The 56936-nt window shown below is 70.3% G+C and carries 51 protein-coding genes and 2 tRNA genes (1 of these 53 running past the window's edge); 37 read left to right on the top strand and 16 right to left on the bottom strand.

Annotated elements, in window-relative coordinates; translation table 11 throughout:
• The 3 genes from ABZS64_RS14355 to tesB form a co-directional block, all read left to right on the top strand.
• Window positions 1-1392 carry the 3' portion of a PucR family transcriptional regulator gene (locus tag ABZS64_RS14355; protein WP_355828105.1) on the top strand. The gene continues 60 nt to the left of window position 1, outside the view, so the window shows 1392 of its 1452 coding nt (coding positions 61-1452); the start codon falls outside the window, past its left edge; it ends in the stop codon at window positions 1390-1392.
• Window positions 1393-1500: 108 nt separating this feature from the next.
• Complete coding sequence (locus ABZS64_RS14350) at window positions 1501-2658, top strand: acyl-CoA dehydrogenase family protein (RefSeq protein WP_355828102.1); 1158 nt, start codon at window positions 1501-1503, stop codon at window positions 2656-2658.
• A gap of 30 nt (window positions 2659-2688) precedes the next feature.
• Window positions 2689-3561 (top strand): acyl-CoA thioesterase II, encoded by an 873-nt coding sequence (tesB, locus tag ABZS64_RS14345; RefSeq protein ID WP_355828099.1) that lies wholly within the window; start codon window positions 2689-2691, stop codon window positions 3559-3561.
• A 9-nt stretch (window positions 3562-3570) separates the two neighbouring features.
• Here the strand turns inward: tesB and ABZS64_RS14340 are convergent, their stop codons facing one another.
• A complete protein-coding gene (locus tag ABZS64_RS14340) occupies window positions 3571-4350 on the bottom strand; it encodes a phosphatase (RefSeq protein ID WP_355828096.1) in 780 nt (259 codons plus the stop codon).
• 173 nt (window positions 4351-4523) lie between these two features.
• Complete coding sequence (locus ABZS64_RS14335; protein WP_355828093.1) at window positions 4524-5117, bottom strand: TetR/AcrR family transcriptional regulator; 594 nt, start codon at window positions 5115-5117, stop codon at window positions 4524-4526.
• 88 nt (window positions 5118-5205) lie between these two features.
• On the opposite strand from ABZS64_RS14335, the gene ABZS64_RS14330 reads away from it, so the two are divergent.
• From ABZS64_RS14330 to ABZS64_RS14285, 10 genes are all read left to right on the top strand, one after another.
• Window positions 5206-6822, top strand: a complete 1617-nt coding sequence (locus ABZS64_RS14330) for a carboxyl transferase domain-containing protein (protein WP_355828090.1) — start codon at window positions 5206-5208, stop codon at window positions 6820-6822.
• Window positions 6823-6836: 14 nt separating this feature from the next.
• Window positions 6837-8957 (top strand): acetyl/propionyl/methylcrotonyl-CoA carboxylase subunit alpha, encoded by a 2121-nt coding sequence (locus tag ABZS64_RS14325; RefSeq protein ID WP_355828362.1) that lies wholly within the window; start codon window positions 6837-6839, stop codon window positions 8955-8957.
• Window positions 8954-9892, top strand: a complete 939-nt coding sequence (locus ABZS64_RS14320; RefSeq protein ID WP_355828087.1) for a hydroxymethylglutaryl-CoA lyase — start codon at window positions 8954-8956, stop codon at window positions 9890-9892. Before ABZS64_RS14325 ends, ABZS64_RS14320 begins: the two co-directional genes overlap by 4 nt.
• Window positions 9893-9899: 7 nt before the next feature.
• Complete coding sequence (locus ABZS64_RS14315) at window positions 9900-11066, top strand: acyl-CoA dehydrogenase family protein (protein ID WP_355828084.1); 1167 nt, start codon at window positions 9900-9902, stop codon at window positions 11064-11066.
• 120 nt (window positions 11067-11186) lie between these two features.
• Complete coding sequence (locus ABZS64_RS14310) at window positions 11187-12212, top strand: ABC transporter substrate-binding protein (protein ID WP_355828081.1); 1026 nt, start codon at window positions 11187-11189, stop codon at window positions 12210-12212.
• A 2-nt stretch (window positions 12213-12214) separates the two neighbouring features.
• Window positions 12215-13066, top strand: a complete 852-nt coding sequence (locus tag ABZS64_RS14305; RefSeq protein WP_355828078.1) for a siderophore-interacting protein — start codon at window positions 12215-12217, stop codon at window positions 13064-13066.
• Window positions 13067-13182: 116 nt separating this feature from the next.
• Window positions 13183-14658, top strand: a complete 1476-nt coding sequence (locus ABZS64_RS14300) for an aspartate aminotransferase family protein (protein ID WP_355828076.1) — start codon at window positions 13183-13185, stop codon at window positions 14656-14658.
• Complete coding sequence (locus ABZS64_RS14295; RefSeq protein WP_355828073.1) at window positions 14642-15898, top strand: lysine N(6)-hydroxylase/L-ornithine N(5)-oxygenase family protein; 1257 nt, start codon at window positions 14642-14644, stop codon at window positions 15896-15898. Before ABZS64_RS14300 ends, ABZS64_RS14295 begins: the two co-directional genes overlap by 17 nt.
• Window positions 15895-16425 (top strand): GNAT family N-acetyltransferase, encoded by a 531-nt coding sequence (locus tag ABZS64_RS14290; protein ID WP_355828070.1) that lies wholly within the window; start codon window positions 15895-15897, stop codon window positions 16423-16425. Before ABZS64_RS14295 ends, ABZS64_RS14290 begins: the two co-directional genes overlap by 4 nt.
• A complete protein-coding gene (locus ABZS64_RS14285) occupies window positions 16422-18203 on the top strand; it encodes an IucA/IucC family siderophore biosynthesis protein (RefSeq protein ID WP_355828067.1) in 1782 nt (593 codons plus the stop codon). The genes ABZS64_RS14290 and ABZS64_RS14285 overlap by 4 nt, the downstream gene beginning before the upstream one ends.
• 100 nt (window positions 18204-18303) lie before the next feature.
• Here ABZS64_RS14285 and ABZS64_RS14280 read toward each other — a convergent pair whose 3' ends face one another.
• Window positions 18304-19911 carry a beta-N-acetylhexosaminidase gene (locus tag ABZS64_RS14280; protein WP_355828064.1) on the bottom strand — a complete coding sequence of 536 codons (1608 nt, stop codon included), beginning with the start codon at window positions 19909-19911 and terminating at the stop codon, window positions 18304-18306.
• A 242-nt stretch (window positions 19912-20153) separates the two neighbouring features.
• On the opposite strand from ABZS64_RS14280, the gene ABZS64_RS14275 reads away from it, so the two are divergent.
• The 3 genes from ABZS64_RS14275 (at window position 20154) to glmS (ending at window position 23213) form a co-directional block, all read left to right on the top strand.
• Complete coding sequence (locus ABZS64_RS14275; protein WP_355828061.1) at window positions 20154-21008, top strand: DUF4429 domain-containing protein; 855 nt, start codon at window positions 20154-20156, stop codon at window positions 21006-21008.
• A gap of 66 nt (window positions 21009-21074) precedes the next feature.
• The gene (locus ABZS64_RS14270; RefSeq protein ID WP_355828058.1) at window positions 21075-21353 is read left to right on the top strand and encodes a hypothetical protein; all 279 of its coding nucleotides are present in this window, start codon (window positions 21075-21077) and stop codon (window positions 21351-21353) included.
• A 42-nt stretch (window positions 21354-21395) separates the two neighbouring features.
• Window positions 21396-23213, top strand: coding sequence for a glutamine--fructose-6-phosphate transaminase (isomerizing) (gene glmS, locus ABZS64_RS14265; RefSeq protein ID WP_355828057.1), 1818 nt, complete (start codon window positions 21396-21398; stop codon window positions 23211-23213).
• Between the two features lie 159 nt (window positions 23214-23372).
• Here the strand turns inward: glmS and ABZS64_RS14260 are convergent, their stop codons facing one another.
• Together ABZS64_RS14260 and ABZS64_RS14255 are read right to left on the bottom strand one after the other, a co-directional pair.
• Entirely contained in the window at window positions 23373-23942 is a 570-nt protein-coding gene (locus tag ABZS64_RS14260) for an acetate uptake transporter (protein WP_355828055.1), read from the bottom strand.
• 172 nt (window positions 23943-24114) lie between these two features.
• Window positions 24115-24636: a universal stress protein gene (locus ABZS64_RS14255; protein ID WP_355828053.1), complete on the bottom strand. Its 522-nt coding sequence runs from the start codon at window positions 24634-24636 to the stop codon at window positions 24115-24117.
• Window positions 24637-25082: 446 nt separating this feature from the next.
• On the opposite strand from ABZS64_RS14255, the gene ABZS64_RS14250 reads away from it, so the two are divergent.
• The 4 genes from ABZS64_RS14250 to ABZS64_RS14235 all read left to right on the top strand — a co-directional run bounded on the left by ABZS64_RS14250 (window position 25083) and on the right by ABZS64_RS14235 (window position 27830).
• Window positions 25083-25343, top strand: coding sequence for a hypothetical protein (locus tag ABZS64_RS14250; RefSeq protein ID WP_355828359.1), 261 nt, complete (start codon window positions 25083-25085; stop codon window positions 25341-25343).
• Window positions 25344-25729: 386 nt separating this feature from the next.
• The gene (locus ABZS64_RS14245; RefSeq protein ID WP_355828051.1) at window positions 25730-26947 is read left to right on the top strand and encodes a helix-turn-helix domain-containing protein; all 1218 of its coding nucleotides are present in this window, start codon (window positions 25730-25732) and stop codon (window positions 26945-26947) included.
• Between the two features lie 61 nt (window positions 26948-27008).
• Window positions 27009-27611, top strand: a complete 603-nt coding sequence (gene orn, locus ABZS64_RS14240; RefSeq protein WP_355828048.1) for an oligoribonuclease — start codon at window positions 27009-27011, stop codon at window positions 27609-27611.
• Window positions 27612-27757: 146 nt separating this feature from the next.
• Window positions 27758-27830 (top strand) — tRNA-His (locus ABZS64_RS14235).
• Window positions 27831-27888: 58 nt separating this feature from the next.
• Here ABZS64_RS14235 and ABZS64_RS14230 read toward each other — a convergent pair.
• Window positions 27889-28938, bottom strand: a complete 1050-nt coding sequence (locus ABZS64_RS14230; RefSeq protein WP_355828045.1) for a LacI family DNA-binding transcriptional regulator — start codon at window positions 28936-28938, stop codon at window positions 27889-27891.
• 225 nt (window positions 28939-29163) lie between these two features.
• On the opposite strand from ABZS64_RS14230, the gene ABZS64_RS14225 reads away from it, so the two are divergent.
• The 4 genes from ABZS64_RS14225 to ABZS64_RS14210 are packed head-to-tail and all read left to right on the top strand — an operon-like array spanning window position 29164 to window position 33839.
• Window positions 29164-30477 (top strand): ABC transporter substrate-binding protein, encoded by a 1314-nt coding sequence (locus tag ABZS64_RS14225; RefSeq protein WP_355828043.1) that lies wholly within the window; start codon window positions 29164-29166, stop codon window positions 30475-30477.
• Window positions 30478-30482: 5 nt separating this feature from the next.
• The gene (locus ABZS64_RS14220; protein ID WP_355828040.1) at window positions 30483-31499 is read left to right on the top strand and encodes a sugar ABC transporter permease; all 1017 of its coding nucleotides are present in this window, start codon (window positions 30483-30485) and stop codon (window positions 31497-31499) included.
• Window positions 31500-31510: 11 nt separating this feature from the next.
• Entirely contained in the window at window positions 31511-32377 is an 867-nt protein-coding gene (locus tag ABZS64_RS14215; protein ID WP_355828037.1) for a carbohydrate ABC transporter permease, read from the top strand.
• 55 nt (window positions 32378-32432) lie between these two features.
• Window positions 32433-33839 (top strand): GH1 family beta-glucosidase, encoded by a 1407-nt coding sequence (locus ABZS64_RS14210; RefSeq protein ID WP_355828356.1) that lies wholly within the window; start codon window positions 32433-32435, stop codon window positions 33837-33839.
• 39 nt (window positions 33840-33878) lie between these two features.
• Here ABZS64_RS14210 and ABZS64_RS14205 read toward each other — a convergent pair whose 3' ends face one another.
• Entirely contained in the window at window positions 33879-34814 is a 936-nt protein-coding gene (locus ABZS64_RS14205; protein ID WP_355828034.1) for a trypsin-like serine protease, read from the bottom strand.
• Window positions 34815-34851: 37 nt separating this feature from the next.
• Window positions 34852-35259: an ATP-binding protein gene (locus tag ABZS64_RS14200; RefSeq protein ID WP_355828031.1), complete on the bottom strand. Its 408-nt coding sequence runs from the start codon at window positions 35257-35259 to the stop codon at window positions 34852-34854.
• Window positions 35260-35422: 163 nt separating this feature from the next.
• Here ABZS64_RS14200 and ABZS64_RS14195 point away from each other — a divergent pair, with 163 nt between their 5' ends.
• Window positions 35423-36304 (top strand): helix-turn-helix transcriptional regulator, encoded by an 882-nt coding sequence (locus ABZS64_RS14195; RefSeq protein WP_355828028.1) that lies wholly within the window; start codon window positions 35423-35425, stop codon window positions 36302-36304.
• 11 nt (window positions 36305-36315) lie between these two features.
• The gene (locus ABZS64_RS14190; protein ID WP_355828026.1) at window positions 36316-36504 is read left to right on the top strand and encodes a DUF397 domain-containing protein; all 189 of its coding nucleotides are present in this window, start codon (window positions 36316-36318) and stop codon (window positions 36502-36504) included.
• Here the strand turns inward: ABZS64_RS14190 and ABZS64_RS14185 are convergent.
• On the bottom strand, window positions 36494-36937 hold the full coding sequence (locus ABZS64_RS14185; protein WP_355828023.1) for a haloacid dehalogenase-like hydrolase: 444 nt from the start codon (window positions 36935-36937) through the stop codon (window positions 36494-36496). The genes ABZS64_RS14190 and ABZS64_RS14185 overlap by 11 nt on opposite strands.
• Window positions 36938-37086: 149 nt before the next feature.
• Between ABZS64_RS14185 and ABZS64_RS14180 the strand changes: the two genes are divergently transcribed.
• The gene (locus ABZS64_RS14180; protein ID WP_355828353.1) at window positions 37087-38514 is read left to right on the top strand and encodes a S41 family peptidase; all 1428 of its coding nucleotides are present in this window, start codon (window positions 37087-37089) and stop codon (window positions 38512-38514) included.
• Window positions 38515-38578: 64 nt separating this feature from the next.
• On the opposite strand, the gene ABZS64_RS14175 is transcribed toward ABZS64_RS14180, so the two are convergent.
• From ABZS64_RS14175 to ABZS64_RS14165, 3 genes are all read right to left on the bottom strand, one after another.
• The gene (locus ABZS64_RS14175) at window positions 38579-40057 is read right to left on the bottom strand and encodes a cellulose binding domain-containing protein (protein ID WP_355828020.1); all 1479 of its coding nucleotides are present in this window, start codon (window positions 40055-40057) and stop codon (window positions 38579-38581) included.
• A gap of 258 nt (window positions 40058-40315) precedes the next feature.
• Complete coding sequence (locus tag ABZS64_RS14170) at window positions 40316-41710, bottom strand: HAMP domain-containing sensor histidine kinase (RefSeq protein ID WP_355828017.1); 1395 nt, start codon at window positions 41708-41710, stop codon at window positions 40316-40318.
• Complete coding sequence (locus tag ABZS64_RS14165) at window positions 41707-42423, bottom strand: response regulator transcription factor (RefSeq protein ID WP_355828015.1); 717 nt, start codon at window positions 42421-42423, stop codon at window positions 41707-41709. Before ABZS64_RS14165 ends, ABZS64_RS14170 begins: the two co-directional genes overlap by 4 nt.
• A gap of 69 nt (window positions 42424-42492) precedes the next feature.
• Between ABZS64_RS14165 and ABZS64_RS14160 the strand changes: the two genes are divergently transcribed.
• Window positions 42493-43041: a hypothetical protein gene (locus ABZS64_RS14160; RefSeq protein ID WP_355828012.1), complete on the top strand. Its 549-nt coding sequence runs from the start codon at window positions 42493-42495 to the stop codon at window positions 43039-43041.
• 241 nt (window positions 43042-43282) lie between these two features.
• On the opposite strand, the gene ABZS64_RS14155 is transcribed toward ABZS64_RS14160, so the two are convergent.
• Complete coding sequence (locus ABZS64_RS14155) at window positions 43283-44158, bottom strand: fused MFS/spermidine synthase (RefSeq protein WP_355828009.1); 876 nt, start codon at window positions 44156-44158, stop codon at window positions 43283-43285.
• Between the two features lie 34 nt (window positions 44159-44192).
• A complete protein-coding gene (locus tag ABZS64_RS14150; protein ID WP_355828006.1) occupies window positions 44193-44660 on the bottom strand; it encodes a hypothetical protein in 468 nt (155 codons plus the stop codon).
• Between the two features lie 239 nt (window positions 44661-44899).
• Between ABZS64_RS14150 and ABZS64_RS14145 the strand changes: the two genes are divergently transcribed.
• Window positions 44900-46270 carry a tetratricopeptide repeat protein gene (locus ABZS64_RS14145; protein ID WP_355828003.1) on the top strand — a complete coding sequence of 457 codons (1371 nt, stop codon included), beginning with the start codon at window positions 44900-44902 and terminating at the stop codon, window positions 46268-46270.
• Window positions 46271-46298: 28 nt separating this feature from the next.
• Here the strand turns inward: ABZS64_RS14145 and ABZS64_RS14140 are convergent, their stop codons facing one another.
• Window positions 46299-46895 (bottom strand): histidine phosphatase family protein, encoded by a 597-nt coding sequence (locus tag ABZS64_RS14140; RefSeq protein ID WP_355828000.1) that lies wholly within the window; start codon window positions 46893-46895, stop codon window positions 46299-46301.
• Window positions 46896-47080: 185 nt separating this feature from the next.
• On the opposite strand from ABZS64_RS14140, the gene ABZS64_RS14135 reads away from it, so the two are divergent.
• From ABZS64_RS14135 to ABZS64_RS14105, 7 genes are all read left to right on the top strand, one after another.
• Window positions 47081-47959: a phosphatase PAP2 family protein gene (locus ABZS64_RS14135; RefSeq protein WP_355827997.1), complete on the top strand. Its 879-nt coding sequence runs from the start codon at window positions 47081-47083 to the stop codon at window positions 47957-47959.
• Window positions 47889-49010 carry a hypothetical protein gene (locus tag ABZS64_RS14130; protein ID WP_355827994.1) on the top strand — a complete coding sequence of 374 codons (1122 nt, stop codon included), beginning with the start codon at window positions 47889-47891 and terminating at the stop codon, window positions 49008-49010. The genes ABZS64_RS14135 and ABZS64_RS14130 overlap by 71 nt, the downstream gene beginning before the upstream one ends.
• On the top strand, window positions 49001-50587 hold the full coding sequence (locus tag ABZS64_RS14125) for a hypothetical protein (protein WP_355827992.1): 1587 nt from the start codon (window positions 49001-49003) through the stop codon (window positions 50585-50587). The genes ABZS64_RS14130 and ABZS64_RS14125 overlap by 10 nt, the downstream gene beginning before the upstream one ends.
• Window positions 50584-51921 (top strand): AAA family ATPase, encoded by a 1338-nt coding sequence (locus tag ABZS64_RS14120; protein ID WP_355827989.1) that lies wholly within the window; start codon window positions 50584-50586, stop codon window positions 51919-51921. Before ABZS64_RS14125 ends, ABZS64_RS14120 begins: the two co-directional genes overlap by 4 nt.
• A gap of 141 nt (window positions 51922-52062) precedes the next feature.
• Window positions 52063-52404 (top strand): hypothetical protein, encoded by a 342-nt coding sequence (locus ABZS64_RS14115; protein WP_355827986.1) that lies wholly within the window; start codon window positions 52063-52065, stop codon window positions 52402-52404.
• A gap of 125 nt (window positions 52405-52529) precedes the next feature.
• Window positions 52530-53186, top strand: coding sequence for a bifunctional DNA primase/polymerase (locus tag ABZS64_RS14110; RefSeq protein ID WP_355827983.1), 657 nt, complete (start codon window positions 52530-52532; stop codon window positions 53184-53186).
• Window positions 53177-53250: transfer RNA gene (locus ABZS64_RS14105), tRNA-Lys, on the top strand. Before ABZS64_RS14110 ends, ABZS64_RS14105 begins: the two co-directional genes overlap by 10 nt.
• A gap of 61 nt (window positions 53251-53311) precedes the next feature.
• Here the strand turns inward: ABZS64_RS14105 and ABZS64_RS14100 are convergent.
• Window positions 53312-54598 carry a M6 family metalloprotease domain-containing protein gene (locus ABZS64_RS14100; RefSeq protein ID WP_355827980.1) on the bottom strand — a complete coding sequence of 429 codons (1287 nt, stop codon included), beginning with the start codon at window positions 54596-54598 and terminating at the stop codon, window positions 53312-53314.
• A gap of 323 nt (window positions 54599-54921) precedes the next feature.
• Here ABZS64_RS14100 and ABZS64_RS14095 point away from each other — a divergent pair, with 323 nt between their 5' ends.
• Complete coding sequence (locus ABZS64_RS14095) at window positions 54922-56736, top strand: EAL domain-containing protein (RefSeq protein WP_355827977.1); 1815 nt, start codon at window positions 54922-54924, stop codon at window positions 56734-56736.
• Window positions 56737-56936: the final 200 nt, after the last annotated feature.

Raw genomic sequence — 56936 nt, 5'->3', positions numbered from 1 at the left:
CGCGAGGAACTGGGGCTGCGCCAGATCGCCGGGCCGGTGGAGGCGGGCGCGGCGGTGCACATGGTGCACACCTCCGAGATGGAGGACCCCTACCCGTATCTGCTCGGTGGTGAGCTGCTGCTGAGCGCGGGGGTGCTGCTGAAGGACCCGGACAGGTATGTCTCGCGGATCGTGCAGGCGGGGGCGGCGGCGCTCGGATTCGGGGTCGCGCCGGTGCACGACACGGTGCCGGCGGATCTGATCGAGGCGTGCGACCGGCATGGGCTGCCGCTGCTCGAAGTGCCGCCGCAGACGACGTTCACGGCGGTCGCACGGGCGGTGTGGCGGCTGATGGCAGAGGCCCGCCACCGGGAACTGCGCCGGGTGACGCAGGCCCAGCAGGGCCTCGCCGCAGCGGCGGCCCGCCCGGACCCGATCCCGGCGGTCCTGCACCAACTGGCATCCCGCCTGGGGGGCCTGGCCGTCCTGCTGGCCCCGGACGGCACGGAACTGTCCTCGACGGGCCGCGCACCGGTGCCGTCGGCGGGGGCGGCGCTTCGGCACCTGGCACGCGTGGTGAACCCGCCATCGGGTGCGACGGAGAGCCCCGCGCCCGCGTCCGCCGCCGACAGCGTGCCCGGGGCCCAGCTCGCCGCCTATGCACTCGGGGGGAACCAAGGGCTCGTCCTCGGGCTCGCGACGCCCGCCCGGGAGCCCGGGGACCACACCGTCGCCGGGGTCGCCGTCGTCCTGCTGTCCCTGCTCACCGCACCCCACCAGGGCGCCGACAACACAAGCCGCAGTGCCGCCCTCGTGCGGCTGCTCCTCGGGGCGCGTCCCGCCGAGGCCGCGCCGCTGCTCGGGCCCGAGCTGTGGACCGTCGTGCACGCGCGCGGTGGCCGCGGCACCCCCTTCGCCGCGTCCGCCCTCGCCGCCGCGCTCGGCAGCGCGCTCGTCGACCCGGCCGACGACGGGACCGTACGCATCCTGCTGCCCGCCGACCGCGAGGTCGCCCCGCAGCCCGGCTGGGTCCTCGGCGTGAGCGCGCCCGTGCACACCGACGAGCTCGCCGCCGCCGACAGCCAGGCGGCCAGGGCCCTGCACCGGGCCGCCGCCACCCGCACGGATCTCGTCCGGCACCGCGGCACCTCGCTCGCCGCGCTGCTCTCCCCCGGCGAGGCCGAAGCCCATGCCCGGCTGCGGCTCGCCCCGCTCGCGGACTCGCCCGCGCTGCTCGACACCCTGCGCACCTGGCTCTCGCTGCACGGCAGCTGGGACCGTACGGCCGCGGCGATGGAGGTCCACCGCAACACCGTCCGCCAGCGCATCGCCCGCTGCGCGGCGCTGCTCGACGAGGACCTCGACGACGCCGACGTACGCATGGAGCTCTGGTTCGCGCTGCGCTGGCTGTGACGCGGACGACGGCACTCGCCCCTGGACAGCCCCGGTGACCGACCGGTAACTTTTTCTGAGCAAGCGCTTAGACAAAGCTTGGACGAGCTGACGAAGGAGGGCGTCCCCGTGCGCCGTACCGTGTACAACGAGGACCACGAGGCGTTCCGCGAGACCATTCGCGCCTTCATCGAGGCCGAGGTCGCTCCCGTCTACGACGAGTGGTACGCGGCGGGGCAGGCGCCTCGCGACTTCTACTACAAGCTCGGCGAGCTGGGTGTCTTCGGCATCGAGGTGCCGGAGGAGTTCGGCGGCGCGGGTCTTGAGACCTTCAAGTTCGAGGCCGTCATAGCCGAGGAGTGCGCCCGCGCGGGCGTGTCCTTCGGCGGCAGCGGCGTGCACGTGATGCTCTGCCTGCCGTACCTCAAGGCCTACGCCACGGACGAGCAGAAGAAGCGCTGGCTGCCGGACTTCGTCTCCGGCCAGACGATGTACGCCATCGCCATGACCGAGCCCGGCACCGGCTCGGACCTTGCGGGCATGAAGACCACCGCCAAGCTCTCCGAGGACGGCACGCACTACGTCCTCAACGGCGCCAAGACCTTCATCACCGGCGGCGTGCACGCGGACCGCGTCATCGTCTGCGCCCGTACCGACGCCCCCACCGCCGAGGACCGCCGCCACGGCATCTCGCTCTTCGTCGTCGACACCAAGTCCGAGGGCTACGCCGTCGGCCGCAAGCTCGACAAGCTGGGCCTGAAGGTCTCCGACACCGCCGAGCTGTCCTTCACCGACGTCAAGGTGCCGGTCGAGGACCTGCTCGGCGAGGAGAACAAGGGCTTCTACTACCTGGGCCAGAACCTGCCGCAGGAGCGTCTCGGCATCGCCGTCGGCGCCTACGCCCAGGCCAAGGCCGCCGTCCGCTTCGCCCAGCAGTACGTGGAGGAGCGCACCGTCTTCGGCAAGACCGTCGCCTCCTTCCAGAACACCAAGTTCGAACTGGCCGCCTGCAAGGCCGAGGTCGACGCGGCCGAGGCCGTCGTGGACCGCGCCATGGACGCCATCGACGAGGGCGAGCTGTCCGCCGCCGAGGCCGCGTCCGCGAAGCTGTTCTGCACCGAGGTCGCACACCGCGTCATCGACAAGTGCCTCCAGCTGCACGGCGGTTACGGCTACATGAACGAGTACCCGATCGCCCGCCTCTACGCGGACAACCGCGTCAACCGCATCTACGGCGGCACCAGCGAGGTCATGAAGTCGATCATCGCCAAGGACATGGGCCTGTAGGGCAGTTACCTTCTCAACTACCTTCACCTCATGAGCGAAGCACTTGACGGACTGCTCGATCTGCTCGACCTGGAGCAGATCGAGCAGGACATCTTCCGGGGACTCTCCCGCTCCGCGGTCGTCCCCCGCGTCTTCGGCGGACAGGTCGCGGCCCAGGCCCTCGTCGCCGCGGGCCGCACCGTCCCCGACGACCGCACGGCCCACTCCCTTCACGCGTACTTCCTGCGCATGGGCGACCCGGGCGCGCCGATCGTCTACACGGTCGACCGCATCCGCGACGGACGCTCCTTCACCACCCGCCGGGTCGTCGCCGTCCAGCACGGGCAGCCGATCTTCCATCTCTCGGCGTCCTTCCAGACGTACGAGGAAGGCCTTGAGCACCAGGCGCCGATGCCGCCCGCACCGGCCCCGGAGACGCTGCCGACGGCTGCGGAGATCCTGCCCAAGTACGCGAAGGACTTCGTCGACCCGGGCACCGTGGACCGTGTGCTCCAGGCGCGCGCCGCCGTCGACCTGCGCTATGTCGACGAGCCGCCGTACGGCACGGTGGGCCAGGCACGCGAGCCGCGCTCGCAGGTGTGGTTCCGGGCCAACGGCAAACTCGCCGACGATCCGCTGCTGCACGTCTGCCTGGCCACGTACGTCTCCGACATGACGCTGCTCGACTCGGTCCTGCTCGCGCACGGCCGCGGCGGCTGGGCGGTCGGCGACGTGGTGGGCGCGTCACTCGACCACGCGATGTGGTTCCACCGCCCCTTCAGGGCGGACGAGTGGCTGCTCTACGACCAGGAGTCGCCGTCGGCCTCCGGCGGCCGCGGCCTCGGGCAGGCCCGGATCTACACCCAGGACGGCCGTCTGGCGATCTCCGTCATCCAGGAGGGTGTCGTTCGCGTCCCCCGCTGATCCGGCGGGTCAGGACAGACCCGCCGCGTCCAGCAAATAGGCCGTCATCGGGTCGTAGAAGCGCGGGTCGGTGACATGGTCGTCCAGCGGGACCGCCACCTGGAGGGTGCCCTCCGCCTCGCCGATGAAGAGCGCGGGATCGTTGGAGTCCGCGTATCCGACGGAGTCCAGACCGCGCTGGCCCGCGCAGCCCGCCCAGCCGTGGTCGGCCACCACGAGGTCGGGCTGCGGTCTGCCGTCCCGCTCCAGGCCGTCCAGGATCGCGGCCATGGGCGCCGGGGAGTGCGTGTGCCACAGGGTCGCGCCGCGCTCCAGCATCGCCACGTCGGCGAACTGGAAGACCATGCCCTCGTCGGCCGTCAGCCCGCCCGGAATCCGTACGATCTCGCACCCCGCGGCCCGCAGCGCGTCCGCGGTCTGCCGGTGTACGTCGAGCAGGCCACCGGGGTGCCCGGTCGCGAAGAGCACCCGCTCCTGCCCGGCGGCGGCCTTGCGCAGCCGCGCCGCGAGGCGTTCCAGGGCGTCGACGGTGAGCTCCGGGTCGATCGTGTCCTGCCCGGTCCGGAACCCGGGATCGTCGTTGACCCCGCAGCGCTCGGCCATGACCGCGAGTACGTCCTGCTCGTCGGTCCAGCGGTCCCCGAGCTCCAGCCCCAGCCAGAAATGCCGGTCGCCGTTGGCGAGCTTGCGGTAGTGGGAGAGATTGTTGTCGCGGGGTGTGGCGACATCTCCGGCGATACGTGTGCGGACGAGGTGGTCGACAAGGGCGGCACGGCTGGGTATCGGCATGAACCCATTGTGCCGTCAGGTACGCACGCCGTGCCGGGCGTCCCGAACGCTGGACGTGTCTGCCCTCTGGGGCGACGGCACCAGCCGCCCGGTCGGCGCCGAGGGGCGGCACCGGCACAGGATCCCGCCGCAGTGTGCCGTGCCCGGCTCCACCGGGCACGGCACACGTCCGTTCAGTTCGCCAGCGACGCGAACGCCCCGTGCGCCAGCCGCCGCAGCAGCGTCTCCGTCGCGGCCCGGCCCGGCAGTCCGCCGCCGTACGAGCCCAGGTGCGGTGTCGAGTTGAGCAGCCCGAAGACCGCGTGGACCGCCGCGCGGGCCTCCGATTCCGCCACCTCCGGGTGGAGGTCGCGGACAGCCGCGACCCACAGCTCCACATACTGCCGCTGGAGCTGCCGCACCAGTTTGCGGTCGCTGTCCCGCAAGCGGTCCAGCTCCCGGTCGTGCAGGGTGATGAGTGGGCGGTCGTCCAGCGCGAAGTCGATGTGCCCGTCGATCAGCGCGGCGAGCAGCACCTCGGGGTCGGCCGCGGACTCCTCGACCCGGAGCCGGCCGCCGCTCAGCAGCCGCTCGCTGATGCCGACGAGCAGCTCGGCGAGCATCGCGTCCTTGCCCGCGAAGTGGCGGTAGAGACCCGGTCCGCTGATGCCGACGGCAGCCCCTATCTCGTCGACGCCGACCCCGTGGAAGCCGCGCTCGGCGAAGAGGCGCGCGGCCTCCTTGAGGATCTGCTCGCGGCGCGTCGGGGCCGCCGTCCTGGTGCTCATGAGAATTCATTCTAGACAGGGGTGTTAGCGCTCGTTAACCTAGACGAAACACGTTAACGCTCATTAACCGAGCAAGGGAGCTCGAGCGATGCAGCAGGCACCCGTGCTGGCGAGTGCGGCAGACCCCGCCTCTCCGGCCTGGCAGGCCAATGAGGTGGCGCACCAGGAGCTGGCCGACGCCCTGCGCGCCAAGCTCGCCGCGGCCCGTCTCGGCGGCGGTGAGAAAGCCCGCGCCCGCCACACGGCGCGCGGAAAACTGCTGCCGCGCGACCGCGTGGACACTCTCCTGGACCCGGGCTCGCCCTTTCTGGAGCTCGCCCCCCTCGCCGCCGAGGGGATGTACGAGGGGCAGGCACCGGCCGCCGGAGTGATCTCCGGGATCGGGCGGGTCAGCGGCCGCGAGGTGGTCGTCGTCGCCAATGACGCCACCGTCAAGGGCGGCACGTACTACCCGATGACGGTCAAGAAGCATCTGCGGGCGCAGGAGGTGGCCCTGGAGAACCGGCTGCCCTGTGTCTATCTCGTGGACTCCGGCGGCGCCTTCCTGCCCATGCAGGACGAGGTCTTCCCCGACCGCGAGCACTTCGGGCGGATCTTCTACAACCAGGCCCGGATGTCCGGCGCGGGCATCCCCCAGATCGCGGCCGTCCTCGGTTCCTGCACGGCGGGCGGGGCGTATGTGCCCGCCATGAGCGACGAGGCCGTGATCGTGCGGAACCAGGGCACGATCTTCCTCGGCGGCCCGCCCCTGGTGAAGGCGGCGACCGGCGAGGTCGTCACGGCCGAGGAGCTCGGCGGCGGCGAGGTCCACTCCCGTGTCTCCGGCGTCACCGACCATCTCGCCGAGGACGACGCGCACGCGCTGCGGATCGTACGGAACATCGTGGCGACGCTCCCCGAGCGCGGCCCGCTCCCCTGGTCGGTCGAGCCGGCCGAGGAGCCGAAGGTCGACCCCGCCGGTCTGTACGGCGCGGTGCCGGTGGACTCCCGCACTCCCTATGACGTACGCGAAGTGATCGCGCGGGTCGTCGACGGCTCCCGGTTCCAGGAGTTCAAGTCGGAGTTCGGGCAGACCCTGATCACCGGCTTCGCCCGGATCCACGGCCACCCGGTCGGCATCGTCGCCAACAACGGCATCCTGTTCTCCGAATCCGCCCAGAAGGGCGCCCACTTCATCGAGCTGTGCGACCAGCGCGGCATCCCCCTGCTCTTCCTGCAGAACATCTCGGGCTTCATGGTCGGCAAGGACTACGAGGCGGGCGGCATCGCCAAGCACGGCGCGAAGATGGTCACGGCCGTGGCCTGCACGCGCGTGCCGAAGCTGACCATCGTCATCGGCGGTTCGTACGGCGCGGGGAACTACTCGATGTGCGGACGGGCGTATTCGCCGCGCTTCCTGTGGATGTGGCCCAACGCCAAGATCTCGGTGATGGGCGGCGAGCAGGCGGCCTCCGTGCTGGCGACCGTGAAGCGGGACCAGCTGGAGGGCCGCGGCGAGTCCTGGTCCGCGGAGGACGAAGAGGCCTTCAAGAGTCCTATCCGTGGCCAGTACGAGTCCCAGGGCAATGCCTACTACGCGACGGCCCGGCTCTGGGACGACGGCGTGATCGACCCGCTGGAGACCCGTCAGGTGCTGGGCCTCGCGCTCACCGCCTGTGCCAACGCCCCGTTGACCGACCCCGCCTTCGGCGTCTTCCGGATGTGAGACGGACCATGACGATGTTCAGCACAGTCCTTGTCGCCAACCGAGGCGAGATCGCGGTGCGCGTCATCCGTACGCTGCGCGCGATGGGCATCCGCTCGGTCGCCGTGTTCAGCGACGCGGACGCGGACGCACGGCATGTACGGGAGGCGGACACCGCGGTCCGCATCGGCCCCGCGCCTGCCGCCGAGAGCTACCTGTCCGTGGAGCGCCTGCTGGAAGCCGCGGCCCGCACGGGCGCCGAGGCGGTCCACCCGGGCTACGGCTTCCTCGCGGAGAACGCGGGCTTCGCGCAGGCCTGCGCCGACGCGGGGCTGGTCTTCATCGGGCCGCCCGCATCGGCGATCTCGCTGATGGGCGACAAGATCCGCGCGAAGGAGACGGTGCGGGCGGCCGGTGTCCCCGTGGTTCCGGGCTCGTCGGGATCCGGCCTGAGCGACGATCAACTCGCCGACGCCGCCCGGGAGATCGGCATGCCGGTGCTGCTGAAGCCCTCGGCGGGCGGCGGCGGCAAGGGCATGCGGCTCACGCGCGTCGAGTCGGCGCTCCTCGACGAGATCGCGGCGGCCAGGCGCGAGGCGCGGGCCTCCTTCGGCGACGACACGCTGCTCGTGGAGCGGTGGATCGACCGGCCGCGGCACATCGAGATCCAGGTCCTCGCTGACGGACACGGGAACGTGGTGCATCTCGGCGAGCGCGAGTGCTCGCTGCAGCGCCGCCACCAGAAGATCATCGAGGAGGCGCCGAGCGTCCTGCTGGACGAGAAGACGCGTGCGTCGATGGGTTCCGCCGCCGTGGAGGCGGCCCTCTCCTGCGGCTATGTGGGCGCGGGCACGGTGGAGTTCATCGTCCCGGGCAACGACCCGTCCTCGTACTTCTTCATGGAGATGAACACCCGCCTCCAGGTGGAGCACCCGGTGACGGAGCTCGTCACCGGCCTGGACCTGGTGGAGTGGCAGCTGCGGGTCGCCGCCGGTGAGCAACTGGCGTTCGCCCAGGAGGACATCACCCTCACGGGTCATGCGATCGAGGCCCGTATCTGCGCGGAGGATCCTTCCCGGGGCTTCCTGCCCTCCGGCGGCACGGTGCTGGCGCTGCACGAGCCGCAGGGCGACGGCGTGCGCACCGACTCCGGCCTGAGCCGGGGCACGGAGGTCTCCAGCCTGTACGACCCGATGCTGTCCAAAGTCATCGCGTACGGCCCCGACCGCGCGACGGCGCTGCGCAAGCTGCGCTCGGCCCTCGCGGACACGGTCACCCTCGGCGTCCCGACGAACGCGGGCTTCCTGCGCGAACTGCTGGCCCACCCGGCCGTGGTCGCGGGCGACTTGGACACGGGGCTTGTGGAGCGGGACGCCGAGAGCCTGGTCGTGGACGGGGTCCCTGCGGAGGTGTACGCGGCCGCGACGCTGGTGCGCGGGCTGGATCTCCCCCACCCCGCCCCTTCCCGCAACCCCGCCGGGGGCTGGACCGACCCCTTCTCCGTGCCCAGCGGGTGGCGCCTCGGCGGCGTCCCCGCCTGGACGGTCCACCACGTCCGCGTACCGGGCCAGGACCCGGTGGCGATTCGCGTACGTCCGCAGGCGGGCTTCACGGACGTCCTGACAGAAGCCGCCTCGGCGGACGGCGCGAAGCTGCCGTCGGGGGGGTCCGGGGGCCTGCCCCCTCACGCGGCGGAGCCGCCCATGTCACAGTCGGGAAGGGGCAGGGTGGGGGATCAACTCCCTGCCCGCACCCGGCTCGTGCACGCCGCCGAAGGCAACGTCACCCTCGAGCTGGACGGCGTCACGCACCGCTTCCAGTACGCCCCCTCCCCGGAGGGGACCTGGCTCGGCCGGGACGGCCACTCCTGGCACGTCCAGGACCACGACCCCGTCGAGGCGTCCCTCAGTGGCGCCGCGCACGCCGGCGCCGACACCCTCGCCGCGCCCATGCCCGGCACCGTCACCGTCGTCAAGGTCGCCGTCGGGGACGAGGTCGAGGCGGGCCAGGGCCTCCTCGTCGTCGAGGCGATGAAGATGGAGCACGTCATCTCCGCCCCGCACGCCGGCACCGTCACCGAGCTGGACGTCACACCCGGCTCGACCGTCGCCATGGACCAGATCCTGGCGGTCGTCACCCCGAGGGAGGAAGCATGACCGACGGGCTGCCCATGGCCGTTCCCGTGCAGGATCTGCCGCCCCGCGTCCGGATCCACGAGGTCGGGGCGCGTGACGGCCTGCAGAACGAGAAGACGGTCGTCCCCACCGAGGTCAAGGCGGAGTTCATCCACCGGCTCGCCGACGCGGGCCTGACCACCGTCGAGGCGACCAGCTTCGTCCACCCCAAGTGGGTGCCCCAACTCGCCGATGCCGAGCAGCTGTTCCCCCTCATCGGGGACATCGATGGCGTCGCCCTGCCCGTCCTCGTACCGAACGAACGCGGGCTTGAGCGGGCCACCGCCCTCGGTGCGCGCCGTATCGCCGTGTTCGGTTCCGCGACCGAGACCTTCGCGCGGCGCAATCTCAACCGCAGCGTCGACGAGTCGCTGGCCATGTTCGAGCCGGTCGTCGCCAAGGCCCGCGCGGACAAGGTCCATGTCCGCGGCTATCTCTCCATGTGTTTCGGGGACCCGTGGGAGGGGCCCGTCCCCGTCCACCAGGTCGTCCGTGTCGCCAAGCAGCTGATGGACCTCGGCTGCGACGAGCTGAGTCTCGGCGACACCATCGGCGTGGCGACACCCGGCCATGTGCTGGCCCTGCTCGCCGCCCTGAACGAAGAGGGTGTGCCGACCAATGCCATCGGTGTGCACTTCCACGACACCTACGGCCAGGCACTCGCCAACACCCTCGCCGCTCTTCAGCACGGCGTGACCACCGTGGACGCCTCCGCGGGCGGCCTCGGCGGCTGTCCGTACGCGAAGAGCGCGACCGGAAATCTCGCCACCGAAGACCTCGTGTGGATGCTCGACGGCCTCGGCATCGAAACCGGGGTCGATCTCGGCCGCCTCACCGCCACGAGCGTGTGGATGGCCGAACAGCTGGGCCGACCGAGCCCGTCCCGCACCGTCCGTGCCCTCTCCCACAAGGAGTGACTCCCCCATGTCCCTGGACCACCGGCTCACCCCCGAGCACGAGGAACTCCGCCGCACCGTGGAGCAGTTCGCGCACGATGTGATCGCGCCGAAGATCGGCGACTTCTACGAGCGCCACGAGTTCCCGTACGAGATCGTCCGCGAGATGGGCCGCATGGGCCTGTTCGGACTGCCCTTCCCCGAGGAGTACGGCGGCATGGGCGGCGACTATCTCGCCCTCGGCATCGCCCTGGAGGAGCTGGCCCGCGTCGACTCCTCCGTCGCGATCACCCTCGAAGCCGGTGTCTCGCTCGGCGCGATGCCCGTCTACCGCTTCGGCACGGAGGAGCAGAAGCGGCAGTGGCTGCCGCAGATGTGCTCCGGCGAGATGCTCGGCGCCTTCGGGCTGACCGAACCCGGGGCGGGCTCGGACGCCGGCGGTACCCGCACCACGGCCGTGCGGGACGAGGCGACGGGCGAGTGGGTGATCAACGGCTCGAAGTGCTTCATCACCAACTCCGGTACGGACATCACGGGCCTGGTCACGGTCACGGCGGTGACCGGCCGCACCGAGGGCGGCAAGCCGCTGATCTCCTCGATCATCGTCCCCTCCGGGACCCCCGGCTTCACCGTTGCCGCCCCCTACTCCAAGGTCGGGTGGAACGCATCGGACACCCGTGAGCTGTCCTTCGACGACGTCCGGGTGCCGCTGGCCAACCTGCTCGGCGAGGAGGGCCGCGGGTACGCCCAGTTCCTGCGGATCCTCGACGAGGGCCGGATCGCGATCTCCGCGCTCGCGACGGGCCTCGCGCAGGGCTGTGTGGACGAGTCCGTGAAGTACGCCAAGGAGCGGCACGCGTTCGGGCGGCCGATCGGCGACAACCAGGCCATTCAGTTCAAGATCGCCGACATGGAGATGCGGGCGCACATGGCCCGGGTCGGCTGGCGCGACGCGGCCTCACGACTGGTCCAGGGCGAGCCGTTCAAGAAGGAGGCGGCGCTGGCCAAGCTGTACTCCTCCACGGTCGCGGTGGACAACGCGCGTGAGGCCACCCAGATCCATGGCGGCTACGGGTTCATGAACGAGTACCCGGTGGCCCGGATGTGGCGCGACTCCAAGATCCTGGAGATCGGCGAGGGCACGAGCGAGGTGCAACGGATGCTGATCGCCCGGGAGTTGGGGCTCACGGGCTGACCCGGTCACCCCTGGGGCGGGCGTGGTGCGGGGCACCCACTGGACAGCAAGTGAGGTTAGGCTAACCTATCTTCGAAACTGCCAGTGGCCGAACCGGCACGCACGAAAGCGGACATAACCATGCCCAACGCCCGCCCGTCCCATCTCACCCGTCGCGGCCTCCTCGCCGCCGGCAGCGCCCTCGGGCTCGGCGCGGCGCTGGCCGCCTGCGGCAGCGAGGACAAGAAGGGCGGCGCCGGCAAGGCCGCGGAGAAGTCGGGCCGCTGGTCCTTCACGGACGACCGCGAGAAGAACGTCCAGTTGAAGGCGACCCCGAAGAACATCGTCGCCTTCACCGGCACCGCCGCGGCCCTCTACGACTACGGCGTCGAGGTCAAGGGGGTCTTCGGCCCGACCACGACCAAGGACGGCAGGCCCGACGTCCAGGCGGGCGACCTCGACGTCACCAAGGTCAAGGTCATCGGCAATGTCTACGGCCAGTTCAACATCGAGCAGTACGCGGCCCTGAACCCCGAGCTGCTCATCACCAACATGTGGGCCAAGAACGACCCGTGGTACGTCCCGCCGCAGTCCAAGGACAAGATCATGAAGCTGGCCCCCAGCGTTCTGCTGTGGGCGGCCGAGACCACGATGCAGAAGGCCCTGGAGCGGCACGCCGAGCTCGCCGCCTCCCTCGGCGGTGACGTCAAGGGCAAGAAGGCCGCCGACGCCAAGGCCCGCTTCGAGAAGGCCGCGGCCCGGCTGCGCGCCGCCGCGAAGGCCAAGGCGGACATCAAGGTGCTCATCGGCTCCGGCAGCCCGGAACTGTTCTACGTCTCCGTCCCGAAGATGTCCGCCGACACCCTGTACTTCCAGGAGCTCGGCGTGAAGTTCGTCGAGCCGAAGCCGAACGCGCAGGGCTTCTTCGAGGAGCTCAGCTGGGAGAACGCCGGCAAGTACGGCGCCGACATCATCATCCTGGACAACCGCACCGGGACCCTGCAGCCCGACGCCCTGACGAAGAAGCCGACCTGGGGCAAGCTGCCCGCCGTCAAGGCCGGACAGGTCATCCCGCGCGTCACCGAGCCGATCTACTCCTACGACAAGTGCGCGCCGGTCCTCGAAGACCTGGCCAAGGCCATCGAGACCGCGAAGAAGGCCGCCTGACCATGACGACTGCCGTGGCCGCCCCGTTCCGATTCTTCAGTCTTGAGGTTGTACGGACCAGGCGGCTCGGCCCGTCCATGGTCCGCGTCACCTTCGGCGGCGAGGGACTCAAGGACTTCGCCGCCGGAGGCCGCGACCAGAGCCTCTCCCTCTTCCTGCCGCACCCCGGCCAGGAGACTCCCGTCGTGCCTGTGCCGGACGACGGAGACATGTACGCCACGCTCGGCGCGTGGCGCGCGATGCCCGAGGACGTACGGGCCGTGATGCGCTCGTACACCGTGCGGGAACAGCGGCTCGAACCCGCCGAGGTGGACATCGACTTCGCCGTTCATGCCGACGGCGGACCGGCCTGCCGCTGGGCCCTCCGGGCCGCGCCCGGCCACCGGGTGACGGTGCTCGGCCCGGCCGTCGCCGACAACACCGCCGTGCGCTGCCGCCCGCCCGAGGACACCGACTGGGTGCTGATCTGGGCCGACGAGACGGCACTGCCCGCCGCCGCCGTGATCCTGGAGTGGCTGCCCGCCGGCATGCAGGCGCGGGTCTGGCTCGAGGTGCAGCACACCGAGGACCGCCAGGATCTGAAGACCGCGGCGGACGCCCGTATCACCTGGCTCGTACGGGAAGAGGGCGCGCCCTCGGCCCTGGAGGCGGTCAGCCGGGCGGAGTTGCCCGAGGGCAGTGCGTACGCCTGGATCGCGGGCGAGTCGGGAAGCGTGAAGGCGCTGCGCCGCCATCTGGTGCGCGAGCGCGAACTCGATCGCCGCCGCGTCACGTTCGTCGGCTACTGGAAGCGCGGCGTGAGCGAGGACGGCCTCCGCGATGAGGCTGTGGCCGACGAGGCCGACGACATGTGAACAACGGCATAACTGCCGTGCCCCGAGGGGGGCGAGGGACCGCTGGCACGGAAAGTTAGGTTAGGCTAACCTTACTCCAGCATCCTCGCCCCCCTCGCTTGTCCGGAGGACATCGCATGCGCTCGCACCTGCTCAATGACGTAACGGCGGAGAGCTATCGGCGCTCCGTGACCGAAGGAGTCGAGCGGGTGGCGAACCGACTCGCCACGACCCGGCGGCCGTTCACCGGCGTCACCGCCGACGAACTCGCCCCGGTGATCTCCGCGGTCGACCTCGACCAGCCGCTCGGCGACGCCTCCGCCGCCCTCGACGAGCTGGAGACCGTCTATCTGCGGGACGCCGTCTACTTCCACCACCCCCGCTATCTCGCCCACCTCAACTGCCCGGTCGTCATCCCGGCCGTCCTCGGCGAGGCCGTGCTCTCCGCGGTCAACTCCTCGCTCGACACCTGGGACCAGAGCGCCGGCGGCACCCTCATCGAACGCCGCCTCATCGACTGGACCGCGCAGCGGATCGGCCTGGGAGCCGCCGCCGACGGCGTGTTCACCAGCGGCGGCACACAGTCCAACCTCCAGGCGCTGCTGCTCGCCCGCCAGGAGGCCAAGACGACGGACCTCGCGAAACTGCGCATCTTCTCCTCCGAGTGCAGCCACTTCAGCGTGCAGAAGTCGGCGACGCTGCTCGGACTCCGGCCCGAAGCCGTCGTCTCCGTCCCCGTCGACCGCAACAAGCGGATGCAGACGCTCGCTCTCGCCGCGGAGCTTCAGCGCTGCACACGGGACGGCCTGGTCCCCATGGCCGTCGTAGCGACCGCGGGCACCACCGACTTCGGCTCCATCGACCCGCTGCCCGAGATCGCCGAGCTGGCCCAGCAGTACGGCACCTGGATGCATGTGGACGCCGCGTACGGCTGCGGACTGCTGGCCTCGCCCACCCGCCGCCAACTCCTCGACGGCATCGAGCACGCCGATTCGGTCACTGTGGACTACCACAAGTCCTTCTTCCAGCCGGTGAGTTCGTCCGCCGTGCTGGTACGGGACGGGGCGACGCTGAGCCACGCCACGTACCACGCGGACTACCTCAACCCGCGGCAGACGGTCGAAGTGGGGGCACCTCCCGTGCCCGGAGGGCTACGGGGGAGCATTCCGAACCAGGTCGACAAGTCCCTGCAGACCACACGCCGCTTCGACGCGCTGAAGCTGTGGATGACGCTGCGCGTGATGGGCGCGGACGGTGTCGGGGAGCTCTTCGACGAGGTCTGCGACCTGGCCGCGGCGGGCTGGGAGCTGCTCGCCGCCGACCCGCGCTACGACGTGGTGGTCCAGCCGCAGCTTTCGACGCTGGTCTACCGCTACATACCCGAGTCCGTCACCAGCCCCACCGAGATCGACCGGGCCAACCTCTACGCCCGCAAGGCGCTGTTCGCGTCCGGCGAGGCCGTGGTGGCCGGTACGAAGGTCGGCGGCCGCCAGTACCTGAAGTTCACCCTGCTCAACCCCGAGACGACGACCGAAGACATCGCCGCCGTACTCGATCTGATCGCCGGCCACGCCGAGCAGTACCTGGGAGAGAACCTTGTCCACGCCTCTTGATTTCATCGGTATCGGACTGGGTCCGTTCAATCTGGGGCTCGCCTGTCTGACCGAGCCGATCAACGAACTGGACGGCCTCTTCCTGGAGTCCAAGCCGGACTTCGAGTGGCACTCCGGCATGTTCCTGGAGGGCGCGCATCTCCAGACGCCGTTCATGTCGGACCTGGTCACCCTCGCCGACCCGACCTCCCCCTACTCCTTCCTCAGCTACCTGAAGGAATCGGGACGGCTGTACTCCTTCTACATCCGCGAGAACTTCTATCCGTTGCGGACCGAGTACAACGACTACTGCCGCTGGGCCGCCGCCAGACTCAGCTCCATCCGCTTCTCCACCACGGTGACCCGGGTCGAGTACGAGAACGAGCTGTACGTCGTCCACACCGAGGCGGGCGAGCAGTTCCGCGCCCGCCACATCGTCCTGGGCACCGGCACCCCGCCGTACATCCCCGAACCCTGCCGGGGACTGGGCGGCGACCTGCTGCACAACTCGCGTTACCTCGACCACAAGGAGGCGCTGCAGCAGAAGGAGTCGATCACCCTCGTCGGCAGCGGCCAGAGCGCGGCGGAGATCTACTACGACCTGCTCTCCGAGATCGATGTGCACGGCTACCGGCTCAACTGGGTCACGCGCTCCCCGCGGTTCTTCCCGCTGGAGTACACCAAGCTGACGCTGGAAATGACCTCGCCGGAGTACATCAACTACTTCCACGCGCTTCCGGAAGCAACCCGCTACCGGCTCGAGTCGCAGCAGAAGGGCCTCTTCAAGGGCATCGACGGCGGTCTCATCAACGAGATCTTCGACCTGCTCTACCAGAAGAACCTGAAGGGCCCCGTCCCGACCAGGCTGCTCACCAACTCCTCTCTCCAGAGCGCCGGTTATGAGGACGGGACGTACACCCTCGGCCTGCGCCAGGTGGAGCAGGGCAAGGACTTCGAGCTGCGCACGGAGGGCCTGATCCTCGCCACCGGCTACAAGTACGCCGAGCCCGAGTTCCTGAAGCCCATCAGCGACCGGATCCGCCGCGACGGGCAGGGCCGCTTCGACGTCGCCCGCAACTACGCCATCGACACGGCGGGCCGCGAGATCTTCCTGCAGAACGCGGGGGTGCACACGCACTCCATCACCTCGCCCGACCTGGGCATGGGCGCGTACCGCAACGCCTACATCATCGGAGAGCTGCTGGGTTCCGAGTACTACGCCGTCGAAAAGTCCATCGCGTTCCAGGAGTTCTCCGCATGACGTTCACCGTCCGCCCCCTCGATCCCTTTGCCGACGCCGAGCTGGTGCACGGCTGGGTGACCCATCCCAAGGCCGCGTTCTGGCTGATGCAGGACGCGAAACTGCAGGACGTCGAGCGGGAGTACATGGCGATATCCGCCCATGAACACCACCACGCCTTCATCGGGCTGAAGGACGGCGAGCCCGTCTTCCTGATGGAGCGCTACGACCCGGCGCACGTCGAACTCGTCGGGCTGTACGACGCCCGGCCGGGCGACGTCGGCATGCACTTCCTGGTCGCGCCGACCGATACGCCCGTGCACGGCTTCACCCGCGCGGTGATCACCGCGGTGATGGAGACGCTGTTCGCGGACGAGGCCACCACGCGTGTGGTCGTCGAGCCGGACGTGCGCAACAAGGCCGTGCACGCGCTCAACGAGGCCGTCGGCTTCGAGATCGTCGGGAAGATCGAGAAGCCGGAGAAGGACGCGTACTTGAGTATCTGCACGCGGGAACAGTTCACGGCCGCGCGAGGAGCGATCCGATGAGTCTCGCCGACGCCGTGTCGCATCTGACGCCCGAGCTGTGGGAGCAGGCCAACCGGCTCCTCGTACGCAAGGCGCTGGCGGAGTTCTCGCACGAGCGGCTGCTGGTTCCCGAGTCCCTCGGCGAGGAGCTCTACCGGGTCCTGAGTGACGACTCCGCGACCGAATACCGCTTCACCGCCCGCCGGTTCGCCCTCGACCACTGGCAGGTCTTCGCCGACTCCATCACCCGCCACCGGGACGGTGAGCGGCAGCCCCTGGACGCACTCGACTTCTTCATCGAGCTGCGCGGCTCGCTGGGCCTGAGCGACGAGATCTTGCCGGTCTATCTGGAGGAGATCTCCTCCACCCTCTCCGGCACGGCGTACAAGCTGACCAAGAAGCCCGTCGCCTCCGCCGAGCTGGCCACGGCAGGCTTTCAGGCCATCGAGACGGGCATGACCGAGGGCCACCCCTGCTTCGTGGCCAACAACGGCCGGCTCGGCTTCGGGGTACACGAATACCTTTCGTACGCCCCCGAGACGGCCGGCGAGATCCGCCTGGTGTGGCTCGCCGCCCGGCGGGATGTCGCCACCTTCACGGCGGGCGCCGGACTCGACTACGAATCGCTGGTCCGCGACGAACTCGGCGAAGCGACCCTCGCACGCTTCGGCGGGCAGCTGAACGCCCTCGGCCTCGACATCGCCGACTACTTCCTGCTGCCCGTCCACCCCTGGCAGTGGTGGAACAAACTCTCCGTCACCTTCGCCGCCGAGGTCGCCCAGCGGCGGCTGGTGTGCCTGGGCACGGGCGACGACGACTATCTCGCGCAGCAGTCGATCCGCACCTTCTTCAATGCGAGCGCCCCGGCCAAGCACTACGTCAAGACAGCGCTGTCCGTCCTCAACATGGGCTTCATGCGGGGCCTTTCGGCCGCGTACATGGAAGCGACCCCGGCGATCAACGACTGGCTCGCGGGCCTGATCGACAGCGACGACGTGCTGAAGGCCGTGCGCTTCTCGATCATCCGCGAGCGGGCGGCGATCGGCTACCACCACCGCCAGTACGAGCGGGCGACCGACCGCTACTCGCCGTACCGCAAAATGCTCGCCGCGCTGTGGCGCGAGAGTCCGGTGCCGTCGCTGCGTCCGGGCGAACGGCCGGCGACCATGGCCTCGCTGCTCCATGTCGACCACGAGGGCGCGTCGTTCGCGGGCGCGCTGATCGACGAGTCGGGCCTGGCACCCGCGGAGTGGCTGCGGCGCTATCTGGACGCGTATCTCACGCCCGTACTGCACAGTTTCTACGCGTACGACCTTGTCTTCATGCCGCACGGCGAGAACGTCATTCTCGTCATCGGCGAGGACGGCACGGTCCAGCGGGCGATCTTCAAGGACATCGCCGAGGAGATCGCGGTGATGGACGCGGACGCGGTACTGCCGCCCGCCGTCGAACGGATCCGCGCGGACGTCCCCGACGACATGAAGCTGCTCTCCGTCTTCACAGACGTCTTCGACTGCTTCTTCCGCTTCCTGGGGGCCACGCTGGTCACGGAGGAGCGGCTGGACGAGGACACGTTCTGGCGGACGATCGCCGAGTGCGTCACGGCGTACCAGGAGTCGGTGCCGCATCTGGCGGACAAGTTCCAGGAGTACGACATGTTCGCGGGCGAGTTCGCGCTCTCCTGCCTCAACAGGCTCCAGCTGCGCAACAACAAGCAGATGGTGGACCTGGCGGACCCGGCGGGCGCGCTGCAGCTGGTCGGCGCGCTGGAGAACCCGATCGCGCGGTTCTCCCACTGAACGGGCGGGCGCGCCGGTGAATACGGTCCCTCACCGGCGCGCCCGTCTCTTTTCTTGTGTCCTCAGTCGCCGGACGGGCTGAACTCTCCGCCTGACCGGCTCAGCCCGCAGGCCACGGCACCTGCGGGCTGCGGTAGAAGTCGATCCCCAGCGCCGCCAGCCTCGGGCCCTGCGCCGCCAGCCGCACCCGGTATGCCTCCCAGTCATGCGTGGAGGCCGGCGACCAGCCCAGCTCCGCAACGCCCACCACCCGCGGGAACGCCATGAACTCGATGTGATCGCTCGTCGAGATCGTCTCCGACCACAGCGGGGCCTCGACTCCCGCCACAGCCGACGCCGGCGCGCCCGGCAGATACGCGGCCGGGTCCCAGTCGTACGCCCGGCGCACCTCGACGAAGCCCGCCCAGTCCAGCCCCAGCGGCGTGTCCTTGTTGTACTTCATGTCGAGGTAGATCCGGTCCGCGGGCGACAGGATCAGCCCAGTGCCGTTCTGCGCGGCCCTCGCGACCTGTGCCTTCTCCTCGTCACTGGTGTCGTCCAGACCCCAGTACTGCGCGAGCGCACCCTTCGCGGGCGTGGCCCCGGTCAGCTGGTGCCAACCGACCACCGTCTTCCCGTACTTGGCGACGATCGGCTGCACCTTGTCCATGAACGCCACATAGTCCGCGTGGCTGGTGGAGTGCGCCTCGTCGCCGCCGATGTGGAGGTATTTGCCGGGGGTGAGCGCGGCGAGCTCGCGCACCACGTCGTCCACGAAGTCGTACGTCACGGCCTTCGGCACGCACAGCGAGCTGAAGCCGACGTCCATACCGGTGTAGAGGGGAGGCGCGATGCCGGAACAGTTCAGCTCGGCGTACGAGGCGAGCGCGGCATTCGTATGGCCCGGCATGTCGATCTCCGGGACGACCTCCAGATAGCGGGAGGCGGCGTGGCGGAGGATCTCCTTGTACTGGGCCTTGGTGTAGTAGCCGCCGCGTCCGCCGCCGACCTGGGTCGAGCCGCCGTAGGTGGCAAGACGCGGCCAGGAGTCGATGGCGATCCGCCAGCCCTGGTCGTCGGAGAGATGCAGATGCAGCTTGTTGATCTTGTAGAGCGCGAGCTGGTCGATATAGAGCTTGACCTGGTCGACGGTGAAGAAGTGCCGGGAGACGTCGAGCATGGCACCCCGGTAGGCGTAGCGCGGGGCGTCGGTGATGGTGCCGCCCGCGATCTGCCAGGGGCCGCGCTCGCGGCTGTCCCTCTCCACGGCCGCGGGCAGCAGCTGGCGCAGCGTCTGCACGGCGTGGAAGAGCCCGGCGGGCTTGCGGGCGGTGAGGGTGAGCCCCGCGGGCGAGGACTGGAGCCGGTACCCCTCGTCGCCGAGGGCACGGTCGTGGGTGCTCAGCCGCAGCCGGATGCCGCCGGGGGCGTGGTCGCCGGTGACGGGCAGGGCGTATCCGGTGGAGGGCCGCAGAATCCGGGCGAGATACGTGCCGATCTGCCGCGCCTCACGGGAGTCGTCGTCGACCCGGATCCGGGTGAAGGGGGTGAGGGTGTACGGAGCCCCGCCCGGCCGGACGGACGCGGGCGCGGGGACGATCTGCCCGAGGGGCCGCGGGGTGGAAACGGACTGGGCGGGCGCGGGTCCGGCGCCGATTGCGCAGATGCCCGCGGCGGCGACAAGCAGCAGCGAGCCGAGCAGACGGGGTAACGCTCTGGGCTGTATCACAGGCTGGGTCCCTTCGACGGGCATCGCAACTGTGGCCGGTCATCATGCGTACCGTGCGCCCCAGTTGAGGTCAAGGTGTAGACCACTTCCTCGGCCCCCTGATGAAAGAATCCCCGCATGGCGACTGTGCCATCCCGGGGGACAACCCCCGGACCGCCGGCACGAACCCCCCGGGCGGCACCCCCGCCAACTCGCCCTGGGCCAGCCCCCGCACGCCACCCCCCGGTGCGAGAATCGCGGGCATGGCGGAAATCATTCAGAAGGACGGGACTTGGACCTTCGACGGGGACACGGTGCGCATCGTGCCCGGCAGCGACAAGAGCGTGAGCCTGCTGCGCAAGACCCTCGGTGAAGTCGCCGTCCCCCTGACCGCACTCGCCGGGATTTCCTTCGAGCCCGGCAAGAAGTCCGGACGGCTCCGGCTGCGCCTGCGCAACGGCGCCGATCCGCTCCTCCAGATCACCGGCGGCAAGCTGGAGGACAGCTCCGACCCCTATCGGCTCACCGTCGAGAACGACCGCACCGGCGTCGCCGAGTACTTCGTCGACGAGGTGCGCAACGCCCTGCTGCTCGAACAGGTGCAGACAGGACCCGTCGACACCTACCTCCTCCCCGGCCCCGCCCTGCCCATCACCGTCGGTGCGGGCGACGGCACCGCCACCTTCGACGGTGAGCGAATCCGTCTCGAGTGGAACTGGAAGACCGAGGAGTCCAAGTCCTCCGGCGGCGTCCGCAGCGTCGCGCTGGAGGACGTGGACGCGGTCGAGTGGCTGCCCTCGGCCGGTCTGGAGAACGGCTACCTCCGATTCAGGGTGACCAAGGTCGGCTCCCCGCCCCCGCCGAAGTACGACCCGTACGCCGTGGAGCTGTGGGGCTTCCGCAAGGACCCCCTGATGGCGCTGATCGGGGCCGCCGTAACGGCACGGATGCCGCATCCGTACGCACCGGAGGACGCCGTCCCGCCCCCCGCGCCCAGCGGCGACGATCATGACGCACTGCTGCGCCGACTGCGGGACCTGGGTGAGCTGCATCAGGCCGGAATACTGACGGAAGAGGAGTTCACCACCGCAAAACGGGCGGTTCTGAAGCGCCTCTGAGTGAGATGTGCCCGGAATCGGGCAGGATTCTTGCAAACACGACGGGTGACCCCGCAATATCTACGGGTGCTCGAACGCCGCCCATCGTCCCACGACGATCTCATCGACCATCTGGTGCGCAGCACCGCGCTCCAGCGCGGTGAGGCAGCCCGGGTGGTGCTCGACGTGCTGGCGTACTTCGACGAGAAGACCGAGGAATTCGTCCGCCGCCGCCACCGCGAGCTGCAATCCGGTGGCCTGGCGAATGCGGAGATCTTCGAGCGCATCGCGGCCGAACTGCCGCACCGCGCCGTGGCGCCGCCGGAGCTCTCGCTCCGCCAGCTGCGCCGCATGGTCTACGGCTGACCGGCCGGGCACACACCTGATCTACCGGAGGGGCATAACTCTATGTGTGGAATTGTCGGTTACATCGGCAAGCGTGACGTGGCACCGCTGCTGCTCGAAGGCCTGCAGCGGCTGGAGTACCGGGGCTACGACTCCGCGGGCATCGTGATCACGAGCCCCAAGGCCACCGGCCTGAAAATGGTCAAGGCCAAGGGCCGGGTCCGTGACCTGGAGGCCCGGGTCCCCAAGCGCTTCGCCGGCACCACCGGCATTGCCCACACCCGCTGGGCCACCCACGGCGCCCCGAGCGACATCAACTCGCACCCGCACCTCGACCCCGAGAACAAGGTCGCGGTCGTCCACAACGGCATCGTCGACAACGCCGCCGAGCTGCGCGCGAAGCTGGAAGCGGACGGCGTCGTCTTCGCCTCCGAGACCGACACCGAGGTGCTCACCCACCTGATCGCCCGCTCCCAGGCCGAGACGCTCGAGGAGAAGGTCCGCGAGGCGCTCAAGGTCGTCGAGGGCACCTACGGCATCGCCGTCATGCACGCCGACTTCAACGACCGCATCGTCGTCGCACGCAACGGCTCCCCCGTCGTCCTCGGCATCGGCGAGAAGGAGATGTTCGTCGCCTCCGACGTCGCCGCGCTGATCTCCCACACCCGCCAGATCGTCACCCTCGACGACGGCGAGATGGCCACCCTGAAGGCCGACGACTTCCGCACCTACACGACCTCGGGAACGCGCACCACCGCCACCCCCGAGACCGTCGAGTGGGAGGCCGCCTCCTACGACATGGGCGGCCACGACACGTACATGCACAAGGAGATCACGGAGCAGCCCGACGCGGTGGACCGCGTCCTGCGCGGCCGCATCGACGAGAAGTTCTCCACCGTGCACCTCGGCGGCCTGAACCTGGACGCCCGCGAGGCCCGCGGCATCCGCCGTGTGAAGATCCTCGGCTGCGGCACCTCGTACCACGCGGGCATGATCGGAGCCTCGCTGATCGAGGGCCTGGCCCGTATCCCCGCGGACGCCGAGCCGGCCTCCGAGTTCCGCTACCGCAACCCGGTCGTGGACCCCGACACCCTGTACATCGCCGTCTCCCAGTCCGGTGAGACGTACGACGTGCTCGCGGCCGTGCAGGAGCTCAAGCGCAAGGGCGCCCGCGTCCTCGGCGTGGTCAATGTGGTGGGCTCCGCGATCGCCCGCGAGGCCGACGGCGGCGTGTACGTGCACGCCGGCCCCGAGGTCTGCGTCGTCTCCACCAAGTGCTTCACCAACACCGTGGTCGCCTTCGGGCTGCTCGCCCTGCACCTGGGCCGCATCCGCGACCTCTCGGTCTCCGACGGCAAGCGGATCATCGAGGGCCTGCGCAAGCTGCCCGCGCAGATCAGCGAGATCCTGGAGGGCGAGGCCGACATCAAGAAGCTCGCCGAGGAGTACGCGGGCGCCAAGTCGATGATGTTCATCGGCCGGGTGCGCGGCTACCCGGTGGCCCTCGAGGCCTCGCTGAAGCTCAAGGAGATCTCCTACATCCACGCCGAGGCCTACCCGGCCTCCGAGCTCAAGCACGGCCCACTGGCGCTCATCGAGCCCGCGCTGCCGACAGTCGCGATCGTCCCGGACGACGAGCTGCTGGAGAAGAACCGCGCGGCCCTGGAGGAGATCAAGGCCCGCAGCGGCAGGATCCTCGCCGTGGCCCACCGCGAGCAGGAGAAGGCCGACCACACGATCCTCGTACCGAAGAACGAGAACGAGCTGGACCCGATCCTGATGGGTATCCCGCTCCAGCTCTTCGCGTACCACACGGCCCTGGCCATGGGCCGCGACATCGACAAGCCGCGCAACCTGGCCAAGTCGGTCACCGTCGAGTAGCCGGACCTAGGGGGTGTCTTCCGGATCTTGTCGGGCTGATCCAAAAGACACCCCCTAGCATCCCGGACACAGCGGTCCCCCCGCGCGCAGCCAACGATGCGCGCGGGGGGACCGCCTTTTGGTGAGCCGGTGCCGCCCAAGCACCGGCTTGCGGCTGCCTCAGCCGGTGGCCGTCACTCCTCGGCCGGCAGCGCGCCCTGAGAGGGTCGGCCACTTGGCGAGTGCGGCCGTCGCGCCGTACCAGGCCGCGAGTCCCGCGACCGCGCCGGCCCAGCCGCCCGCCTTGGCCAGCCCCTCGTTGTCCGCGAACGACGCTATGCCGATCAGCAGCAGCGAGACGAACAGCAGCCCGTACACGCCCTGTCCGAACAGTCCGCTGCCCGCGGACGCTGCGGTCAGGGTGAGTGCGAGCAGCGCCCACAGCAGCAGGAAGAGACCTGCCGCCTCGGCCGACATCTCACTGCCGACTGCGGTGCCCCAGGTGAACCAGAAGGCGCCGAGTCCCGAAAACGCCGTGCCCGTACCGGCGTTGCCCGCGCGGTACTCCAGCAGACCGATGATGAACAGTGCGACGCCGCCGACCCACGTCGCGAGACCGGCCGCGTCCGAGGCCGCCACATTGTCGATCACACCGGTGTGGCCGACACCGAACGCCAGCAGGGTCAGTCCGAGCGCGAGGTGGCCGAGAGTCGAAGTAGTTGCGCTTCCCGCAGAGACTTCGTTGTCCACGGCGGGCTCCCTTCGTGTCCTGTGCAGTTGTGCTGCTTCCCAGCGACCCTTATGTACCCTTCACAAGCGCACAATCCACCTGTACGGGCGAGTAGATTTCCGTACACACCAAGGGAGTTGACCCCGCGCGACCTGGGCGGAAAGCGCAAGTGGAAGCGCGATTACGGGTTGGCTACGGGATGACAACGACAGGCCGCTGCGCGCGCTTCGCGAGCCGTCCCGCCACCGAGCCGAACAGGCGCCCGACGATGCCGTGCGTCGAGCCGACCACGATCGCGTCGGCCGAATACTCCCGGCCGACCTCCTCCAGCTCGTGGCAGATGTCGCCACCGCGCTCGACGAGAATCCACGGCACCTCGGTGAGGTAGTCCGCGCACGCCAGCTCAAGTCCCAGTACCTCGGTGCGGTGATCGGGGACATCCACGAAGACCGGGGGCTCACAGCCTGCCCAGACGGTGGTCGGCAGCCGGTTGGCGACATGGACGATGATCAGGGCAGAACCGGACCGTCTGGCCATGCCGACGGCGTACGCGAGCGCCCGCTCACTGGACGTCGACCCGTCGAAGCCGACAACGACTCCGTGCCGGAAGGCGGGATCGCAAGAATGACGTGGTTCTTCTGCCGCTTGGAGGTCCGACGAAGGGTCGGCGACCTGCTTGCGGTCCGCGGGTTCGGGGAATTCGTGACCGGCCATCGGTGTCTCGGCGTTCAGATCCTCATGGGAGGGCGACGGTGGGCGGCAGAGCTGTGTCCGGGAATCATCTTCCCTGGCCCATACCCCAAGGGTACGGCGACACTCCTTCCCTGCCCAGAGCGCACAGCCCCTCTCACGGCATTCCAGGGAGCATGCCCGAGCCCGCCCAGGATGGCAATGCCGCTTGGTGTCTACAGCCGTCTGGGCACCGCCCGGGACGCGCCAGGGTGACCGAACCGCTCCACTTGTCGTTGGCACCTCGGTCACCCCGCCGCCTCCAGGGAGCTTCCGTGTCCGCACCACCGTCCGCCCCGGCCTCCGTCCCCTCTCCCGCCCCCTCCCCGGCCCCGCAGCACGGACGGCGCCGGGCGCCGCGCCGGGCACAGGAGGCGTCCGCCGGGCCCGCGGGAAGCGTTCCTCACCCCTCGTCCGAGTCGGCCGGCGACGTGGTGCGCTGGGCGGCCTTCAGCTGCGTGCTCGTGCCTGTCGTGCTGGTCGTGTACGGCACGTCCGTCGGCGGGGCCGCCGCTGCGGCCCTCGGCCTGGCCGCGGTGACGGCCGCCTGCCGGGTGCTGCTGCGCCAGTCCGAGCGCAGTGCGGCCAGGGCCCGCGCGGCCGAGCCGCCGCCGCGCGGCCGCCGCGCGCGGACTGCTCCCGGGGCGCACCGGGGCGGTCGGCACGGGGCCGGAAGTGCGCCCGGCGACTGACGGGTTCGTACACTCGCACCCGTATGATTTCAGCCAACTTCACGCCAGTGGCTCTCCCTTGGCGAAATGGCCTGCCAACCCCCTTGCCACCAGGGAAGAAAGGACTATTCGCGGCCCTTGCGCCCTACGTGGATGGGCCATGAGTGCCAGGCGCACTTCCCTGCGCGGCCGCCGAGTGGAACGCTTCGTGATCGAATGCTTCGCGCCAAGTTGCCATGTCGACATAGCGGGGGATTCCGAACTTGTCACGTCGGCGCCACGGGACACAGTAGATTCGATCATGAGTATCGAAGACTCGGGACTCGTGCAAAACCGAGGGGAAACGTGCAGGAGCGAAAGGCCCGAAACGAACGGGGAGACGCGAACACCGAGGGGGGCTTAGCGTCATGAGTCAGGACTCCGCCGCACCGGAGGCAGCACGGAAGCTCTCCGGCCGCCGGCGCCGGGAGGTCGTCGCGGTGCTGCTGTTCAGCGGTGGCCCCATCTTTGAAAGTTCCATCCCGCTCTCGGTGTTCGGAATTGACCGTCAGGACGCCGGAGTTCCCCGCTATCGACTGCTCGTCTGCGGTGGCGAGGAGGGCCCGCTGCGGACCACCGGCGGGCTCGAACTGACCGCGCCGTACGGCCTTGAGGCCATCGGCAGAGCAGGCACCGTCGTCGTACCGGCCTGGCGGTCGATCACGTCACCGCCACCGCCGGAGGCACTCGACGCCCTGCGGCGCGCGCATGAGGAGGGGGCCCGGATCGTCGGACTGTGCACGGGTGCGTTCGTGCTCGCCGCGGCCGGTCTGCTGGACGGCCGCCCGGCCACGACCCACTGGATGTACGCGCCGACACTGGCCAAGAGGTACCCATCCGTCCATGTCGATCCGCGCGAGCTTTTCGTCGACGACGGCGATGTGCTCACCTCCGCGGGCACCGCGGCCGGAATCGACCTCTGCCTCCACATCGTGCGCACCGACCACGGCACCGAGGCCGCCGGGGCACTCGCCCGCAGGCTGGTCGTGCCGCCGCGCCGCAGTGGCGGGCAGGAACGCTATCTGGACAGGTCTTTACCAGAGGAAATCGGGTCGGACCCGCTGGCCGAGGTCGTCTCGTGGGCGCTGGAACATCTCCATGAACAGTTCGACGTGGAGACTCTGGCCGCACGGGCGTACATGAGCCGGCGCACCTTCGACCGGCGATTCCGTTCGCTGACCGGCAGCGCGCCGCTGCAGTGGCTGATCACCCAGCGGGTGCTTCAGGCCCAGCGGCTGCTCGAGACCTCCGACTACTCGGTCGACGAGGTCGCGGGCCGCTGCGGCTTCCGCTCGCCGGTGGCGCTGCGTGGCCATTTCCGGCGTCAGCTGGGCTCCTCACCGGCCGCGTACCGGGCCGCCTACCGGGTTCGCCGCCCGCAGAGCGAGCCGGCACCGGCCGCGGTGGTGGAGGCCGTCGTACCGGCGCAGGCCGGCCCCCAGGCCAGGCGGGCCGCAGCGGCGGCGGGAGCCTCGGGCCCCGCGGCCACATCGGCCGCTCCACCGGAGCTCGGAAAGCCTCCTTCCGACGCGTACGCGTCAGGCCACGGCCGTCCGAGCCTGCCGGGCCAGCGGAGTGCGCCCTAGGCCGCCCTGACGCGATGTCCTGCCCGGCCTGACAGGCCGGGCAGGACCTAAGGTAGGACGCATGAACGATCGCATGGTGTGGATCGACTGCGAGATGACCGGGCTCTCGTTGGCGGACGACGCACTCATCGAGGTGGCCGCACTGGTCACCGACTCGGAACTGAACGTGCTCGGCGAAGGGGTGGACATCGTGATCCGCCCGCCGGACGCGGCGCTGGAAACGATGCCCGAGGTGGTGCGGCAGATGCACACCGCCTCGGGCCTCCTCGACGAGCTGGCGGGCGGCACCACGCTCGCAGCCGCCGAGGAGCAGGTTCTGGCGTACGTACGCAAGCACGTCAAGGAGCCCGGCAAGGCCCCGCTGTGCGGGAACTCGGTCGGCACCGACCGCGGCTTCCTGCTGCGTGACATGCCGAAGGTGGAGCAGTACCTCCACTACCGGATCGTCGATGTCTCCTCGGTCAAGGAACTGGCACGCCGCTGGTACCCGAGGGCGTACTTCAACAGTCCGGAGAAGAACGGCAACCACCGGGCTCTGGCGGACATCCGCGAATCCATCGCGGAGCTGCGCTACTACCGGGAAGCGGTCTTCGTGCCGCAGCCCGGACCCGACTCGGAAACCGCGAAGAAGATCGCGGCGAAGCACGTCCTGCCCGCGGAGTAGGACCGCAGCGGGACCGGATCAGCACCGGATCAGCACCGGAGCAGGAGCGGAGCAGGGCCCGCGCCAGGGGGCCGTAAACCCGGGCGCGAGCACCCTCTCCGACCCTGTACACTTTTTCTCGGCCGGTCGGAAAGAGACCGGTCGTGGTGGGTATAGCTCAGCTGGTAGAGCACCTGGTTGTGGTCCAGGATGTCGCGGGTTCGAGTCCCGTTACTCACCCTGATCGATCAAGGGCCCCGGTCTTCGGACCGGGGCCCTTGACGTTTCTTGATCGTTCCTACGAGGAGTCGCGTACGACCAGCTCCGTCGGGAGCACGATCTGCGGACGCTCCGTCGCCCGCCCCGTAATTTCCTGAAGCAGCACCCGGGCCATCGTGCGGCCCATCTCCTCGATCGGCTGGCGCACGCTGGTCAGCGCCGGATCCATGTGCCGCGCCACCGCCGAGTCGTCGAAGCCGACCAGGGCCACGTCGTCCGGGATCCGGCGGCCCGCCTCGCGCAGCACCTGGCGGGCGCCCGCCGCCATCACGTCGGAGGCCGCGAAGACCGCGTCCAGCTCCGGGCAGCGCTCCAGCAGGTCCCTCATCGCGCGGCGGCCGCTCTCCTCGGTGAAGTCCGCCGGGGCCGTCAGCCGGGGGTCCGGGGGCAGGCCGGCTGCCGCGAGGGCCGCGCGGTAGCCGTCCAGGCGGCACTGTGCGCCGTACACGTCCAGGCGTCCGGTGATCGTCGCGATCGAGCGGCGACCACGGGCGGCCAGATGCGCGACGGCGCTGCGGGCACCCTCGAAGTTGTCGGAGTCGACCGCGGCGAGCGTCTCGCGGGCGGAGCGGCGGCCGCTGATGACGGCCGGGATGGAGAGGTCTTCCAGCATGTCCGGGATCGGGTCGTCGGCGTGCACCGAGACCAGCAGAACGCCGTCGACGCGGTGGGCGGCCAGATACTGGGCCAGGCGGCGGCGCTCGCGGTCGCTGCCGGCGAGCGTGAGCAGCAGCTGCATGTCGGTGTCGGCGAGTGCCGCGCCGACACCGCGGACCATGTCGGAGAAGTACGGCTCGGCGAAGAACCGGTCCTCGGGCTCGGGGACGACGAGGGCGATCGCATCGGTGCGGTTGGCGGCCAGCGCGCGGGCCGCGCGGTTGGGTACGTACCCGAGTTCGGCGACGGCCGCCTCGACGGCGGCGCGGGTGGCTTCGCTGACCCGGGGCGAGCCGTTGATCACGCGGGAGACCGTGCCGCGGCCGACTCCCGCGCGTGCGGCGACCTCTTCGAGCGTCGGCCTGCCCGTGCCCCGCCCTCCGCTGCGCGTACGGATTGTCCGAGACACCATCTCCGCCTCCCCAGGCTTCGCCGTCCGAGAACATAACGTGCCGGGTGCCTTGACACCCCTTCGGTGAGCCGCGACTCTTCAACACATCACATATGGGAGCGCTCCCACCGTACCTGACTCATACACAACCCGCACGTTCCCCGCCCGAGCCGCAGAACGTCAACGTAATGGCGCTGCACGCCAGTTGGCCGGGGGGTCGGCACGTCAGGGCACAAGGAGGACGCAATGCGCAGGGCAGTAATCCTCGCGGTCGTCGCCGCGCTCGGCGCCGGTCTGCTGGCCGGCTGTGCCAAGGACAGCGACGAACCCACAGGCAGTGCCTCCAACGGCGGCGGTGGTGGCAAGGGCAAGACCACGCTCACTGTAGGGGTCTTCGGCGCATTCGGCCTCAAGGAGGCCGGTCTGTACGACGAGTACATGAAGCTCCACAAGAACATCGAGATCAAGCAGACCTCGATCGAGCGGAACGAGAACTACTACCCGCAGCTGCTGACGCACCTGGGCAGCGGCAGCGGACTCGCCGACATCCAGGCCGTCGAGGTCAACAACATCGCGGAGATCACTGCCACTCAGGGGGGCAAGCTGATCGACCTCGGCAAGACGGAGGGCGTGCAGAAGGACGCGTATCTGCCCTGGAAGTGGGCGCAGGCAACCACCAAGGACGGCAAGACGATTGCGCTCGGCACCGACATCGGGCCGCAGGGCATCTGCTACCGCAAGGACCTCTTCGCCAAGGCCGGACTGCCCACCGATCGTGAGGCGGTCGGCAAGCTGTGGGCGGGCGACTGGAACAAGTACCTGGACGCGGGCCAGCAGTTCAAGGCGAAGGCGCCCAAGGGCACGGCGTTCGTGGACTCGGCGACCGGTGTGATGTCGGCGATCACCGGCAGCAACGAGAACCGCTTCTACGACAAGGACGGCAAGATCGTCTACAAGACCAACCCGGCCGTGAAGCAGGCCTGGGACATCGCGGCTTCGTTCGCGACGGAAGGGCTGACCGGCAAGCTCCAGCAGTTCACGCCGGCCTGGGACCAGGGCTTCGCCAACGGCACCTTCGCCACCGTCTCCTGCCCCGCCTGGATGCTCGGCTACATCCAGGACAAGGGCGGGGCCGCGGGCAAGGACAAGTGGGACGTGGCCGCCGCGCCCAAGCCCAGCAACTGGGGCGGCTCCTTCCTGACCGTCCCGGACGCGGGCAAGAACAAGGAGGAGGCGGCCAAGCTCGCCGCCTGGCTGACCGCACCCGAGCAGCAGGCGAGGCTCTTCGCCAAGCGCGGCAGCTTCCCGAGCGCCAAGGCCGCGTACTCCCTGCCCGAGGTCTCCGGCGCCAAGCACGCGTACTTCGGCAACGCGCCCATCGGGGAGATCTTCTCCAAGGCCGCCGAGGGTGTGCCGGTCCAGATCATCGGGCCGAAGGACCTGATCATCGCGCAGAACCTGGGAGACATCGGCATGCTCCAGGTCGACCAGAAGGGCCGGTCCTCCAAGGAAGGGTGGGACGCGGCGGTGAAGGCGATCGACAACGCGCTGGACCAGTGACCGGTATGGCAAGTGACGCACCGGCCGCCGCGCCCTCCCAGGGGGAGGAGGGCGCGGCCCCGCGCACGTCGTCCGGCACACGGTCCGAGGCGCCGGCCGACCAGCGCCGGCGGGCCCGGCGCAGCCGCCGCTACCGGCTGGACGTCAAGTGGAGTCCGTACGCCTTTGTCGCGCCGTTCTTCGTGTTCTTCCTGGCCTTCGGGCTCTTTCCGCTGCTCTACACCGGCTGGGCCTCGCTGCACCGGGTGGAGCTCACCGCGCCCACCGACATGGAATGGGTGGGGCTGCGGAACTTCTCCCGGCTCCTTGAGGACGAGTTCTTCTGGAACGCGCTGCGCAACACGGTCACCATCGGGCTGATCTCCACGGTGCCGCAGCTGCTCATCGCGCTGGGCATCGCGCATCTGCTCAACTACCGGCTGCGCGGCTCGATGTTCTTCCGCGTCGCCGCGCTGACTCCGTACGCCACTTCGGTGGCCGCCGCGACGCTCGTCTTCGTGCTCCTCTTCGGGCGCGACTACGGAATGATCAACTGGGCGCTGGGCCTGGTCGGTTTCGACAAGATCGACTGGCAGAACGGCACCTGGACCTCCCAACTGGCTGTCTCCACCATCGTCATCTGGCGCTGGACGGGCTACAACGCGCTGATCTATCTGGCGGCGATGCAGGCCATCCCGAACGATCTCTACGAGTCGGCCGCGCTGGACGGCGCCTCGCGGTGGCAGCAGTTCATCCATGTCACCGTCCCCTCGCTGCGGCACACGATCCTGTTCACCTGCGTGGTCTCGACGATCGGTGCGACCCAGCTCTTCGGCGAGCCGCTGCTGTTCAACGGCAGCGCGGGTGCGACCGGGGGCGCCGACCACCAGTTCCAGACGCTCGGGCTCTATCTGTACGAGCAGGGCTGGGTGAATCTCCATCTCGGCCGGGCGTCCGCGATCGCCTGGTCTATGTTCCTGATCCTGCTGCTGATCGGCGCGGTGAACTGGCTGCTCGCCCGCCACCTGAGCAAGAGCGCGTAGGGGGTACGACGATGACGACCTTGCTGACTGCCAAGCCCGCCAGAAGCCGCGCCGGACGCCAGTTGCACGGCGGGCGGATCACCTATGCCGTACTGATCATTTTCACCGTCGGCTCCCTCTTCCCGCTGGTGTGGACGGCGATCGCCGCCTCCCGCAACAACACCCGGCTCGCGCAGACTCCCCCGCCCTTCTGGTTCGGCGGCAATCTCTTCAAGAATCTCCAGTTCGCCTGGACCGACGCCAATATGGGCACCGCCCTGCTCAACACCACGATCGTCGCCGGGTCGATCGCCACCGGGACCGTCATCTTCTCGACGCTCGCCGGCTTCGCCTTCGCCAAACTCCGCTTCCGCTTCAAGAACCTCCTGCTCCTGCTGGTGATCGGCACGATGATGGTGCCGCCGCAGCTCAGCGTCGTACCGCTGTACATGCTGATCGCCGAGCTGTCCTGGACCGACCAGTTGCAGTCCGTCATCCTGCCGACCCTGGTCAGCGCCTTCGGCGTGTTCTTCATGCGGCAGTACCTCATGGAGGCGCTGCCCACCGAGCTGATCGAGGCGGCGCGCGTGGACGGCGCGAGCAGCTGGCGTGTGGTGTGGCATGTCGTTTTCCCCGCCGCGCGGCCCGCGATGGCGGTGCTGGGGATGCTGACCTTCGTCATGGCCTGGAACGACTTCTTCTGGCCGATCATCGCGCTGACCCAGAACGGCAGCCCCACCGTGCAGGTCGCGCTGACCGGGCTCGGCCGGGGCTTCATCCCCGACCAGTCGGTGATCATGGCGGGCGCGCTGCTGGGCACGCTGCCCCTGCTGATCGCCTTCGTCCTGTTCGGCAAGCACATCGTCGGCGGCATCATGCAGGGCGCCGTCAAGGGCTGACACCTCCTCACATCCCCGTACCTACGCACATGTTGGGAGCACACCCATGTCCGCCATGCCTATGACCTTTCCGCCCGCCTTCCTGTGGGGCACCGCCACCGCCGCGTACCAGATCGAGGGAGCGGTGCGGGAAGGCGGCCGCACGCCGTCGATCTGGGACACCTTCAGCCGTACGCCGGGCAAGGTGGAAGGCGGTGACACCGGGGACAGGGCGGTCGACCACTTCCACCGCCGCACCGAGGACGTCGCCCTGATGGCGGGCCTCGGCGTCAACGCGTACCGCTTCTCGGTCTCCTGGCCACGCGTGCAGCCCACCGGACGCGGCCCCGCCGTCCAGCGCGGCCTCGACTTCTACCGCGGCCTCGTCGACGATCTGCTGGAGCGCGGCATACGCCCCGTGCTCACCCTCTACCACTGGGACCTGCCCCAGGAGCTGGAGGCGGCGGGCGGCTGGCCCGAGCGGGACACCGCGCACCGCTTCGCCGACTATGCCCGCATCGTCGCCGACGCCCTCGGCGACCGCGTGGATATGTGGACCACCCTCAACGAGCCCTGGTGCAGCGCCTTTCTCGGATACGGCTCCGGGGTCCACGCCCCCGGCCGCACCGACCCGGTCGCCGCCCTGCGCGCGGCCCACCATCTCAACCTCGGCCACGGTCTGGCCGCCCAGGCGCTGCGCTCGGCGCTCCCCGCCGGCGCCCAGCTCTCCGTCAGCCTCAATCCGAGCGTGGTCAGGGCGAGAAGCCAGAGCCCCCAGGACCTGGACGCGCGCCGCCGTATCGACGCGCTCGCGAACCGGATCTTCGCGGACCCGATGCTGAAGGGCACGTATCCGGAAGATCTCTTCGCGGACACGGCGCGCCTCACCGACTGGTCCTTCGTCCACGGTGACGATCTCGCAGTCATCAAGCACCCCCTCGACTCGCTCGGACTGAACTACTACGCACCTGCAGTTGTATCGGCTGCCACTGACAATCACGGCGAGCGCAATGACGGCCACGGCGCGAGCGAGCACTCACCCTGGCCGGGCGCGGACGCGGTCTCCTTCCACCAGCCGCCCGGCGACCTCACGGAGATGGGCTGGTCCATCGACCCGACCGGCCTCTACGACCTGCTGCTGCACTACACCCGCGAGGCTCCGGGCCTGCCGCTGATGATCACCGAGAACGGCGCGGCGTACGTCGACAAGCCCTCCGCCGACGGCTCGGTCCACGACCCCGACCGCATCCGCTATCTGCACGGCCATCTCCTCGCGGTCGGCCAGGCGATCGTGGACGGCGCGGATGTGCGCGGCTATTTCCTGTGGTCGCTGATGGACAACTTCGAGTGGTCGTACGGGTACGGCAAGCGCTTCGGCGCGGTGTACGTGGACTACGAGACGCTGGCCCGTACGCCCAAGTCGAGCGCGTACTGGTACGGGGAGCTGGCGCGGACGGGGGTGCTGCCGGAGCCTCCGGCGTAGCTCAGGGCCGGTGGGTCAGCCGGTGCTTGAGCCGGCGGTTCACCGCCGGTACGGAGGGCGCTTGATGTCCGCGTCGCTCCTGCCCGCCACGGCGTCGTCGTACAGGGCCTGGGCGTCCTTGGCGTACAGCGGCGAGTAGGTGATCCAGTCGACGTTCTCGTCGTTGCCGCCGCCGTTGTAGCCGCCGGTGTTGCCGATGACCTTGCCGGTGCGGGTCGCGGGGTCGTAGTCCGTGATCCAGGGACCGCCGGAGACTCCTCCGTAGAAACCGCCGCAGGTCATCCTCATCTGCCGGAAGCCGGTGAGCCGTTGGGTGGCGACGTCGCAACGCAGCGCCTGGTGCTTCTTGTTGACGCCTTCGCCGCTGGGATAGCCGATCACGGTGGCGTTGTGACGATAGCCGGAGGCCCGGGTGAAGGTGAGCGACCCGGTGACGTCCTCGGGCCTGCCCCTGACGTTGGGGGCGAGGCGCACAAAGGCGAAGTCCAGGTCGGAGACGGGCTTCTTGGTGTTCTGCTCGTACCTCGGGTCGACGAAGACCCGCTGCACCTCGAAGACGCCGCCGGGCTGGTCGTCGGCCGATGCTCCATGGCGGTACTGCGGTACGAAGACGCCGTGCGTGGCGCGCTTGAGGCCTTTGGCGCAGTGACCGGCGGTGAGGACGAGATCCCTGGTGCCGCTGTGGACGACGCTGCCGGTGCAGGAGGTCGCTCTGCCGCCGAGCGGCTTGCCGTCGTAGAAGAAGGTGCCCACCATCGGCAGCCCGTCGAAGTACTCCCCCTTCCTGACCGTGGGAGGCGCGGCCGCCCACATACGGGACGCGCCTCGCGCGGAGTCGACCGGCACGGCATCGGCCATGCGCTCCGCCGTCCAGTACTCCTCCTCGGCCTCGTCCGCCGGATCCTGGGAAGGGCCCGCTCCGAGGGCTCCCGCGCAGAGAATGAGCGCGAGAAGGGACATCCGATGTGAACTCAACACACTGTCCTTCCGGTGGATGATCAGCCTCCGGAACTCAGTGAAGCAGCTCGAACCAGGTTGCCTTGCCCCGGCCCGGGCCATGGGTGCACACGCCCCACGCGTCCGCGCCGTAGGAGATCAGCTGCATGCCGCGACCGCTCTCGTCCTCGTCGGCGGGTGTCTGGCAGGCCGGGACGCCAGGTGCCTCGTCGTGCACGAGGATCCGGAGGCGGTGGGCGTCCGCCCATCCCGCGAAGAGCGTCACGGGGGCGGTGCAGCCCTTGAGTACACAGGCATTGATGGCATTCGTCACCGCCTCGGAGGTGAGCAGAGTCGCGGTGTCGATCAGCTCGGTCCGCCGGGTCGCGGCGAGGAGCGTACGGACGGTCTCACGTGCCGCGCGGACCCATAAGGGGTCGGGCGGAAAGACCAGCGACACGTCGCCGGTCGGGGGGTCCTCCATACGGGCGCCTCCAGATGGGGTGTGCGGTGAGCTCGACCGTAGGCAACGGTGCGTGCCAGTTGCAACCGTTTCCGCGGAGTGTCACCGGTGTGGGTGATGCACGAACGACCTTGTGGACCAGGGCAGTTCGCCTCGGCAGACTGCATCGCAGGAGGTCACACACATGCCACCGAGGAGCAACCCCAGCGAGCGCCAGCGTCGGCTCGGCCTGGAGCTGCGCAAGCTCAGAAACAGCGCCGGTCTCTCCGGCGACCGGGCCGGAGCGCTGCTCGACGCGGACCGGACGCGGATCAGCAACATCGAGGCGGGGCGGATCGATGTCTCGCGCAACCGCCTGTACATGCTGCTGCGGGAGTACGGGTGCGCTTACGGTCCCCTGTTTGACGGGATCATGGAGATGGCCCAGGAACGGGGTAACGGCTGGTGGGACGACTTCGACGACACGATCGGCCCCACCGCCCGGGACCTGGCCGAGCTGGAGTCCCGGTCCACAGTCCTGCGGACCCACGAACCGCTGTTCATTCCGGGCATGCTGCAGACCGAGGAGTACGCAAGGGCCGTGCTCAGCGAGGCTGAGGGGGATCACCAACGAGCCGAGCGTTACGTCGAGTTCCGGCTCACACGCCAGCGCGTACTGACGGGCGAAAAACCAGTCACCTACCGCGCTGTCATCCACGAGGCCGCACTCCATGCGCAAGTCGGCGGCCCAAGGGTGATGCGCAGACAATTGCTCCGGCTGATCGAGGTGGCCCGCCTCCCCCATGTGACCTTGCGGATCTTCCCGTTCGAGGCTGGCGTCTACTCCGCGTACAGCCGGTCGTTCGCCGTCTTCGGGGGCGGAACACCCGAGCTGGACACCGTTTACCTGGAGCACCCGATGAACTCGCTGTTCCTGCGGGATGGAGAGCAACTCGACGAGTACGCCAAAATGTTCGAGAGGCTGTCGAGCTTGGCGCTCGCCCCGGTCGACCCCGAGTCTGCCCCGGAGTCGCATGAGTCCCGCGACTCGCTGAGCTTGATCCAGCACGTGATGTACGCACTGTGAAGGGAACCCCAATGCCCCAACTCGCATGGCAGAAGTCCTCGTTCAGTGGTGGCGGCGAAGGCGAGTGCGTCGAACTGGCCGCTACCAGCGGTGACATCCACTTCCGGGAGAGCGACCGGCCCACGCAGATCGCCACCACCAACCGGGTGACGCTCGCCGCGCTGCTCGACGCGATAAAGGCAGGCGACCTCAGTCGCTGAGCACTTTCCACGTACCCCGGCGGGCATGACGCAGCAGCACCGGATCGTCGCCCACCACCACGGGGTTGCCGACCTCGGCCAGCAGGGCGAGGTCGGCCGCCTCGTCCGCGTACGCATGGCAGTCCGCCGGGTCGAAGCCGTACTCCCGCATGAGAGTGCGCGCCGCGTATCCCTTGCCCTGCCCCCGCATGCAGGTCAGCACCTCGTCCGCGCCCAGGCGGGCCGCGAGCGGGGCCACCACGGGCAGCGGGGAGCTGGACATCAGCACCATCAGATCGCCCGCCACCGCGTGGCGCAGATAGGCGGCGAGGCCGGGCTCGTTCCACAGTGCCTGCCGCACCAGCGTGCCGCCCACGTCGAAGAACGCGGCCTTGCGCGGGGCCTGTCGGGTTTTGGCGGTGATAGGAGTGATCGGGGCAACCGTGTCGTTCATGCCCATCAGTACGGAGAGGGGCGATGAATCACTCAATGGTCTCGGGGGTTTTCCCCACCCCGGAGTGACCTGACAGCGGGATGTCCCCGAAGGGCCACACCGTCGATCGTGGTGGTACGGGATCGACGGCTTACGGGGAAGGCATGACCATGCAGCTCAGGAGTGGATCGGGCACCATCTGCAGGACTGTCGCGGCGGCCGCGCTGCTCGCGGTCACCGCGAGCGTGGCCCTGCCCCTCGCCCCGGCCGGCGCGCATTCACCGCCGCCGCAGCGTCCGCCGAGCGGGGTGTGGCAGGTGGACGGCTACGGCGAGGTGTTCTCGCTGAACAAGGGCCGGTTGCAGGAATACCAGGTCACCGGCATCAGCTGCTTCAAGGGGCTGTCCGCCGAGCGCGCCGGTGGTCAGGGCGGGGCGGCCCGGTACGCCAACGACCACGGATTTGTCTTCACCGTGCGGTCCACCGGCCGCCCGGACCGGGCCTGGATGCACATCGACGGCTCACCCGGCGACCGCGGTCTGCGGCGCCTCGACGCGCTGCCCGCCGCCTGCCTCGAACCGGCGCCCCGCGGCCCGGTCGCCGCCTTCGACGTCTTCTGGCAGTCCTTCGAGGAGAACTACCCCTTCTTCTCTGCCAAGGGAATCGACTGGCACGCCGTACGGGACCGCTACCGCCCCCGGATCGACGCGCACACGACCGACGCCGAACTCTTCGCGGTCTTCCGGGAGATGGTCTCGCCGCTGCACGACGCGCACGTCGCCGTGCTCGCGGGCACGACGGGTTCCTACGGCACGGTCCGGCCGGGCACGGTGATGCCGGACGAGGAGCTGGACGCCAAGGTCACCTCGTACATCGAGAAGCGCGATCTGAAGGGCGGCAAGCTCCGGCAGTTCGCGGGCGGCCGGATCAGCTACGCCGAACTCCCCGGCGACCAGGGCTACATCCGGATCTCCGGCTTCGGCGGCTACACCGAGGCTGAGGACTTCGAGGCCAACAGCGCCGTACTCGACAAGACCCTGGACGCGATCCTCACGCCGGCGACCACCGCCCGGCTGAAGGGCCTGATCATCGATCTGCGGATCAACGGCGGCGGCTCGGACTCGCTGGGACTTCAGCTCGCCGGACGCCTCACCGACCGTCCGTACTTCGCCTACGCCAAGCGGGCGCGTAACGACCCCGCCGATCCGACGCGGTTCACGCGCCCGCAGCCGCAGTACGTACAGCCCGCCGCCGGCCGCCCTCGCTACACCGGCCCGATCGCCGTGCTGACCGGCGGCTCGACCATCAGTGCCGGAGAGACCTTCACCCAGGCGCTCATCGGGCGGCCCGGCCGGACGGTCAGGATCGGGGAGAACACGCAGGGCGTCTTCTCGGACGTGATGGAGCGCGAGCTCCCCGGCGGCTGGCAGGTCATGCTGCCCAACGAGGAGTTCCTGACCCGCTCCGGCACCACCTTCGACGGCCCGGGCATCCCGCCCCACCTGCGGGAACCGGTCTTCACCGACGAGGAGTTCGCGAAGAACAGGGACTCGGCCTTCGACCGGGCCGTCGCCGTGCTCGGCCACCGAGGGCGATGAAAAGGCGCGCCCCGGCCGGATGGGGGGTGGTCCGGCCGGGACGCGCGGGTGGGGGGCCTGGTGGTTACTTGAAGGCGCCGAACGCCTTCGTGAAGGCCAGCGGCTCCTGGACGATCGAGGAGCACGTCGCGTCCGCGGACGGCTTCGCGCCGCCCGCGCACTGCTTGTCACGCGCTCCCGACCACATGGCCAGCCAGCCGATGCCCTTCGACTTCGCGAAGTCGACCAGCTGCGTGGCGTCGTCGACCTTGAAGATCTCGACCGCGACGTCATTGACGCCGATCATCGGGGTGACGGCGACGGCCTTCCACGCGGCCGCGTCCGACAGACCGAGCACGCCCTTGATCTGCGCCTGGGTCGCCGTCGCCGCCTGGATCGCGTACTGGCCCATGTCACCGCTGTAGGCGGGCCCGTAGTCCATCGCCATGATGTTGACGGCGGAGACCTTCACGCCGTTCTTCTTGGCGTCGGCGACCAGGTCCACGCCGGGCTGGGTCAGGCCCTCCGGCATCACCGGCAGGGTGAAGGAGACGTCCAGGCCCGGGTGGGACTTCTGGAGCTGCGCGATCGCCTGCGAGCGGCGGGAGTTGGCGGCGGTGTCCGGCAGGGCCGCGCCCTCGATGTCGAAGTCGACCTTGGTGAGCTTGTACTGGTCGACGACCTTGCCGTACGCCTTCGCCAGCTCGTCGGCGGAGGAGCACTTCAGACCCAGCTCGGAGCCCGCGGCACCGCCGAAGGAGACGCGGACATCGCCGCCCTTGGCGCGCAGCGCGCCTATCTGGGAGGCCACCTGGTCGTTGCCGAGGTCGGTGACACCGCCCCAGAGGGGGGCGCAGCTGCCGCCGGAGGTGATGAAGGCGAGGTTGAACTCCTTGACCCCGGTCTTGGTCGCGGTGTCCACCAGGTCGTACGCCGGGTAGAGCGAGGTGTCGATGTACGGCGCGAAGCCCGCACCGGCCCCGGTGCCGCCGCTGGGGGTGGGCGTCGGCGTGGGCGTCGGCGTCGAGGTCGGCGGCTTGGTGGGGGTGGTGCTCGCCGTCGGGGTGGGGGTCGGCTTGGGCTGCTCGGTGGGGCGGCCGCTCGGCTGGGGGGTCGCGCCGTCGTCCACCGAGCACTTGACCTTGTTGATGAGACAGGAGGTCGGGTCGGCCGCGGTCGCCGAGGTGCTCGCGGCGGTGACGAAGCCGACGGTGACCGAGGCGCCGGGCGCGAGCTGCTTGTTCCAGCTGGCGGGCTTGACGGTGACGTGCCGGCCGTTGACGGTGTGCTCACCGTTCCACAGAGAGCTGATCGTGGTGCCCGTGGGCAGATCGAATTCGAGCGTCCAGTCCGACTGCGCCGTGTCGGTGTCATTGGTGATGACGTACTGGCCGGTGTAACCGCCGCTCCAGGAGCTGGTCTTGGTGTACGCGGCTCCGACGGACGCGGCCTGCGCGGTTCCCGTGAGGGCGAATGCCGCGCCGCCGATCACCGCGGCCGCGACGACGGCGCCGACCGCCTTGGTCCTGACGCTCGCCCTGCGCCGGTGCGTACTGCTGCCCATTGCGTGCCTGCCTCTGCGTTACGGGGGTGGGGGGTGGTGAGGCAGCACGCTAGCGATACGGAAACGGACAAATGACCGGTTCGGGGCGGGGGTTGAACTTCTTAGGACGGCCTTAAGGAAGCCATCGGAAGCGATTAATGGTAGAGACCAGTGCGGGCGGCTGAGAGAGGCTCCCGCAGTCCCGCAGCCTCGCAACCCCCCGCAACCCCGCGGCCACGGACGGACCGGCTACGGGCGAAGCGGCTCCGGACGGACCGGTCAGGCGGAGGCTCGCTTGCGGCGCTTGACGCCGCCGCGGTGGCCCCGGCGGCGCTCCGGCCCCACGCCTTCACGCGGGTCGAGGCCGATCCAGATGCGTACCTCCGTGCCGCCGAGCACCGAGCTGCCGATCCGTACGTCCCCGCCCGTCGACTCCGCCACCCTGCGCGCGATGTCCAGGCCGAGCCCGGTCGAGCCGTCCCTGCCCCCGCTGTTGCCGCGGGCCATGGCCGCCTCAGGGTCGGTGATCCCCGGTCCCGCGTCCGAGACCAGGACGATGACCGCGTCCTCGCCGTTGTGCACGTCGACCGAGAAGGCGGTGCCCTCCGGGGTGTGCCGGAAGACATTGCCGAGCAGCGCGTCGAGCGCGGCAGCCAGTTCGGGGCGGGCGACCGGGATGCGTACGGGACGGCCGACGCCCGCGACCCGCACCTTGCGGCCCTCGTCCTCCGCCAGCGCCGACCAGAAGTCCATCCGCTCCCGGACGACTTCGGAGACGTCGCAGCCCGCGCCGGGTCCGGTCGCCGCGGTCTGCGGCTTGGCCTCGCGCGCGGTACGGATGATCGTGTCGACCTCGCGCTCGAGCTGCTCGACGGCGGACCTGGTCTGTTCGGCGACCGAGCCTTCGCCGAGCGAGGCGGCGTTGAGGCGCAGCACCGTCAGTGGTGTACGCAGCCGGTGCGAGAGGTCGGCGGCCAGTTCGCGTTCGTTGGCGAGCAGCTGGACCACCTGGTCGGCCATGGAGTTGAAGGCGATCGCGGCGGAGCGCAGTTCGGTCGGGCCCTCCTCGGGAACGCGGGCGCCGAGCTTGCCCTCGCCGAGGTCGTGCGCGGCGCCGGCGAGCCGCTGGGCGGGCTGCACCATCCGTATGCCGAGCCGGTCGGCGACCGCGACCGAGCCGACGACCAGCGCCAGACCGACGCCCGCGAGCACCAGCCAGGCGGTGTCGACGCCGTTGGAGACCTCGCCGTCGGGGACGAAGACCTCGACGACGGCGATCTGGCCGGTGCTGATGGCGGTGGGCTGGAGCAGGGCGGAGCCGTCCGTGACCTCGGTGATGGAGGCGCGGCCGAGGCGCTGCGTGGTCGCCAGGTCCTTCTGCGCGGCCCGGCGGGTGCCGATGTTCACGGGCTGGCTGCCAGGCTCGCCGGAGGCCGGTATGTGCACGGCCATCCGCCCGGCCGCACCGGCCTGGGTGGACAGCACGGCCCGCTCCAGCGGATCGCGGTCCGCGGTGATGGAGAGGGTCGGGCCGAGGGCGGCGGCCTGCCGCTCGGCGTTGGAGAAGGCCCGGTCCCTCGCCATCTCCTTGATGACGATCCCGAGCGGTACCGCGAAGGCGAGCACGACCATCACCGTGACGGCGAGGGAGACCTTGACGAGCGCCCATCTCATGGCATGTGTCCGTTCGGCCGGTTTCCGGTCGGAGGTTCGAGCTTCACTCCGACACCTCGGAGGGTGTGCAGATAGCGGGGCTTTGCCGCGGTCTCACCGAGCTTGCGCCGCAGCCAGCTCAGATGGACGTCGATGGTCTGGTCGTCGCCGTAGCTCTGCTGCCAGACCTCGGCGAGCAGTTCCTTGCGCGGTACGACGACGCCGGGCCGTCCGGCGAGAAAGGCCAGCAGGTCGAACTCGCGGCGGGTCAGGTCGAGTGCCGCCCCGTCCAGCTCGGCCTGACGGCGCAGCGGGTCGATGGAGAGCCCGCCGACCTGGATCACGCGCGAGGGCGGGGCCTCTCCGGCGGCGGCCCGCGAACGGCGCAGCACGGCCGCCATCCGCGCGGAGAGATGCTCCACCGAGAAGGGCTTGGTGAGGTAGTCGTCGGCGCCGTCGTTGAGCAGCCGGACGATCTCCGTCTCGTCGTCCCGCGCGGTGGCGATGATGACGGGTACGTCGGTGATTCCGCGCAGCATCTTCAGCGCCTCGGACCCGTCGAGATCGGGCAGGCCGAGATCGAGGATGACCACGTCGAAGCGGAAATGGGCCACCTCGCGCAGCGCCTCCAGGGCCGTGCCGACGCTCCGCACGGTGTGGGAGGCCTCGGTCAAGTGCCGGATGAGGGCGGAGCGCACGAACTGGTCGTCCTCGACCACGAGCACACTTGCCATGGGCGGCACCGTACGCCATCCGGAGTAGCTCAGTCCTCCTTGGGACAGACGTGGGGCGCGTGGTGCAGTATGGCCCCGATGCATCGAGGACTCGTACATGCCATGGCGTGGTCGCTGTCCACCGGGGCCGCGGTCACGCTCTCCTGGTGGGGCGTCCATACCGTCATGTCCGGGACCGCGTACGACCGGCCGCGTGCACTGCCGATCAGCGCGGACGCGGCGACCACGCAGGGCGCGAAGCCGCAGGCTTCCAGCACCCGGCGGCCGCCGAGCACGACAGCATCGAAATCGGCCACACCGGACAAGAGCCGTAAACCGTCGGCCACTCCGTCCGCCGCGAAGCCGAGCACGTCGAAACCGGCCTACTCGCAGTCCCCTTCGTCGACACCGTCGTCAGGGAACGTGAAGGGCTACACGGTCGACGGCGGCCGGGTCGTCTTCGACATCGGCGAGGTGTCGGCAGAACTGGTGTCGGCGACGCCGGACGCTGGCTGGCAGATGCAGGTCTGGAAGCAGCCGGAGTGGATCCGGGTGACGTTCACCAAGGACGGCCGCGAGAGTTCGGTCTTCTGCACGTGGAACGGCCATCCGCCGATGGTCGAGTTCGACGAGCGCTAGGGCCTGTCGTTTGGATCAGGCCGGATCAGTGAGCGGCCCGCCGCGGAGCGGCTGATGTCACTGCGGTGCGTGCGATCGCAGGCCGGAGGATGGGGGTCCCCCCGCCGAAGGCAGGGGGAGAGCCGACGCGGAGCGTCGGCGACTGACGACAACGCGGCGTGGGGGCACCTCCCGTGCCCGAAGGGCTACGGGGGAGTGCGTGCCAGGGCACGCGAGCCCGGCAAGATCCGAACGACAGGCCCTAACGGAAGACGGCCGGCGGCGGTACGGGTGACGGCTTCGCGCTCGCATCAGTGACCGCGGCCGCGCCGCCCGTGAAGTCGGCCAGCGCCCTTCCGTGTTCGACCCGTCCGGCGTGCGGGTCGCCCGCCACGCGGCGGGTCAGTTCCGCGACGGGCAGCGGGACGTCCGAGGCGAGCAGCACCGCATTGCCGAAGCGGCGGCCGCGCAGCACGGTCGGATCGGCGGCGAGGGCGAGCTCGGGGAAGACCGTGGCGGCGGTGGCGACCTGGGCGCGCAGATGCGCCAGCGGCGGCCCGTCGGCGAGATTCGCGGCGTAGAACCCGCCCGACGCAAGAACCCTGCGCACCTCGGCGAGGAATTCCGTACTGGTCAGATGCGCGGGTGTGCGGGCGCCGCTGAAGACATCGGCGATGACCAGGTCCGCCCAGCCGTCCGGGACCTTGCCGAGCCCGGCGCGGGCGTCGGTGGACCGGACGCGTATGCGCGCGGCCGGGTCCAACGGGAGCTGCCGACGGACCAGTTGGACCAGCTGGGCGTCCAGCTCCACGATCTGCTGGGTGGAGCGGGGGCGGGTCGCCGCGATGTAGCGGGCGAGAGTGAAGGCACCGCCGCCGAGATGAACGGCCTGAAGGGGGCGGCCGGGCGGGGCGGCGAGATCGATGACATGGCCGAGGCGGCGCTGGTACTCGAAGGAGAGATGGACCGGGTCGTCGAGGTCGACATGGGACTGCGGGGCACCGTCGATGAGCAGTGTCCAGCCGCGCGGCCGCTCACGGTCGGGTATCAGCTCGGCGAGCCCGCCGCCCACCTGCTCGACGACGGGTTCGGGGCTGCCTGCCCCGCCCGTACGGCTGCGCCGCTTGCTCTTTGCCATCAGCCCATTATCGGCACAGAGCCGATGAGGGGGCTCAGCGGCAGTTGTCGGCGGCCTCGATCAGCCGGGCCGCCTCGCCGAGCGCCTCGCGCAGCACCGCCGGGTCGGTGACCGGGTCCGAGTCGTCCGGCGGGAGCAGCCAGCCCGAGCCGGTGACCGGGGGCTCGGCGGGGATACGCAGACCGCGTCCCGAGGTCTGCGTACAGGCGCTGCCCGGCATGTCCCAGCCGTCGGCGGTGCCGGGCGGCACCAGGAAGCCGAGGGTGTCGCAGGTGCCGTCGTGGAGTACGGGGCCGACGGCAGGGGCGGCGCCGCGACGCAGGATGTCGACCGCTTCGAGCCCCTGTCGGGCGGGGACGGTCACCAGGTCGCAGGGCTCGGCGGAGTCGACGGGCGGGGTGTGGGCGGGTGCGCCGTGAGGTGGTGCGCTGCTGTCGGGTGTTGGCCTGTGGCGAGCAGTCGTCGCAGTCGTGCGTGAGCCGCCAAGGGTGCTGGTCTCCATGCCGACCTCCAACAAGGGGATCCCCTCCTCGCTCGAGTGGAGACACGTATCGCGCCTCCGGATGGTTCAACGCCCGTACGCGTCAAGGGCTACGGCGGCACGCCGCCGCAAAGGATGGCAGTTCATGGCAGATCGAGGGGGAGATATCCCTTTTGTAGGCAAACCCTGCGTGTGCGGCCCGTCACAGCAGGTACGTTCTTGCTCCGCCGGAACACGGTGCACCAAGAGAGGGCTCGGCCATGGCGTCGTCGTCACAGGCATCTGGGCAGGCACGGCAGGCATCACAGGCGGTTCCCAACCTTGCCTTCCGCGGGCTGCGCGGGCAGCGCTCGCCGGGGGAGTTCGCGGCGGCGGTACGCAAGGCCGCCCGGGAGATCGGCGAGCAGGTCTCGTGCGACGCCCGCTACATCGGGCGGGTCGAGGCCGGCGAGATCCGCTGCCCGAACTACGCGTACGAGCGGGTGTTCCTGCACATGTTCCACGGTCTGACGCTGGCGGACCTGGGCTTCACCGCGCGGGAACGGGTGCGGGGCGGGCGGAGCCGGGTACCCGAACCGGCGCACCCCTTCTGCCCCTTCGACATTGACAGCGACATCGACGAGGAGAGCGACGTGCTGCGTCGCGCATTCATGACGAGCGGCACCACCACGGTGGCGGCCGCGTCCCTCGGGCTCGGACTCGGTCTTGTGCCCAACCAGCGCCGGGTCGGCGAGGCGGAGGTCAACGCCGTCGAGGAGGCGGTACGGCGGATCCGGCTGCTCGACGACCGGCACGGCGCGGACGGGCTCTACCGCCGGGCCGCGCAGCCGCTCCGGGCGGCGTACGCACTGCTCGACGAGGGGACGGCGGCACGTCGCTCCACCGCGGACCGGCTGCACGCCGGGGCGGGCGAACTCGCCATCTCGGTGGGCTGGCTGGCGCACGACTCGGGCCGCGTCGACGATGCGCGCTCGCACTACGCGGAGGCGCTGGCGACGGCGCGGGTGGCGGGCGACGGCGCGCTCGAGGCGCACGCCTTCTGCAACACGTCGTTCCTGGCGCGGGACGCGGGCCGCTACCGGGAGGCGGTGCGCTCGGCCCAGGCGGGGCAGCGGGCGGCCGGGCGGCTGGCCTCACCGCGGCTCCTTTCGCTGCTCGCGCTGCGCGAGGCGGGCGGCTGGGCAGGGCTCGGGGACCGCAGCGCCTGCGAGAAGTCCCTGGCGCGGGCGCATACGTACTTCGACCGGGGAGCCGCGGACGCGGACCCGGAGTGGATGTCCTTCTTCGCCGAGCCGGAACTGGAGGCGCTGCAGGCCCAGTGCTGGTCGGCGCTGGGCGAATGGTCCCGGGCGGCCCGCCACGCACACCGGGCGGCGGCCCTCCAGGACCGCCGCTTCACCCGCAACCTGGCCCTGTACCGCGCGGAACTGGCCTTGGACCTGGCCCGCGCGGGCTCCCCCGCCGAGGCGGCCCAGGCGGGCCACCAGGTGCTTGACCTGCTGGAGGAGGTCAAGTCGTCCCGTATCCAGTCGATGCTGACGGACACGGCGCGGGTGCTGCTGTCGCAGCGCAGGGCGGGGGGCGTGGGGGCGTTCCTGGACCGGCACGGGGATGTGGTGCGGCGCGTCTGAGTACGCGCAGCCCCGGTCGGCGGGACCCTCAGAACTCCATGTGTCCCGTGTCGTTCCAGCGGTCCACCGCCGGTTCGCCGTACGCCCACCCCAGCACCGACAGCGACGTCGGATCCAGCCGGATCCTCGCCGCGAACGACGGGTCCAAGCCCAGCCATCGCGCCCCCAGGACGCGCAGGATGTGGCCGTGCGCGAAGACCAGCACGTCACGGTCCGCCGAGCGGGCCCACTCCACCACCTCGTCCGCGCGGGCGCCGAGTTGGGCCAGAGTCTCACCCTCGGGGACGCCGTCGCGCCAGATGAACCAGTCCGGGCGGTCCGCCCAGATCGCCGCCGGGGCCAGGCCCTCGTACGCCCCGTAGTCCCACTCCATCAGCGCGTCCCACTCGGACGCCCGCTCCGCGAACCCCGCGAGCGCGCAGGTCTCGCTCGCCCGCACCAGCGGGCTTGTGCGGACCTCGACGCCCTGCAGGCCCGACCACGGGGAACGGTGCAGCCGCTCACCCAGCAGCTTCGCCCCGCGCCTGCCCTCTTCGAGGAGGGGGATGTCCGTCCGGCCGGTGTGCCTGCCGAGCAGCGACCACTCGGTCTGGCCGTGCCGGGCGAGCAGGATGCGCGGTGCCATGAGGGCTCTCCTGAGGTTCACGAGCGGTGTCGTCCCATCATCTCGCACCTGAACGCAGGGCAACCTCCGGGCGGATCTCAGCGTCCCACTACAGGTCGGGACCCGGCGCCCGAGCACTTTCTCGTACACCGTACGGTTGATCGGTGGCCGATGGCCGCCTGAACACAAACTGGAGAAGCGTTCGGATGCCGTACACCGCGACCCGCCATCGGCCCCGCTGGTGGACCGAGTTCACGCTGATCGCTGTGGTCTACGCCGCGTACTCGACCGGCCGGCTGCTCGCGCGCGGTGATGTGACGACCGCGGTCGACCACGGCATGGCGATACTCCGGGCCGAGAAGGCACTCGTCCTCAACGCCGAACACCCCCTCAACCGCCTGTTCAGCCAGACCCCCGCCCTCGGCATACCCGCCGACTTCGCGTACGCCTCGCTGCACTATCTGGTCACCCCGGCCATTCTCATCTGGCTCTTCCGCCGGCGCCCCGCCCGCTACCGTGCCGCCCGCACCTGGCTGATGCTCTCCACGCTCCTCGGCCTGGTCGGCTTCACACTGCTGCCGACCTGCCCGCCGCGGCTCCTCGACGCCGGCCAGGGCTTCGTGGACACGATGGCGCAGTACAGCTCGTACGGCTGGTGGGGCGGCGAGGCGAGCGCGCCGCGCGGCCTTGGCGGGATGACCAACCAGTACGCCGCGATGCCGAGTCTGCACGTCGGCTGGGCACTGTGGTGCGGCGTGATGCTGTGGCGGCACGGGCGTACGCCGCTGATGAAGGCGCTCGGCGTTGCCTACCCGCTGCTCACCACGCTCGTGGTGATGGGCACGGCCAACCACTACTTCCTGGACGCGGTCGCCGGATGCGCCGTGATGGGCGTCGGCGCGCTGCTGACCCGGCCCGCGCTGCGTCTCGCCGACCGCGTGCGCACGCGGTTCGCGCTCGCCCCTTCCGGCTCGAAGTCCCCGATTGTCAGTGCCGGATGCGAGACTTCCGCGGGTGAGCGAATCCCTGGACAGCGGACCACCTCCGCAGGCGCCGACGACAGCACTACGGCAGCGGCTCGCTGAGCTGCGCGGCCCCGCCGCCCAGCCCCATCCGCTCGACGCCCGCGCGCTGGCCGCCCTCGCCGCCAACCCCGGCTGCAAGCGGCGCGCGCTGCTGGACGGCGCCGGGGTGGACAAAGCGGCGCTCGCCTCCGCGCTCGGGTCTCCGGCGGCGTTCGGACAGTCCCAGTTCGCGTTCATGCGCGGCAATGCCTTCGAGGCCAAGGTCAAGGCCGACGGCGGCAAGGAGCTGACGCGGCTTCTCGGTGTGGACACCCCGGCCGGGGTCCGGGTGCCCGATCTGTCGGCGGCCGGACCCGAGGGCCGGGCCGCGCGCACCGCTCTGGCGCTGCGCGAGGCGACCGCGGCCAAGGCGTGGACGCTGCTCGACCACCCCATGCTGGCGCTGGAAGTCGCGGGCTCACCCGCCTATCTGGAGCCGGACGCTGTGGTCGTCCATCCCGACGGGCAGTGGACGGTCGTCGAGATCAAGTCGTTCCCGATGATCGACGCATCGGCAGACGCGGCGAAGGTGGGCGCGGCCGCGCGCCAGGCGGCGGTCTACGTCCTGGCGCTGGAGCGGGTCGCCGCGCTGACGGGCGGCGCGCAGGTGGCCCACTCGGTCCTGCTGGTCTGCCCCAAGGACTTCTCCAATCTGCCCACCGCGTCCGTCATCGACGTACGCAAGCAGCTGTCGGTCACCCGCCGCCAGCTGACCCGGCTGACCCGGATCGAGGACATCGCCGCGGCCTTGCCCAAGGGCACGACCTTTGATGTGGAACGCCCGGCCGAAGAGCTGACGGCGGCGGTCGAGTCGGTGTCCGCCGCGTACGCCCCCGAGTGCCTGGCCGCCTGCGAACTGGCCTTCCACTGCCGTGACCGGGCCCGCGAGTCGGGTGCGGTGGAGGCGCTGGGGCGCGGGGTGCGGGGCGAGCTCGGCGGGCTGACGACCATCGGCGACGTCCTGGCCGCTGCTCGGGGCGCCTCCGGCGATCCGGACGACCCGGCGGTCGCTGCCCTGCGCCGGGCCGCCGCACTGCGGGCCGAGGCCCTGGAGGCGGCCGGATGTCGCTGATCTCCACCCTCGCCCGGCTCGAGGCCGTGGAGTCGGGACGGGCCACGCCGCTCGCGACGGTGCGCCACCGGCATCTGTCCGAGCGTCCGCTGGTCCTCGTACCGCTGACGACGGCCGGTGAGGCGGGGGCGCCGCTGGGCGCGCTGGTCGGCACCGACGAGGAGGAGCCGCGGCTGCTGGTCGTGGCGCAGCCGCGCGACCGCGATCTGCGCTTCACCTTCCTCGCCGAGCTCGCCGACGCGGTGCTGCCGCATCTGGATGCGTACGCCGACGATGTCGAGCCCGCCGAGCGCAACGAGACCGACCCGGAGACCGGCAAGCGGGTCAAGGTCGAGGTCGAACTGTGCGCGGACGCACCGCAGTTGATCGTGCCGGGCCGGGCGGGCATCGACTTCGTACGGCTCCTGGGCCGCTCGATGCGCTTCCGTCGTACGGCAGAGCAGGACCCCGAGGCGCCCCATCCCGCGCCGCCGCGCGTCCCGCTGCTCGGCCGCTGGCTGACGCACTACGGCGAGCGGGCCCGGGTGCCCGGCTCCTCGCTGCTGCTCGCCGCGACCGATCTGCTGGGGCGGCACTGGGCGACCGGCCAGTCGTCGCTGGAGGACCAGCATCTGGGGGCGCTGCTCGCCTGGATCGACCCACCCGCGGGCGAGAGGGGCGCTGAGGCGGCGTTGCGGGCGGAGCTGGCGCGTGATGCCCGCGGCCATCTGCTGTGCCCGCCCGCAGGACCGGCCACCGATCCGGCCTTCGACAACCGGCTGCTGGCCCCCGCCGTGGAGCGGTACGACCGGGCGCGCCAGGCGCTCGGCGCGGCGGAGGACGGCGCCGAGGCGGATGCCCGGCTGGGTGAACTGACCCTCGCCGAGCGGGAGATCCGCCGCCTCCTGCTGACCCAGCTCAAGCCCACGTGGCATGCGGTGTGGCGCAGCCTGGAGCTGCTGCGCGCGCTGCCGGAGGGATCGCGGGCGGCTGACCGCTGGACTCGGGACCGCTGGTCGTTCACCGCGCACCGCGATCGCGTCCGCGCGGGCGAGCCGCCGCAGCCGCGACGCGACGATGCCGTGACGGCCGCGCAGAAGCTGGCATCCCGCGAGACGGCGCAGGCCCAGCTGGAGGCGCAGGAGGCCCTGGACGACCCGCTGGTGCTTGCCGGGCGCAGGCTGGCGGGCGAGGCGTTCCTGGGCGAGGTGACCGACGTCGTGATGGCCTGGTCCGAGTCGAAGCGGCCGAGCCCCCGCCCGCTGCTCACGGTCCGTACGGACGACCGGCCGCATCTGGGCGAGCGGGCGAAGGTGTACCGCTCGCTGGAGGGCAAGCCGCAGACGGCGGAGTTCGTACGGTACGAGGCGGACGGGACGCTGGTGCTGCGGCTCACCGACCGGATGGGCCGTTCCAAGGACCCGGCGGAAGGCTCCGTGCCAGACAAGGGCGACCGGATCGCCTGGACCCTGTTCGAGCACGACCAGCGGGGCGGCCCGAAGCTTCCGGACCCGGAGGAGACCCCGTGGACCCACGGCGGGCCACCGGGCACGTCGGCGGAGAGTCCCGACCCCGTGACCCCGGAGGACATTCTGTGAGCGGGCACGCCTTCGACCCGGCCGCCGAGGCCGCGCGGGCCACCGGTGCGATCCTCGCCGACACGCTGCACGGCGCCCACCGCGGCGTCGTCGTGGACTCGCCGCCCGGCGCGGGCAAGTCCACGCTCGTGGTGAACGCCGCACGCGAACTGGCCGCTGCCGGGCGGCCGTTGATGGTCATCGCCCAGACCAACGCCCAGGTGGACGACCTGGTGGTACGGCTCGCCGAGAAGGAACCCGAGCTGCCGGTCGGGCGGCTGCACAGTAATGATCCCGACCCGTACGACAAGGCGCTCGACGAGCTGGACAACGTCCGCAAGTCCGCCAAGGCGGGTGACCTCGCGGGCCTGGAAATCGTCATCTCGACGGCCGCGAAGTGGGCGCACGTACAAGGCGTCGAGCCGTGGCGGCACGCCATCGTCGACGAGGCGTACCAGATGCGCTCCGACGCGCTGCTCGCCGTCGCCGGGCTCTTCGAGCGGGCGCTGTTCGTGGGCGACCCCGGGCAGCTGGACCCCTTCTCGATCGTCGGCGCGGAGCAGTGGGCCGGGCTTTCGTACGACCCGTCGGCGAGCGCGGTCTCCACGCTGCTCGCCCACAATCCCGAGCTGCCGCAGCACCGGCTGCCGGTGTCCTGGCGGCTTCCGGCGTCCGCCGCGCCGCTGGTCTCCGACGCGTTCTATCCGTACACGCCCTTCCGCAGCGGCACGGGTGAGGGCGAGCGGAGGCTCGCGTTCGGGGTGGCGTCCGACGGCTCGGGCCCGGACCGGGTGCTGGACGAGGCGGCGGAGTCGGGCTGGGGCCTGCTGGAGCTGCCCGCGCGCCATACGCCCCGTACGGACCCCGAGGCAGTACGGGCCGTGGCGCTGGTCGTCCGCCGGCTGCTGGACCGCGGCGGCGCGGCAGTCTCGGAGCGCTCGCCCGACCCGGTCCCGGTGACCGCCGACCGGATCGCGGTCGGCACGGCCCACCGCGACCAGGCTGCGGCGGTGCGGGCGGCGCTGGCGGAGGTGGGCGTCGCGGATGTCACGGTGGACACGGCGAACCGCCTGCAGGGCCGGGAGTTCGACGTCACGGTCGTGCTGCACCCGCTGTCCGGCCGCCCGGACGCGACGACGTTCCACCTGGAGACGGGCCGCCTGTGCGTACTGGCGTCCCGCCACCGGCACGCGTGCATCGTGGTGTGCCGGGCGGGCGTGAGCGACCTGCTGGACGAACACCCCTCGACCGAGCCGGTCCAGCTGGGCGTCACGGTCAAATTCCCGGACGGCTGGGAGGCGAATCACGCGGTGCTCGCCCACCTGGCGGAACACCGCGTGAGCTGGACCCCGTGAGCGCTCCATACGCACTCTTGCGGAGGCCGGGACAATAGAAGGCGGCCATGGGCAGAGAGCGGCCAGGGAACAGAGTCAGAGAGCAAGGTCAAATGGGGGGCGGCCGGGACGGGGCCGTACCTGTGCGAGGAGGAGAACCACATGGCGCAACCCGAGCGGAGCGAGCGGAAGCTGCGGCCGGCCCCGCTGCTCTTCGAGCCTTCCGAGGCTGCCGCCGACCCCGAGCACTTCTTCGACCTCGAGTCGATCGAGGACCCGCGGGATCTGCTGGCCCGGGCGACCGAGCTGACCCTGGCCTTCCGCGCGGCCACCGACCGGGCGGTGGAGTTCCAGGCCCTCGCGGCGGCCCAGCTCGCCGACCCCCGCCGCTTCGACCGGCTGACGCCCGCGGACATCGCCGAGCGGGCGGAGTGGACTGCGGACTATGCCAAAAAGATGATCGAATTCGGCCGCGAACTCCTGCGCAACGGGTCCCAGCAGTAACAGCCACCCCGGGAACATCACCCCTGGCATATGCCGGGGCGCAAGATACTCCCACCCGCCCCGCCCTGTCCCCGTTTCCGCCAACTCTCAGAAACGGAACGGTCACTCCGGGTAGAGCTTGTGGCATGAGTGCATGGCTGCGAGACGACTCCCTGCTGACCCCCGGCGCCGGTGACGACGAGCGCCGAACCGACATTTTCGCCCTCCTGAGGGAGGAGGGCCGGCACCACGTCGCCCATGTCACACCCCCCGGCGGCAGCTGGCTCACCTCCGCCGGAGCACATCCGCGCTCCATGCTCGCCCTGTGGGAGACCCGCCCGAGCGCCCCCGCCGTACTCCCCTGCGGCTCGGTCTTCGACGTCGTGAACGTGCCCGCGATCTTCGGCCGCCGGATGCTCGACCGGCTGTGGGAGGAAGGGCCCGGCTCCGGTCCCGTCGCCATGCACCGCGGCCGGATGCTGCTCTTCACGGCCCCCGGCACCGCCCAGCGGCTGCCGTCGCTGCTCGACTGGGAGGAGTGGGGCGAAGCGGTGCCGCCGATGCTCTGCCACGGCCTCGGCGACGCGGTGACCGTCCCGCCGCTGACCCAGGACCACACGGCCTCCGGACCGCGCTGGCTGGTGGCTCCCGACACCCGGCACCCCTGGCTGCCGGGGCCCGAGGTGGTGCTCTGGGCATGCGTCCGTGCGGCCCGCGCGGCCGCGTCCCCGAGCGTCCGTATATCGATTTTTCCTCCCGCCGATCAGGATGCTAAGGTCTACGACGTCAGCAGGCGCCGCTAGCTCAGTTGGTTAGAGCAGCTGACTCTTAATCAGCGGGTCCGGGGTTCGAGTCCCTGGCGGCGCACAGACGGAAAAAGCCCCCCGCGGAAGCGGGGGGCTTTTTCGTACGCCGGGCACCCGGCGGGCTACGCCGTAGAGATCCGCACCGTCCATGCGCCGGTGCGCGTCCGGTCCGACACCTCCACCCGCGTCCGCTCCCCCGGCGTCCCCGGCATCGTGAACGTCTCACCCACCCCCAGCGGCGCGTCCGCCAGCGGCGGGTACACCGACTCGTCCCAGCACGCCTCCGTCTTGGGATGGGTGTCCACGACCTCGACCGGGCCGTCGCCCGAGACCGAATCAGACTGGATGCGGTAGATCAGCACGCCCTCCGTGCACGTGGTCGCGTCATTGCCCGTCGAGCCGCGCGCCTCGATCGCGAGCGCCGTGTCCTCGCCGGTCTTGACGACCGCGAGCCGGGTGCCGAGGCTCCCGCCCCAGGCCGGCGCGGCCGAGATCGTCTCCAGCGTGATCCGCTCCGTCCTGGTCACGCACCGCACGGCCTTCCGGTCCAGCCACCCCAGCTTCCACTTCTGCCAGCCGAAGAACTCGGGGGACATCCCGAACTGGCTGCCCATCACATCCCAGTCGCCGACGTACGTGTCCCAGTCGCCCTTGCCGTCCGTCGGCCGGTGGTAGAGGTCCGGCAGGTCGAAGACATGCCCGGTCTCGTGGGCAAGCACATTACGGTCCGGCGGATGGCGCTCGAAGACGGTGACGACCCGTTTGATGTCGGTGCCGTCGGCCTGCAGCGGCTGGTCGAGGTTGACGACCTTCGTGGCGTCGGAGTCCACGCCGGGCGCGTCCGGGTCAGCGACGACATAGACGATGTCGTAGCGGGAGAAGTCCACGCTCGCGTCGGCGGCGCCGATCGCGTCGCGCAGATACGCGCCTCGCTGTTCGGACTGCCAGTCCCGCCGTATCCCGTACGCCGTCGAGGCCTTCGGCATCGTCAGCCACCGGTGCTGCGTATCCGCCTTGAGCGAGAACCTGCCGTACGAGGCGCGCGAGAAGAACGTGCTGGTGGCCGGGAAGTGGTCGGCTGCGAGCTCGTCCGGCGAGTTCACCGGCACATGGTCCGGGAACGACACGAAGAGCATGACCGCGTTCAGGGTTCGGGCCGGGCGCGGATACGCAGCGTTCCAGGTGTCGACGCCCAGGGAGTGGTGGGCGGAGGTGCGGGGAAGCGCGCAGGGGCCCGCCATGGTGGAGGCCACCGCGGGGCCCGTGACCAACGACGTGGCGGCGAGAGCCATGAGGGAAGTGAGCGCGGCCGCGGCACTGCGCAGACGTACGCGTTCCACTCCCTCGGGTGTTCCCTCGGGTGACTGCTGACCCTCCACGTAGACCTCCGGCTGCGGAATGGGAGACACCTCAACCACCTTGTGCTGGTTTACGGCAGTACGCCCTGTTCCGATGCCCCACCTGGGTGACCGACCCGAAACCGGCCCGACACCGGCCCGAGACCCGGCGACACTCCGATGGCTCACGGAACGTCACATTCGGTCATGACGGAATCGGGCGTGGGTATGACCTGTGCAGAAACGATCGGCCGAGGGCATGGAGGGGACTGCTCGCGGGCCTCGTCGCTGGAACGGCCCAGGCGCCTGGCTCTATGATCGGCACACTTTCCCGACCTCTTCCCGACCACATCTGTACGACCCTGTACGACACAACTGCACTGCGGGAGCGAGCGGTGAGCGGAACCTCCGAAGGAACAGGGCCCGCGGGAGTCGCAGTCCCCGGGAGTATCCGGCCGTCGGTCACGGAGCGTCACAATGTCGGCCGGACCGCCGCGGAACTGCGTGACTACCGTGCCGCGTTCAACGCCGCGCATCTCGCGATGGCGGTCGTCGACCATGAGGGCCTCGTCGTCACCGCGAACGCGGCACTCGCAGCGCTGCTGGGCACCGAACCCGTGACCCTGCAAGAACAGTTCGCGGCGGATCTCGTGGACCTGGCGTCGGACCGCCGCACCTGGCACGCGTACCGCGAAGTGCTGCGCGGCCGCCGGTCCCGCTTCCGCTGTACGCGGCGCCTCAAGCACCCCGACGGGCGCACGCTGTGGGCCGAGGTGACGGTGGCGCCCGTGCCCGACAGCCGCAATGTGCTGCTGTCCATCGCGGACATCAGCGACCGGCGCGAGCTGCAGGCCCGGCTGCGCCATCTCCAGATGCACGACGCTGTCACGCGGCTGCCCAACCGCACGCTGTTCTTCGAGCGGCTGTCGGCGGCACTCGAGTCATCGGCGTACGACCATGGCTCGACCGGGCGGATCGGCCTCTGCTATCTCGACCTGGACGGCTTCAAGGCGGTCAACGACACGCTCGGGCACCGGGTCGGCGACCGGCTGCTCGCGGCGGTCGCCGCGCGGCTGACCGAGTGCGCGGACAGCGACGGGTACACGCGCAGCGGCGGGCACTTGGTGGCGCGGCTGGGCGGCGACGAATTCGCGATCCTGGTCGAGGACTCCACCGGTACGGAACAACTCGCCGATCTGGCGCGGTGCGTACTGGCCGCGCTGCAGCAGCCGTTCGACCTGGCCGGGCAGCGGCTGTCGGTCTCGGCGTCGATCGGCGTCGTGGAACGGTCGGTGGCCGGGACCACGGCGACCGGCCTGATGCAGGCCGCGGACACCACGCTGTACTGGGCGAAGGCGGACGGCAAGGCCCGCTGGACGCTTTTCGACCCCGAGCGCAACGCGCACCGGATGACCCGTCAGGCGCTGTCCTCGACACTGCGGCCGGCCGTGGAGCGCGGGGAGTTCACGCTGCAGTACCAGCCGCTGGTGGGGATGGCGGACGGGGTCACGCGGGGCGTGGAGGCGCTTGTGCGATGGAATCATCCGCAGTTCGGCACACTGGCGCCGAATCGGTTCATCGGAATTGCCGAGGAGGACGGCTCGATCGTCCAGCTCGGCCGCTGGGTGCTGCGGACGGCGTGCCGCCAGGCCCGCCAGTGGCAGAAGGACCACCCACAATCCGCGCCGCTGTTCGTGAGCGTCAATGTCGCGGTGCGCCAGGTCTGGGACTCGGACCTGGTGGCGGACGTGGCGGAGATCCTCGCGGAGACGGGACTCGCGCCGCATCTGCTCCAACTGGAGCTGACGGAATCGGCGGTGATGGGCTCGGCGGGACGGCCGCTCCAGGCGCTGCAGGCGCTGAGTGACATGGGTGTGCAGATCGCGATCGACGACTTCGGGACGGGCTACTCGAACTTGGCGTATCTGAGCCGGCTGCCGGTATCCGTACTGAAGCTCGACGGATCGTTTGTCCGCGGCTTCCAGGACGAGGCGCACCCGAACCCGGCGGACGAGACGATCGTCGAGGCGATGGTCCAACTGGCGCACCGGCTGGGGCTTACGGTCACGGCGGAGTGCGTGGAGACGGCGGGGCAGGCGTCGCGACTGCGGCGGATCGGCTGCGACACGGGGCAGGGGTGGCTGTACTCGCGGGCGGTGGCGCCGGAGCGGATCGCGGAGCTGATCGGTGAGCCCGCGCTTCCCGTCTGAACGGTCGCCTGCGGCGGGCGTGTTCCCCACCCCGCCCTCCCCCTACGGCCTGGCGGCCGTGGGAGGTACCCCCATCCGGCTGTGACATTTGCGGCTCCGCCGCGTGGGGGCCAAGCCCCCAGACCCCGGACGCGCTTCGCGCGTGTCCTCAAACGCCGGCGGGGGGGGGGGGTTGGGGGGGGGGGCCCCACACCCGCCCC

This window comes from Streptomyces sp. NPDC005408 (genome assembly GCF_040606445.1).
Classification (GTDB): Bacteria; Actinomycetota; Actinomycetes; order Streptomycetales; family Streptomycetaceae; genus Streptomyces.
The sequence above is the reverse complement of the archived record's forward strand: the minus strand, read 5'-3'. Positions and strand labels throughout refer to the sequence as shown.

Coding starts and splice junctions, on each gene's coding strand:
- tesB (WP_355828099.1), top strand. CDS start 2,689: ATGAGCGAAGCACTTGACGGACTGCTCGATCTGCTCGACCTGGAGCAG.
- ABZS64_RS14340 (WP_355828096.1), bottom strand. CDS start 4,350: ATGCCGATACCCAGCCGTGCCGCCCTTGTCGACCACCTCGTCCGCACA.
- ABZS64_RS14335 (WP_355828093.1), bottom strand. CDS start 5,117: ATGAGCACCAGGACGGCGGCCCCGACGCGCCGCGAGCAGATCCTCAAG.
- ABZS64_RS14330 (WP_355828090.1), top strand. CDS start 5,206: ATGCAGCAGGCACCCGTGCTGGCGAGTGCGGCAGACCCCGCCTCTCCG.
- ABZS64_RS14325 (WP_355828362.1), top strand. CDS start 6,837: ATGTTCAGCACAGTCCTTGTCGCCAACCGAGGCGAGATCGCGGTGCGC.
- ABZS64_RS14320 (WP_355828087.1), top strand. CDS start 8,954: ATGACCGACGGGCTGCCCATGGCCGTTCCCGTGCAGGATCTGCCGCCC.
- ABZS64_RS14315 (WP_355828084.1), top strand. CDS start 9,900: ATGTCCCTGGACCACCGGCTCACCCCCGAGCACGAGGAACTCCGCCGC.
- ABZS64_RS14310 (WP_355828081.1), top strand. CDS start 11,187: ATGCCCAACGCCCGCCCGTCCCATCTCACCCGTCGCGGCCTCCTCGCC.
- ABZS64_RS14305 (WP_355828078.1), top strand. CDS start 12,215: ATGACGACTGCCGTGGCCGCCCCGTTCCGATTCTTCAGTCTTGAGGTT.
- ABZS64_RS14300 (WP_355828076.1), top strand. CDS start 13,183: ATGCGCTCGCACCTGCTCAATGACGTAACGGCGGAGAGCTATCGGCGC.
- ABZS64_RS14290 (WP_355828070.1), top strand. CDS start 15,895: ATGACGTTCACCGTCCGCCCCCTCGATCCCTTTGCCGACGCCGAGCTG.
- ABZS64_RS14285 (WP_355828067.1), top strand. CDS start 16,422: ATGAGTCTCGCCGACGCCGTGTCGCATCTGACGCCCGAGCTGTGGGAG.
- ABZS64_RS14275 (WP_355828061.1), top strand. CDS start 20,154: ATGGCGGAAATCATTCAGAAGGACGGGACTTGGACCTTCGACGGGGAC.
- glmS (WP_355828057.1), top strand. CDS start 21,396: ATGTGTGGAATTGTCGGTTACATCGGCAAGCGTGACGTGGCACCGCTG.
- ABZS64_RS14255 (WP_355828053.1), bottom strand. CDS start 24,636: ATGGCCGGTCACGAATTCCCCGAACCCGCGGACCGCAAGCAGGTCGCC.
- ABZS64_RS14245 (WP_355828051.1), top strand. CDS start 25,730: ATGAGTCAGGACTCCGCCGCACCGGAGGCAGCACGGAAGCTCTCCGGC.
- orn (WP_355828048.1), top strand. CDS start 27,009: ATGAACGATCGCATGGTGTGGATCGACTGCGAGATGACCGGGCTCTCG.
- ABZS64_RS14230 (WP_355828045.1), bottom strand. CDS start 28,938: ATGGTGTCTCGGACAATCCGTACGCGCAGCGGAGGGCGGGGCACGGGC.
- ABZS64_RS14225 (WP_355828043.1), top strand. CDS start 29,164: ATGCGCAGGGCAGTAATCCTCGCGGTCGTCGCCGCGCTCGGCGCCGGT.
- ABZS64_RS14220 (WP_355828040.1), top strand. CDS start 30,483: ATGGCAAGTGACGCACCGGCCGCCGCGCCCTCCCAGGGGGAGGAGGGC.
- ABZS64_RS14215 (WP_355828037.1), top strand. CDS start 31,511: ATGACGACCTTGCTGACTGCCAAGCCCGCCAGAAGCCGCGCCGGACGC.
- ABZS64_RS14210 (WP_355828356.1), top strand. CDS start 32,433: ATGCCTATGACCTTTCCGCCCGCCTTCCTGTGGGGCACCGCCACCGCC.
- ABZS64_RS14200 (WP_355828031.1), bottom strand. CDS start 35,259: ATGGAGGACCCCCCGACCGGCGACGTGTCGCTGGTCTTTCCGCCCGAC.
- ABZS64_RS14195 (WP_355828028.1), top strand. CDS start 35,423: ATGCCACCGAGGAGCAACCCCAGCGAGCGCCAGCGTCGGCTCGGCCTG.
- ABZS64_RS14190 (WP_355828026.1), top strand. CDS start 36,316: ATGCCCCAACTCGCATGGCAGAAGTCCTCGTTCAGTGGTGGCGGCGAA.
- ABZS64_RS14185 (WP_355828023.1), bottom strand. CDS start 36,937: ATGAACGACACGGTTGCCCCGATCACTCCTATCACCGCCAAAACCCGA.
- ABZS64_RS14180 (WP_355828353.1), top strand. CDS start 37,087: ATGCAGCTCAGGAGTGGATCGGGCACCATCTGCAGGACTGTCGCGGCG.
- ABZS64_RS14175 (WP_355828020.1), bottom strand. CDS start 40,057: ATGGGCAGCAGTACGCACCGGCGCAGGGCGAGCGTCAGGACCAAGGCG.
- ABZS64_RS14170 (WP_355828017.1), bottom strand. CDS start 41,710: ATGAGATGGGCGCTCGTCAAGGTCTCCCTCGCCGTCACGGTGATGGTC.
- ABZS64_RS14165 (WP_355828015.1), bottom strand. CDS start 42,423: ATGGCAAGTGTGCTCGTGGTCGAGGACGACCAGTTCGTGCGCTCCGCC.
- ABZS64_RS14160 (WP_355828012.1), top strand. CDS start 42,493: ATGGCCCCGATGCATCGAGGACTCGTACATGCCATGGCGTGGTCGCTG.
- ABZS64_RS14155 (WP_355828009.1), bottom strand. CDS start 44,158: ATGGCAAAGAGCAAGCGGCGCAGCCGTACGGGCGGGGCAGGCAGCCCC.
- ABZS64_RS14150 (WP_355828006.1), bottom strand. CDS start 44,660: ATGGAGACCAGCACCCTTGGCGGCTCACGCACGACTGCGACGACTGCT.
- ABZS64_RS14145 (WP_355828003.1), top strand. CDS start 44,900: ATGGCGTCGTCGTCACAGGCATCTGGGCAGGCACGGCAGGCATCACAG.
- ABZS64_RS14140 (WP_355828000.1), bottom strand. CDS start 46,895: ATGGCACCGCGCATCCTGCTCGCCCGGCACGGCCAGACCGAGTGGTCG.
- ABZS64_RS14135 (WP_355827997.1), top strand. CDS start 47,081: ATGCCGTACACCGCGACCCGCCATCGGCCCCGCTGGTGGACCGAGTTC.
- ABZS64_RS14125 (WP_355827992.1), top strand. CDS start 49,001: ATGTCGCTGATCTCCACCCTCGCCCGGCTCGAGGCCGTGGAGTCGGGA.
- ABZS64_RS14115 (WP_355827986.1), top strand. CDS start 52,063: ATGGCGCAACCCGAGCGGAGCGAGCGGAAGCTGCGGCCGGCCCCGCTG.
- ABZS64_RS14110 (WP_355827983.1), top strand. CDS start 52,530: ATGAGTGCATGGCTGCGAGACGACTCCCTGCTGACCCCCGGCGCCGGT.